Genomic DNA, 55385 nt, shown 5'->3' with positions numbered 1-55385 from the left:
GCACCGGCACTCTCCTACGCCTTAATCGCGGCGGTTGCGGTGCTAATAATCGCCTGTCCGTGCGCGCTTGGCTTGGCGACGCCGATGTCGATCATGACCGCAACCGGGCGCGGCGCGCAAGTCGGCGTTCTGATCAAGAATGCCGAGGCACTTGAGCGGTTCGAGACCATCGACACGCTGATCGTCGACAAGACCGGCACCTTGACCGAAGGCAAGCCGCGGCTGGTCGCGGTGATGCCCGAGGAGGGCTTCGACGAAGCCGAAGTCCTACGCCTGGCCGCGTCGCTCGAACGCGGATCGGAACATCCGCTGGCCGAAGCCATCGTGCGCGGGGCCGAAGAGCGTGGGGCGATAATAGGCGATGCGAGCGAGTTTGAGGCGATCACCGGCAAGGGCGTGAAAGGCACTGTCGGCGGCAAAGCCGTGGCGCTGGGTAATATCGCCATGGTCCGCGATCTGGGCCTGGAGGCAGAGGCGCTGACAGGTAAGGCCAATGCCCGGCGTGACGACGGCGAGACCGTCATGTTCGTGATGGTCGGCGGCAAGGTTGCGGGTCTGGTCAGCGTCGCCGATCTGGTCAAGGAAACCACCCCTGTTGCGCTCAAGGAACTGCATGCGCTCGGCCTGCGGATCATCATGGCCACCGGCGACAATGAACGAACGGCCAAGGCCGTAGCCGCGCGCCTCGGCATCGATGAGATCCGTGCCGATGTTCTCCCCGAGGACAAGGCGCGAATTATTCGCGAGCTGCAGGCCAAGGGCGCCAAGGTCGCAATGGCGGGCGACGGGGTGAATGATGCCCCGGCGCTGGCCCAGGCCGATGTCGGTATCGCAATGGGCACCGGAGCCGATGTTGCCATCGAAAGCGCCGGCATTACCTTGGTCAAAGGAAACCTCGATGGCATCGTGCGCGCGCGGCGACTTGCCCGTGCCACCATGCGCAATATCCGGCAGAACCTGTTCTTCGCGCTAATCTACAATACGGCCGGTGTTCCGATTGCAGCGGGCGTGCTGTATCCCTTCTTCGGCATTTTGATCAGCCCGATGTTCGCCGCCTTTGCGATGAGCGCGTCCTCTATCTCGGTGGTGCTGAACTCGCTGCGGCTGCGGAGCGCCAAGGTATGACCGAGACCGGGCACGAGGGGCATTCGACAAAAGACAATCAGGAGAACAAGGGAACGATAAGCCTTTACGGAGGCATCGCTATGGGCACCGGCGTGATGATCGGTGCGGGCATCTTCGCGCTGACCGGCCAGATCGCCGAACTTGCAGGTCCTCTGTTCCCCCTGTCTTTCGTGGCCGGGGCACTAGTTACGGCTCTAGCCGCATACAGTTATATCAAAATGTCGAATGCGTGGCCGTCCTCCGGCGGGATCGCGATGATACTGCAAAAGACCTATGGTCCAGGAGTGGTGGCAGCGTCCGCATCGCTCCTCATGGCGCTATCGATGGTCATCAACGAGAGTCTGGTCGCGCGAACCTTTGCCACATACGCGCTGCGTCCATTCGGCATGGAGCAGAACAGCTTGCTTCTGTCCGTATTGGCCTTGGGCCTAATCGTGTTCGCATATCTGGTGAATGCTGCAGGCAACCGCTCGGTCAGCGGATTTTCGCTGGTCATGTCGGCAATCAAGATTGGGGGCATCGCCATTTTTGCCGTCACCGCCATCTGGGCGAGCGGCCTCTTCTCGGGCGCCTTCACCCAGGATGCGTCGATGACGAGCGGGGGATCCTTCCTGGCGTCAGTTGCCTTTTCCATCCTTGCCTTCAAAGGTTTCACCACAATCACCAACAGCGGCGGCGAAATTGTCGACCCACACCGCAATGTGGGGCGGACGATCATCTTTTCGATCGCCATCTGCGTCGCGACCTATTTGCTCGTCGCGCTGGCCGTCGGTTCGAGCCTGACTATTGGTCAGATCGTGGAAGCACGGGATTACTCGCTGGCTGCGGCAGCAAGACCCGCGCTCGGCCAGGTTGGATTTTATTTCACGGTCCTCATCGCTCTTGCGGCGACAACCTCCGGCGTCATCGCAAGCGTTTTTGCCGTGTCACGCATGCTCGCGATGCTGACCAAGATGAAGATGATACCGCACAGCCATTTCGGCATGAGCGGCAGCATCCGCAGCCACATGCTGGTCTATACAGTCGTGGTCGCAGGAGCGCTCGCCGTCCTTTTCGACCTGTCACGGATCGCTTCGCTGGGCGTATTCTTCTATCTTGTCATGGATATGCTGGTGCATTGGGGCGTTTTTCGTCACCTGCGCCACGAAATCGGCGCAAAGGCGACGGTCCTTCTGACAGCCTTGGCTGCCGATGCAGTGATCCTTGCGGCTTTCACGATGATCAAGCTTCGTTCGGATCCGATGATCGTAGCTTACGCCGTCGGAGGCATCTTGCTGGTATTTGCGGCCGAATGGATATTTCTGTCGCGGCAATCCCGTGAGGAGCGCGAGTGAATTTCGCATCTCGGGCCTTCGGGCGATCAAAACCGAAGATCGGGTAAGGGGTATATGCGAAACTATCTCGAGATGCCGGAGATCTGGATCGCCACAAATGGTTTCCTTTTGGCATTTCTGTGGGAAATGCTGCAAATGCCCGTCTACGACATGGGGGGTCTTTCGACCTGGCAGGCGACCAAGAACTGCGCTTTCGCCACCTTCGGAGACGCAGGAATCATGGTATTTGCCTATTGGGTAGCGACGCGGTTTGCGCCCGATCGGCTCTGGTTGCGGCAGTGGCACGTTCGCCTGCTGGCGACCTACCTCAGCGTCGGAATGCTTGTAACGATCGTCGTCGAGCATTTCGCTTTGAGGAGCGATTGGGGCTGGACCTATTCCGAGACTATGCCGACGATAGCGACCATCGGACTGGTGCCCATTTTGATGTGGTTGATCGTTCCGATGGTGACTCTGGCGATGGCGAGGCGGTCGCTGTTCGGCGGGAAAGCAGACAGCGGCGATTGATCATTGCGGCAGAAAGGTGGGTCCGAACGGATGGGCGCCGTCCGGACCCGGTTTTGCTTTATTGCTTGCTTACTGACGTGATCTGATTGCCCGCATCGCTTGCCTCGAACTCAAAAGTGATCGTGTCGCCGACGGCAACTTCGTCGCGGACTTCCGGTGTCGCATCGAAAGCCATGGTCATCGCCGGCCACTCCATCGCCGGGACCGGACCGTGATCGAGGGTGATCGTGCCAGCTTCGGCATCGATCTCAGTGACCGTGCCTTGTGCGCTACCGGCTCGAACAGCGCCAGACTGCGTCATCGGCATATTTTCAACGTTCATCGGCATCTCGTCCACTGCCATCGGCATCTCTTCAGTTGCCATGGGCATTTCGCTGTCGCTCGCATTGTCACATCCAGCCAGAGCTAGCGATAGTGCCAGCGTCGGCGCCAGCACGGTCAGACGGGTTGAATAGCGCATTGATCTTCTCCTTGGGGTAGATTGGGCTCGGAAGCCCGGGGACGCCGCATCAACAGATATGCAGCGGGAAGCACGAACATCGAAAGCAGCGGGGCCGTAATCATTCCGCCGATCATCGGGGCCGCAATGCGGCTCATCACTTCAGAGCCCGCGCCGGTTCCGATGAGGATCGGGAACAGGCCTGCCAAAATGACGGCCACGGTCATTGCCTTAGGCCGGACCCGCAGCAAAGCGCCCTCGCGAATGGCTTCATCGACACCTTCTGCATCCAGTTCGCCGCTGTGGCGTTCGAGTGCAGCCTTGAGGTAGATCATCATGACCACACCGAACTCGGCGGAGACGCCTGCAAGCGCTATGAAGCCCACCGCCGTTGCCACGGATTGGTTATAGCCCATCAGGTAAAGCAACCAGAAGCCGCCGGTAAGCGCGAAGGGTAGCGTCCCCATGATCAGCAGCGCTTCGTCAAGGCGGCGGAAGATCAGGTAGAGCAGAAGGAAGATGATCGCGAGCGTGGCAGGGACGACGATTTGCATCCGCTCGTAGGCGCGGGTCAGATATTCGAACTGACCGGCATAAGACAGGCTCACACCGGCGGGGAGTTCCACGCCCGCAGCGATAGCTTGCTGCAAATCTTCCACAACGGACGAAAGGTCACGTCCGCGCACATCGACATAGACATAGCTTGTCAGCCGTCCCTGCTCGCTCTTGAGCATCGGCGGACCGCTGGTCACTTCGATATCTGCAACGGTGCCGAGCGTGATCTGCTGACCCGACGGGGTCAGGACCGGAAGAGTTCTGATATCCTCCACGCTATCGCGGATTTCGCGCGGATAGCGGACATTGATCGGATAGCGCGCCAGACCCTCGACCGTGCGACCGACATTGGCGCCGCCAATCGCACCGGAGACGATCTCCTGCACATCGGCGATGTTGAGGCCGTAGCGGGACGCAGCAACTCGATCGATATCGACGTCGATATATCGCCCGCCTGACAATCTCTCGGCGAGAGCCGAGCTAACGCCGGGCACTTGTTTGGCGACACTCTCTACCTCGAGTGCCACGCGCTCGAGCTCTTGCAGGTCCTCGCCAGAGACCTTGACGCCGATCGGGCTCTTGATGCCCGTTGCCAGCATGTCGATCCGGTTGCGGATAGGGGGAACCCAGACGTTGGCCAGGCCCGGCACCTGAACCACGCGGTCGAGCTCATCGACAAGCTTCTCGGCTGTCATCCCCTCGCGCCATTCGTCACGCGGTTTGAATTGGATGGTGGTTTCGAACATCGTCAGTGGCGCCGGGTCAGTCGCTGTGTCCGCGCGGCCTGCTTTGCCAAAGACGGTCTCGACCTCGGGCACGGACTTGATCAGGCGATCGGTTCGCTGGAGCAGGTCGGATGCCTGTTGCGGCGAAAGGCCCGGCAGCGCGCTCGGCATGTAGAGCAGGTCACCTTCATCGAGTGGCGGGAGAAACTCCCCGCCGAGGCGCGAGAACGGGATAATCGTGGTCAGAAAAATGAGTCCAGCGATTGCCAGCGTCATCTTTGGCCGCCGCATGACCCAGCCGAGTCCTGGACGATAAGCGCGGGTCAATCCGCGGTTGATCAAGTTGGTGTCTTCCGCGGGGATCTTTCCCCGTATCAACCAGCCCATCAGCACCGGGACCAACGTTATCGAGAGGATAGCCGCGGCCGCCATCGCGTAGGTTTTGGTGAAGGCGAGCGGAGCGAACAGCTTGCCCTCCTGTGCCTGCAAAGTGAAGACTGGAAGGAACGAGAGGGTGATAATCAGCAGGCTAAAAAACAGCGCCGGACCGACCTCCTTCGAAGCGTCGCCCACAATCCGCCACCGCTCGTTATTGGACATTACCGCATCCTGATTCTCGTGGGTCCAGCGCTCGATATGCTTGTGCGCATTCTCGACCATCACGATCGCGGCATCGACCATCGCCCCGATCGCGATGGCGATACCGCCGAGCGACATAATATTCGCGTTCAGCCCCTGGATGCGCATCACCATGAAAGCGGCGAGGATCCCGATAGGAAGCGTCACGATAGCAACAAGCGCCGAGCGCACATGCCACAGGAACAATCCGCATACGAGACCGACGATGATGAATTCCAGGATCAGCTTTTTCGTCAGGTTCTCGACCGAAGCATCAATCAGGGCCGATCTGTCATAGACTGTGACGACTTCGACCCCTTCGGGCAGGCTCGCAGATAGCTGCTCGAGTTTCTCTTCGACAGCTGCGATGGCCTCACGCGCATCTCCGCCCTGACGCAGGATGACGATGCCGCCGGCAACCTCACCTTCGCCGTTCAGTTCTGCGATACCGCGCCTTAGTTCTGGCCCCATCTGGATGTTTGCTACGTCACCGAGCGTCACTGGAACGCCGCCAGAAGCGGTCTTCAGCGGAATTTTGCGGAAATCGTCGAGGTCGCTGAGATAGCCCGAGGCTCGGACCATGTATTCAGATTCTGCCATCTCAACGATCGAGCCGCCGGTTTCCTGATTGGCCGCCTGAACCGCATCGACGATTTCGCCATGCGTCACACCGAATGAGGCCATTCGGTAAGGATCAAGCACGACCTGATACTGCTTGACCATGCCGCCGATGCTGGCGACTTCGGAGATGCCGGGGATGGTTTTCAGTTCATATCGCAGGAACCAGTCCTGCAGGCTCCTGAGGTCGGAAAGGTCATGTCGGCCGGTCCGGTCGACGAGTGCATACTGATAAATCCAGCCAACGCCGGTTGCATCTGGACCAAGCGCTGTGGCCACCCCGTCGGGCAGATCGTCCTGCGCCTGGCTCAGATATTCAAGAACGCGCGATCGTGCCCAGTAGAGGTCGGTCCCGTCCTCGAAGATGATGTAGACGTAGCTGTCACCGAACATTGAATAGCCGCGAACCGTCTTGACGCCCGGCACAGAAAGCATCGTAGTGGCCAAAGGATAGGTCACCTGATCCTCGATGATCCGTGGCGCCTGACCCGGATAGTTCGAGCGGACCACTACCTGCACGTCCGACAGATCGGGCAACGCGTCGACCGGCGTTGTCCGCACGGCCCACAGACCTCCAAGCGTAATCGCGATGGCCGCAAGGACGATAAACAGGCGATTGGCAATGGACGCGTCAATGATGCGCGCGATCATTGGCCGCTCCTCCGGATCGAAACGATCTGCGGTCCGGCATCACTCTGCGTAAAGGTGAAGGTGACCCGGTCACCGCGCTTGAACCCACGCACCTGTGCCGGACCCTTGGTTGCAAAACCCATTGTCATAGCCGGCCAAGAGAGCGCAGGAACGGGTCCATGCTTCAGCGTAATCTTCTGCGCAGTAATGGCATTGTTTGTGCCAGTGGCTGTGTAAGTGTCCGCAGCATTTTCGTCCGCTTTCCGGTCACCACTGCTGCTTGCCATCGGCACTTCATCGATCGGGCGAACATCGAGCCCGGCCAGGCTCGCTTCGGAATCCAGCAAGAACTGGCCGGAGCTGACGACTTTCTCGCCGGGTGCCAGACCGGCCAGGATTTGGGTGCGCCCCTTGGCTTCACGACCAATCCGCACCTCTGCGGGACGATACCCACCTCCTTTTTGGGCCAGCATCACAATCGTGCGCTCGCCTGTGCGAATCACCGCTTCGGAGGGAACCAGCAGTGCCCTTTCGCTCTGCGGGACCAGCGAGACCTGCGCGAACATACCTGGCTTCAGTCGTCGACCTGGATTGGACAATGCAGCGCGCACGGTGATCGTGCGACTTTCGTCGGCCGCGCTTGGCAAAATGGCTATAATTGGCCCGGTGAAATTCTCTCCGGGGAAAGCGGTCAATGTGGCAGTGATCGGCTGGCCATCCCTCACTTCGGCTGCCAGTGTTTCGGGAACTGCGGCCTCTAGCCAGATCGGTGTAAAGCCGGCGACCTGGGCTAAGGTCTGTCCGGCTGAAACGGTCATTCCGGGTCTCACCATGAGTTCGGTGATTGCGCCCGAAATCGGGGCGCTCACGGTAATCGTCGAATGCGGCTCGCGAGTGCGAGTGACCCGCGCAATCAGCGAAGCTGACATTCCAAGCAGCAGGAGCCGCTGCCGCGATGCACTGGCAAGCTCGTCGTTTCCAGTGCCCAGAACGGCTATATACTCGCGTTGTGCTCCGCCCCACTCTGGAACAAGGATATCGACCAGTGGCGCGCCCTTGCTCACGACATCCTGCGGGGCCAGGCCGTAGGTGCGCTCCACATATCCGCCGGCACGAGGCTGCACGATTGCGACATCGCTCTCGTTATAGCTGAGCACGCCGGTGACTGTGACGTCCGGTTCGAGAATGCCGAACTCTGCTTTCGCAGTCCGGATACCAAGGTTCTGCACCAGCGTGGGGTCGATGCTGACGCCGCCTGCACCGGCAGTTTCTCCGGCGCACTTCGGCACCAGCGCCATATCCATAAATGGTGACGGTCCAGGTTCGTCGAAGCGTTGACCGGGGACCATTGGGTCATACCAGTAAAGGACGTCCTCGCACTCGGTGCTTCCCGAAGCGGCATCATCATCGGCCCCGTCCCTGAATTGCCAGACCCCGTAGCCGGCAACGACAATCGCTAGGCCAATGCCAGCTGCGGCCGCGTATGATTTCTGACGCGGCGTCAGTTCCTTCCAGGCTGCCTTCATTGCACTTGCTCCGTGTAAGTCAGCCGAAGTTTGGAGGCGGCCTCCACCGCCGCTTCCTCGCGTTCAAGAATTTCGAGTTCGAGAAACGCCTGCGCCTTGATCGCTTCGATCACGTCAAGCAGGTCGGCTCTCCCGGCGGCAAAGCTTGCCGTCTCCAGTTCAACCCGGTCACGGGCGAGCGGCAGCAATTCATCCTTTGCACGCTTCCACTGTTGGTAGGCGCTTCGCCAGGCAGCGAGATCGGCTCCAAACTGCGCTTGGAGCTCACGCAGGCGATCCTCTCGCACGGCGCTCGCCGAAGCGGCGTCCGCCTCGGCAGCGCGAATGCGAGGCTCCTGTCGGCGTCCTCCAAACAACGGCAAGGTCACTGTGCCCATTACCGAGAACAGGTCGCCGAACCTGCGCTCGCGGATGCCGTAGCTAACGTTGACACCGAAGTCGGGCCGCTTTTCCGCCTCGGCCAAGCCGACTTCTGCCCGCGCCTGTTGGATCGCTGCGTTTGCAAGAACGATCTGCGGGTTAAACCCCAGAGTGTCTCTTAGCTGCTCGGGATCCACTTCGATTGGAGGCATGATCCCCGCAGCGACTGGATTTTCAACTGCCACATATCGGACCAAGAGTGCTTGTGCCGCCTCGCGGTTCGCTTCGAGGGCAGTGATCGCGTCTTCGACTTCAAGCAAGGCGCGGCGGATTTCAAGGGTTTCGGCGGGTCGAGCGGATCCGCTCGAAACGGCCGCGTAGGCCACCGGAACCAGTTGCCGTAATTCGTTCAGCGCCTCATCCGCTACCACAAGCGACCGCTGGGCGTAGGTAAGTGAAATCCACGCCCGTCCTGACGCGATCCGAGCCATATATTTGGTTTGGTCTAGTTGCGCCTGCGCAAGGCCTATCTCTGCATCTGCCATCCTGGTGCGCGCCCGCAGCTTTCCCCGATTGGGAATTCGCTGTTCGATTCCGACCAAAAGCTGGGTCATCATTGTCGGGTCGAGAAAATCTGGTCCTGTAACAGGCAAATTCATAATGCCGGCCCGCAATTGGGGGTCCGGCAGTTCATCGGCAGCCTCCGCCGCATCCTGTCGCGCCTGCAGTTGTAACTCACCCGCCTGCACGCCCGGCTGTTCGATCACAGCAGCGCGAATAGCCTCGTCATAGGTAAGACCGGGACCGACCTGCTGCGCGGAAGCCGGAACGGCAAGCAAGGCAGCGGGCAAGAGCCAGCTGGTTGATTTTTTCATCATTGTGTTTTCCCAAACCGGCAGTGCTTGCCGCTCGCGGCGGGCATTGGCGATGCTCGCAGCCACTCGGCTGCGCTCACACGGTCTCGCGATACCGCGGACAGAGCGCCGCGGCAGAAGTTCAGGAATGCAATTGGGGAGGTGGAGGCTCGGGGCCGCGACAAGCGCTCAGCGGCTCTCTGGAGGCCAGTTTCGTATATCGATAATCGCTCTGAAGTGGTGAAGGCGACTGCAAGGTTCCTTCGGACCGGTAAAGCGCGGAGATACAGGTCATGCCGGAGACGCAGCCCAGCTTCGGGTCATGGCAGTCAATTGTCTTTTCAGTCGCGCCATCAACAGCGCGGTCGAGGACCATCTTTTCACAATCTGATGCAGCAGACACGGCGATCGTCTGACGAGCGTAAGCTGAAGGCTGAGCCAAGAGCCCCAAGCCTAAAAGCGCTCCAAACATTAAAAATAGTCGCCACAATTGCATGAAAATCACCTAGCACTCGGTTGCCGAGAGCGAAAGCCTATCGAAAACGGGCGCGGCAGCTGCGACATGTCATCCGCGGGGCGCATAGGTGCCCCCACCGAGACGACATGGGATGAACCGCGCCCCATGTCTTCGTGAGAGCGGGGTTACTTGGCAGGCATTTTGTCGTGCTTCGCTTCCATCATTTTATGACAGTTGCTCATCATCTGCTTCATCTGCTCGCGCATTTCGGGGTCATTCATCATGCCCTTCATTCCGCCCATGTCGCCCGCCATCATTTCACTATGATCTGCGGGCATTGCATTCTTCTCAGAGCGCTCATCCTTTGTCTGCGCGAGGGCTGCAGAGGATATGCCAAGCGCAGCAAACGCGCTCAAGGCGGCGATTTTCAACGTCGTCATTGTAATTCACTCCTGCTTCGCAAGGCCCATGGGCCGATCCTTGCGTTTAGATGAAACCGCGGCCCGCCGGTTGTGATCGTGTCGTTAAGCCTTCCGTGTCCCAAACCTGCCTGGGGGTTGGAGAGGCCTCTACCGTCACCATATCGGGGTTCCCACCATGGTAAGGTCAAGGCCAAATGCAGAATTATATCTACACGTCGCGAACCCACGGAGAAGCAGTATGAATATCGGGGAGGCAGGCGCCGCATCGGGCGTTTCAGCCAAGATGATCCGCTACTATGAAAAAACCGGCTTGATTGGGGCTGCAGACCGCACAGATGCGGGTTATCGTGTATACACAAACGAAGACGTTCATACGTTGAGATTTATTCGCCGCGCTCGCGATCTGGGTTTCTCTGTTGCTCGTATAAATGAACTGCTTGCACTTTGGCGATGCGGTGACCGTTCAAGCGCAGAAGTAAAAACTCTGACTATGGCGCATGTGCGCGAGCTTTCGAAAAAGGTTTCGCAGCTGCAAGAGATGATCGCAACTCTGACCCACCTTGCCGAGAACTGCTTCAACGATGAGCGCCCTGACTGCCCTATTCTCACCGGGCTCGCCGAAAGTTCCGATCGCTGGAAGTCCGGAGCGGCGGAAACCCGCTTCGGTGCGGCTCGGGTCACCTCCTGAGCTGCCCAGTTTCAGCTCTGTTGGGTCGCGAGCACAGATGGGGCCCCGCCCTTCGCGATGGCGTAGATGATGGCATTTGATCTGCCTGGCCCAAACGCTGACTTCAGTGTCCTCCAAAACGCAGGCGAATCCCTCCATTCAGGATGAAGCCCTCAAGGGGTGCCCAAGCGTCGACCGTCCACTCGCCGCTCGGTGCTCGTTGCCGACGCAGTAGGGGATCGTATTTAGTCTGGCGCACGTCGAGCAGGTTCTCGGCATTGGCGAATAGGCTGACCTTGCCGATCGTTATCTCGCCAAGGATGCCGAGATGCAGGTAGGGACGCGAGCGGGTGCGATAGGGATTGTCCTCAAGCGTTTGCACCCCCGTGTAATAGGCCTCGATGCCGATCCGTCCCTTGCCGTGCTCTTCCCACATGCCCACCAGCCCTGCGGTATGTTTGGGCGTCAGCGACACTTTTCGCCGGGCAAACCCCGTAGCGTCAGGCTCGGTCGCATCGACGAAGACATAGCTGCCGGTGATGGTGAACCCGTCCTGCCTAAAGCGAAGCAGTAATTCCGAGCCGCGCACCCGCGTTGTTCCATCGACGTTGACGAGCTGGACACGATCTCCTGCGATCTCATCGAGCCGTGTGGCATTATCGATGTTGGCCCTAAACAGCGTAAGGTTGGCTTCCCACGGACCATCGGCATAGCCAATGTCGATCGAGGCGGTGCGCGCAGTTTCCGCTTCGAGATCACCCAGCGGCTCGAGCCGCGAAAGCCCAGATGCCTCGATCGCATCCACGAAAGGCGTGGGGGCGAAAAACCCTCGGCTGAACGAGCCACGGATCGTCCAGTTACCGGGGCGGTAGAGCGCCGACAGGCGCGGGCTGAACTGCGTTCCAAATTCGCTGTGGAAGTCGACGCGGGCGCTCGCTGCCAGTGTCAGGTCGAGCGAAGCTTCCTGCTCAACCTGCGCGAAAATGGCAGGTGCTTCATAGGAGTAATCGAACGCCGGAAATGTCTCCGAAGCGAAGCCGTCGGACTGGAATGCTACGCCGCCGACCCAGGAAGTCGCACCGCTGCTGCCAGCGACCGAAGCTTCACCGAACAGGTTCGTATGGCGGTCATCTTCGACGACGTTGCCAAAGCGATGGAGATGGTTCTGGCGCATCGCCGAAGCGCGCAGGTTGAGCGTGCCGATCTCCGCCAAAGGAGTTTCTGCGACCAATCCCGCATCGAAGCGCTCGGTGTCCTGCGTCTGCACGAACGGCGTGCCGTCAGGCACCGTCCGATGTGGCAGAGTCCCACCGACACGATTTTCGGTCATCGCTCCCAGCGTGAGATAAACGGATGACCCCTCATCACCATTCCATTGAATTCTGGGGCGCGCGGTGAGGCGATCATAGCCGGCCATATCATACCAGCCATCGCCATCCAGATCCTGCCCGCTCTGGCGATGGGCCCCCGCCGTAAGCGAAAGCCCGGCATTGCCGCTCACTGGACTGGCTGCATAAGCCGTCAGGTCCTGGCCATTGCGGGTGGTCGCATTGGCGAGCACTTCGGCCTCGAACTCGTTGCCCGGGCGTTTGGAAAAGAGATTGATCACACCGCCGAGCGCCGAGGCGCCGTAGAGCGCCGAGACCGATCCCTTGATCACTTCGACCTGGGCCAGATCGGTAGGCGGGATCTGCAACAGACCGAGCGATCCCGCTCCCCCGCCATAAAGCGGAAGGTTGTCGGCCAGCAGCTGGGTGTAGCGACCCTCCAGACCCTGGATGCGGATATTGGCAGCGCCCAGCGCCGGTGAAGTTACCTGCACCCGCACTCCGCCGGTCTCGTTGACGAGCATGGCGATGTTGCCGGGGCGCATGATCGCCTTCTCCTCGATCTCCTCGCCAGCAATCACCTCGACGCGAAGTGGTTCGTCTTGAACCCGCCGGCCAAGCCGCGTGCCCTGAACGATAATGACCTCTTCGCTCTCTTCGCTCTCTTCGCTCTCTTCGCTCTCTTCGGCCTCATCATGCCCTTCGTGCTCATCGTGAATTGGAGACCAATTCTGGCCCGCTGCATCTTGAGCGTGGGCAGGATGGGAGAACGTGAGCAACGAGACTGCGACCAGCAGGAGCGACGTGCGGGAATCAAGGATCAAGAGAGAGCTTTCTAAAGAGGGCGAATCGATGGGTGTTGGTATTCAATCCGCTGCGGGATTGAGCATGGTCTCGAGATCAGGCGGAATCACCATCCGCGCAAAGGCGCTCATTCGCCCGACCGGTATTGCCAATGGGAAGTCGCCCGGTGAGATTGCCTGGAGGGGCCAAGCCGAACCGGATAATCTGACCGGCAGCCTCCCGCCAGTCGCGCAGCCTCACCGCCAGCCTCAGCATTCGCCAGTGCGACTGGCAATGCGACACCAGTTTCAGCTGGGCGAGGATATGCGCGCGTTTGAGATGAAGCCACGCATGATCAATGCATCCGGCACTCACCGCAAGGTTCGCAGCGCGATACTCTTCAGCGAGAAATGCGGAGATCCGTGAGGTGGGATGATCAGCCATGCGCCAACTCCCGGCGTGCCTGCGTGAATACTTCGATGCTGCCCCAGATTGCGAGACCAGCCATGATACTGGCGACAAGCAGGTCGGGCCATGCTTGCCCGGTGCCGAACACGCCGAAAGCCGCAACAAGCACGGCAATGTTGCCGATCGCGTCGTTGCGCGAGCAGATCCAAACCGATCGCATGTTCGCATCGCCCTCGCGATAACGAAACAACAGCAATGCCACGATCATGTTCACGACCAGAGCCAGCGCTCCGATGATCCCCATCGTCTCCGGTTCGGGGCTTGAACCCACAGCGAAACCGTAAATCGCGTAGCCGATAACCCATAGGCCGAACGCCAGCATGGTTGCGGCCTTCACCAGGGCAGCCCTTGCCCGCCAAGCCAGCGCCATGCCGGCCACACCGAGGCTGATGGCATAGTTCGCCGCATCGCCGAAAAAGTCGAGCGCATCCGCCTGGAGTGCGCGGGAGTCTGCTGCGACGCCAGCGATGATCTCGACCACGAACATGGCAGCGTTCGCCACGAGAGCGATCCAAAGTATCAGGCGCCAGCGCGGATTGTTATGCGCGGCTACATCGGGTTCGGGGGTCTCGCAGCAGGATTTGCCCATGCCACTCTCCTTGCAACGTTCGAGTCGCAGAGACATATGCACCTTGTAGCTACTACAAGGTCAAGCGATGCGTATCGGCGAACTGGCAAAGGCGACTGGCACCAAGGCGGAGACGATCCGCTATTACGAGCGCGAAGGCATCTTGCCTGCGGCGGACCGGACAGACAGCAATTACAGGGATTACTCCAGCGGCCACCTCGCGACGCTGACATTTGTCCGGCGGGCACGAGAGCTCGGATTCAGCATGGCTCAGGTTCGCGAACTGCTTGTTCTTTCCGATCATGACGACAAGCCTTGCGCAGACGTCGATCAGCTTGTGCAACGACAAATGGCAGAGGTTGAGCGCAAGATTTCTGATCTCACTTCGCTGCGGGTGGAGTTGGGGCAGATGCTGGAATCCTGCGAATCGGACCGGGTCGGCGAATGCAGGATCGTCGAGAGCCTCGGCCGGCGATGATGATGTCGACTATGCCACACGTGGTCCCCAGAGGATAATGTCGTCCGCCGCCGGCTGACCGTTGGGGAAACGAGGCATGCTACCGAAATTAGGAGACGTTATTCTGGCGAGACGCAGGTGCGCTCGTCGGGGTCTTGGCTATGACTGCGTCCGCACTTGGCCTTGAGGCAATTCCAATTGGGCGGAACCGGAGCGATGTCGACGAGGCGACCGGTTTTGGCCCTCCGATATGTTGCCGGTGGAGCAAAGTTCTGCCGAGAGAGCCGATAAACTTGGCGCCGGGAATGTTTAAAAATCGCTGTGCCGGCGAGAAGGCGGCACTTTACTCCGCGCTCGGCGAGCAGAGTTGTTGGTGCCTCGGCGAGCCTTCGCAAGGGCGTCCGCACAGAAACTTCGCTGGCCATCGGTGTCAGTCTGGCCGTGGCGGTTTTTGGCAACCTGCTACCGACAGGATAAAAGCGCAATCGACCCGCGAAAGACAGCGACCGGTTGCAAGCTATAAAGCCTTTTGCGAATTGATGGGCACGGTGCGGCTCAGCAATTTGTGTTATGAGACCGACGTCGGCTATTCGCCCATCGCAGGGGGCGAAAAATGATCAACGATCCAGACACGAAAACCAGAATTGGGCTTTTGACTTTCGGGAGCCTTTTCTCTGCCGCCAGCGTGGGCATTGTCGCGCCGGGCCTTAAGGATGCTTTTCTCGCTGCTTTGAACCGGCAGTTTGGTCTCGACCTCTATCTTGATGCGCCTCTTTGGATCGGTGTGTCCCTGATCTTGATCGGCTTATCTCTGCTCGTTGCAGCCTTTGCAGGACAGAGTCGCCTTGAACGCGTGGCCGTTAGGTTGTTCGATGGCCAAGGGTCGCGTGTTGGAACGTTCGTTGCCATCAAGCACCTCGGCTTCGCACCGATCGTTCGTGATATTCTAAAGAACGAACTGCCGTCTGGTCTGGCGCGCCGCGACCTACGGCCCCTAGTTATCGATCAGAGCCGTGAACTTGGCGCCAATCCTCCTGGGCTTGAGGCTGCTTTGGAGAAGCAGTTGAGGATGCCCGACCAGATATCAACTATCCTCGGCGTCAATCCGGATGCCGACATAGGTTACTGCGGAATCGTTCAAGCGCCGCTCCAGCTGCTCGCGGGTTATCAACTCGCGAGCTGGATCCGAATGCAGAGCTTCGAGTGGCACCGGCACGAACAACGTTGGATCCCGCTAACCGTTGGAACGGGTGCTGACCTTGGGATGGTAACCCGAACCGAGGTGCTTGGGTTGGGAGAAGACGTCGCTGTGGCGGTCGAAGTGAGCTATGCGATCGCTTCCGCGGAGGTTGTGACGAGCGTTCCTGACGTGGGCCGCCTAATCAGGGTTGGAGTTGCCGCTCCCTCGCTCGACTGCATTACGCACGAAGGCCAAGTTGCTGAACTTGCCCGTCAGTTCCGAGCAGCATTGGACAGCACACTGACGCTGCCGACCGGGTCCCGAGTGCACGTTTTCTGCTCGGCACCGATGTCCATTGGCTTTGCACTCGGGCGCACAGTGAGCCGGACGCTCCACCCGCCAGTGCGGGTCTACGCCTACGATCGCAATGCGGCCAAGCCCTATCCTTGGGGGATCGAGGTGAACGGACCGCCAGGCCCTGGACAAGTGGTGAGGAACTAGCATGGCAATTTTTAACATGGCGGCAGACATCCTGTCGTTCCACGATCAGCACGTGAAGCTCGACTCCGCTTCCGAAAAGCGGCTCGCGGAGGTCCGGACGACAAATCTTGATCGGATTCGGAATGGGCTCGGCGATCTAAACAAGCCGATCTTCAAAGCGTGGCGCAATCAGGGTGGCTACGCGATGGGGACGGTAGTCAACGACCCTGCTGGAGAGAGCAACCATGACATCGACGTGGCGCTGATCTTCGAGAAGGATGAACTCCCCAGTGGCGCTCTGTCTGCTCGGCAACGTGTGCGCGATGCGCTGTGCAAGCGCGGCACAAGTTTTCTCCACGATCCCGAGGCTCGGACGAATGCGGTCACCGTTTGGTATGCTGACGGTTACCACCTCGATTTTGCAATTTATCGGCGCTCTTCGAACATCTTGGGCACCGTTACGCACGAGCACGCAAGCACCGACTGGGTCGAACGAGACCCGGCAGAGGTCACGACCTGGTTCATTGACGAAGTGGAAAATAAATCGCCCAAAACCGACGATTGGGGGAACGCGCCAACGGTGAGGGTCAACCAACTGCGGCGGATGGTGCGATTGGTGAAATGGTTTTGCCGCTCGCGCACGTCGTGGAACCTGCCAGGCGGCATGATCACCACAGCGCTCGTAGTCGAATGCTACCGGCCTGATCGCAGCCGCGACGACGTGGCGCTCTACGACACCCTCGTGGCGATCAACGCTCGGCTAAGGACAGATTGCCGAGTCTGGCACCCCAATGGCGGCGGCCGCGAGTTGACTGGCAAGGCCGAATATCTGAATCAGGTTACCTTGCTGAGAGATAAGCTGTCGGCCAATCTGCCCAAGCTCGCCGTTCTGTATGAAGACCGCTGCACACGCGAAAAAGCCCGGTCGGCATGGGATTGGGTCTTCAACCACGCTTTCTGGGCAGCCAAAGAGGTGCTCTGCGAGGCCGCGCTTGCTAAAGCTGACCTCAGTGATGGCAGTTACTGGGTGCGAATAAGTTGTGATTTAGCCAAGTCGGAACGGGGGAAGATCATTTCGCGCTATCGGGGCCAAGTGGTGCCAAAGAACCTCGGTTTGCGCTTTTTCGTCGAAGACACGAACGTGCCGCCGCCGTTTTCAATTCGCTACGATGTAGAAAACGAAGGCGATGATGCCCGCCAGGCTAAGCAGCTGACTTGGTCGGGCGATGCCTCCAGCGAGGACCCACAATGGTGGACGAGCACGGCCTATAAAGGCATTCACACCATGACTTGCAACGTCATCAAGGATGGCCTTCCGGTGGCATCGGCTACCCTGACGGTGAAAATAGTGGGGGGTATATTCCGGGGTCGCCGCTGAGGGACTTGGAATGTGTGTCCCGCTCTGCAGTCGGTAAGATCGAAGCAGAAGCGAACGCGACCGGAACAGTCGAGTTTCTGACATGTCATGCTTGCGAACGAACTCAACCAACCGCATCAATAAGGAATCGCGACAACGTCTGCAGTGCATCTCCGTCGGCCCTGTAGGTGACCGTTCGCCCTGCCTTTGTTGACGATACTAGCCCCGCATTGCGCAAGATCGACAAATGCACCGAAGTGTTTGTCGGCATCGTGCCCGTTTGCTCAGCGACTTCGGTAGATGTGATGCCTTTCTTCGCGCGGGCTATGGCAAGATATATGTCGAGCCTGGTTGGCTGGGCCAAGGCACTGAGCTTCGCAATCGCATCCATTTTTTCCATTCTCCAGCAGATAGCGCTGGCCCTCCCAACCGGCAAGTTAATTCAATGCTTCAATATCTATTGAATTAATATGTGTTCGTGCTATGTGCCATTCCACAGGGCATCGGAAGGTCCGATGCGTTACGTGAGGAGCGGTGCCATGAGCCATACCGCGGATTACGAATTCGACCCCTCGTTTGAAGTAGCTCCAGCCGATTGGATTCTCGACCCGCTCGAGAACCACAGCGGAGGGATGATGGCGGTGCAGCGTGTCGCTTTGGTGCGCATCGCTTGTGTCGCGGCTGAGACGGGGGCTCGCATGCAGCGCGACGGTCTGGCGGTCGATCCAGTGGACTGGATGGTTTCGCCGCTTGAGCTCTTTAATGGTCGCCCTCCGATTGAGGCCTGCATGGATCGTGATGCCTGTTCGAAGGCGATCTTGCTGCATGGTCTAGGTCTTGGCCTCGACGCTGATCCCTCGGCGATGGATCAGATTTTGACAGAGGCACCCCGTCCCGCAAGATGGGAAGAAGGTCATGATTGATCCGGGTCGTCCCAGCATCCGCGAACTGCGTCGGGTCGAACTCGTTGTAGGCGAGACCGGCCTCGGAGACCCTGACGATCCTTTACGCGTCGCTGCGGTCGTCGATGTTGAAACGACGGGGCTGTGTCCAGTCGAAGACCGGGTCATCGAACTAGCGGTGCGCCGCTTTCGGTATGACCACCGGGGTTACATCGTCGAAATCGGTAAGTCGTGGTGCTGGCGAGAGGATCCTGGGGTCACTCTACCCGAAGACATCGTGCGCATTACAGGCATCACTGACCAGGATCTCGTCGGGCGCCGCATCGACGACCGCGTCGCAACCGACATTATCTCCTCAGCGGATATCGTCATTGCGCACAACGCGGCCTTCGACCGCCCGATGGTGGAGCGCCGCTTGTCCTGTTTGCCCACAATGGAGTGGGCGTGTTCGTGCGTTGAGATCGACTGGGCGGCAGCCGGGTTCGAGGGCCGTTCGCTCGGGTGGCTCTGTGCGCAGGCAGGATGGTTTTACGATGCTCACAGGGCGGAAGGTGATGTTGACGCTCTGATCCAGCTCCTGCGGCACGAGGGAACTGATGGTCGCCCTCTGCTCTCGGAGCTTGACGGCCGGGCATCATCGGACAGCTGGCTGATCGAAGCGGTTGGATCCGCCTTCTCGACCAAGGATGCACTGCGCATGCGCGGGTATCGATGGGACGCGAAGGCCCAGCACTGGTCGCGCGAGGTCTCCGATACCGAGTTGCTTTCAGAGCAGGCCTGGCTGGCGAGCGAAGTCTACGCGCATGGCAAGGGCGCGCGATGCATGGGTCCTCGCATGACCCGCCGCGACGCCTTTAGCCGCTATCGGTGACGTCACATCATCGATCAAGCGCCCCCAGAAATATTAAGCAGTGAAGGAGAGCCACATGGCGAGGAAACCCACTCGAGGCAAAGCGAGTAACCGGCAGGTGACGAAGTCACCCTTGCCCGATGGGCTGATAAATGAGGCTCCGATTGCGTATCCAGTCGCTGATACCAGCATCACCGCACTGCAGGTGTATCATAATCCGGACCGCAAGCCGTCCGACGACGGGCCTTGGGATCAGGAGGCGGATAAAGTCGCTTGGCTCGATGAAGAGACTGGGCTCGGCTGCATCATGTTGCGTCAGCCGAACGGCACGATCTCGGGCTATGTGGGCATTGGCCCAGAGCACCCACTGTTCGGATTTGAAGCCGATGCGGTGCCCGTTGACGTTTCGAATGTCGTGCACGGAGGGGTCACCTACGGAAAAGCATGCGAGGTCAACCGGTTCGCAAGGGAAGCCTACGGTAAGCCGCGGCAAGAGCGTTACACCGTGTGCCACGTCACGAGGGTCAGGCTCGTGCAGGAATACCGAACCGTCCAGACCACCAAGGATGAGTTCGACCATGAAGACCTCTGGTGGCTCGGCTTCGATACCGATCACCCTGGCGATCTCATCCCGGCGGGGCACCGGAATGTTCGGCGCAGGGGTGACGTCTACCGTGACCAGTCATATGTCTACGGACAGTGCGTTGAACTGGCGCGCAGACTTAAGTCCCTTGCGAACGCGGCCGAACAACACAGCGATGGAGGCAAGCAGCCTCAGCTCCCGCCGCCCCATGACAACGTCGGTGGCGCTGCATGACTGGGCCGTTTTCACCATTCAGTCGCCACACCGACGAACGCTACGGCGAGAACCGACATCCTGATCTGCCATGGGGTTATTGGATGATCAGCGACTCCGATGTTCCGGGACAGCCTCCTCTCATCGACGAGGACGGTCGCGAATGGGCCTCAGTTCGCGAGGCGTTCTGGGTCGGCCGTCTCTGCCTGCCATCTATCCACTCTCGCTGGGCTAACGAGATCATGGAATTCATGGGGAGCTACCTTGCGATCATCGATGGTCGTTTTGTTGCAGCGGAAGAACGCGTTGCAGACATTTTTCTAGGTGATCGACACCTCGAGCAGTTTTTCCGGGCATATTTGTTCGCCGCGGGCCTGCTGCAGGAATCCGACGGTAGGCCCACAGCGGAAGGTCGCGCCGTCCTCCTGATGCTCGTCGCAACCCGGGTCCGGGAGGATATCGACGACAACGTCGGTCTCGACTGGATCACCGCCACACGCACGGCGGCCAGTGGTCCCCGGCGCAGGGCAGCAGCAGATCAAGTGGAAAGGCGAGAACGGGCTGCCGCCCTCATGGCTCACCGTTTCGCCACCGACATGATTGGCGGAGAGCCCGTGGTAAAGCTGATTGGTCTCCGGATCACGGCAGAGATTCCCGTGCGGAGCACTCTGTGGTCGATGAGTTGGCCCACTCGCGATCGGTTTGCACGCGACCAATTCTACCCGTGGCTCCTCGAGCGCATCGATCGCTGGGATGACTGGAGCGAGATGGTAACCCAAGATGGCGCGCGTGCCCTGACTGAGCACTTCATGAAGCTCGCCTTTTGCGATCGGTTCGCCGGTGCCCAAGTGGACACTGAAGATGGGTGCTGACGATCGGCGCGGGCGTCCGTCTCGTCCCAATAAATCCTTCAGGCGCGAGGGCGCTCATGAACGGGCGATGCGTCGAGGCCGAAAATACCCTGGAGAGCTGGTGGCCGTGGTCTTCATCGACGGCGTCTCAACCCAAGGCGGGCGGGATCGGCCTGTCACCTGCTACGGTGCTTTTCACGTTCAGATGGTCGACGGTGATCCGGTGTTCACCAAACACCATATTTGCACCACATCCGCGATGGACCGCATCAACGTGATTTCTCGTCTAGGCGATCTGTGTGATGGTAGGCATGTAGTCCTCGGATCCCCTGAAGCATACGAGACCTTTTGGGATCGCCGACACGTTCTCCAAGCCGGCCTTAGCTTGATTGACGCGTTCTCGGGTCTCGATAGCGTTCAACCTTCGGATCTCAGTCTCGTCGGAACGCCGGAGAGCGCCATAATCGAACTCGCCTCTACTTTCGGTCTTCGTGATAGTTACCATACCGACCTCATGGGCCAAGCACGATGTGCAGATGTCCGTGCGCAGCTGATATGGTTGGCTTATGTGATAAGCAAGGCATGGCCGACCGAGGCAACGCGGCTTTTTGCTGCCTTCCGGGCATGGGAGATATTGGAAAGAGCGCGGCCGATTTGGTTCTAATGAATTTAATTGGCACGCTTTAGTGAAGCCTCGCATTGACGGTGGATACAGGCGAAGCTTTTCTCGCGAAACAAGTCCGAATTTTGTCCTCAACCGCATAACTCATCCTATGCGGACAATGGAAACGCCTTACTCTGCGAATATGACCAAGACAGCGGGCATACCCATCGTCCCGAAGGCCTGCAGAACACCGCCTCGTCGATCACCAAAGACCAACGCCGTAGAAGTCGAGGATGTAATCAAGGATCGCGTCGCGTTCGTCCTCGGTCAGCTGTTTCGAATCGCGCACATGGTGCGCCAGGTCTTTCATCAAACGCCGAGCGACGGTGCCGCAAGGGTTTTTCCGAGGAACCGTATTATCGGGGAACTTTCGCTCAATTATCGTTGTGCAAGAGATCTCGCTTCGCCCGGTTTCGGTCGGCTCCAGAAAGTCAAATTCGCTGTTGGGAATGACCATTACGCCACGGTGGTCTTCTCTACGCACGCGATGGGTGCTCACGAAAAGGAACACGGCTTCGCAACCTATGCACAAATGATACTTCCACTTGATCTCGCCCTTCGGAGCAGTTGGACTCTTGAAACCCCATACTTCACTGGGATTGGGCCTCATCATCGAGAAGGAGCGATATAGGCGTGGCGGGACGCATAGAGCAGGTCGTCGATCATCTCGTCGTCTCGCGTATCGGGGATGAGTCGCGGATCTAATCTCGAACCGGCCCCCTTGCCATCGTTCCAAGCAGCAGCGTAGGCTTGGTCCCGATGGGTGAAGAGGCGGAGTTGGTCGGCGTCGAGCGCGGTTACCATTGCCATGGCGCTCTCCAGCGCTTCGACATCAGTTTCGGAGAGGCGCCGCATGTTGGGTGAGCGCGACGCATGCGGGAAAGACTCCCCGTTTGCGTTTTCGAGGGTCCAGGGCGCGCTTGCACTACCAATTGAAGTCCAGTTGTAATTTGCATCCAGCATTTCCATCGCAGCAACGCCTTCGGGGCCATTTTCCGTGGCAACGTAGTTGTCGAAGAACACTGGACGCCCGTAGGCATCCAGATGCGCCTTGTCCGCAAGGAACATGACCGTCGACAGCTTTTCCGTTGTCATTACCCCACCACTCTGCGGCGCTCGCTCCAATAGCCAGAGGGCGCCTTCCACGACCTTGTCGCGCTTCGGAACGTAGCTGAGAAGCTCGTTGAATTTTGTCGATTGAGCCATTCTGGCTATTTTCTCCAAACACTTTGATATCGCAAGGAGAATACTGGCGATGGCCATCCTTATGCGTTGCCAGCCGGAGTTGGCATGTGAGGTGAGCGTCGATCGACGGGGCTGCTCCTCTGACTGCGCGGGCAGCCTTAGCAATGGCTGCGGGTTATCCTCTTGCATATTCGTTTTCCTCTGATTTTCCATTCAATCACACCTTTCGAAACTCCTTCAAACACACACAGGACCAGCCCGCCCGCGACATGCGTGCAAACACCAAGCTCCTCATTTGCTTATGGTAAGAGGCAGCGGCCCGAGCCTTCACTCAAATCGCCGTTGCCAACGTCGTTAACCCATCCGGCTTATGCAGGGCGAAGGATGGGTGGTGGCCGCGTCGATTTTGGCGCTGGCCGAAAATGGCAAGGAGCTGCGCCAATCGTCATGGAGGAGGGCTTTATACTCGAGCCGAGCAACCCCGACGATCACTGGATGGATCGAGAGTCGGGACCGATCCCCGCATCACTCGAAGCCTACGTTGCGACACGAGTCGAAGATGCGGCGAGGACCGTTGCGAAGCTGGTTCAGCGATGCGCCCGAACCGGTTTATGGACGGTAATAACCCCACAGCTCGAGGCTTCGTTCGACATGGTGCCTTGTCGCATTGGCGCGAGCCTGATGCTACGGCGCTCCAAAGGATTTGTGTCCGCTGCCATCGTTGCTCCGAATTGGAGCGTGACGCTGCTCGGCGATGAGGCGTGTGTAGATGTCGCATCAACGAGTGCAATCGCTTTAGCCCTAATCGGGACGCCCGTCAGGGCCCGAATCGAGATCCCATTCCTATCACCGACGTTGAAAGTCTGCAGAACCACGCAGATTGGGACCTACTACCGCTTTCACTGCCATTGATCCAATCCGGACCTTGGAATACGTGCCGGCCTGGCTGTGCGCATGCTTATCGGTTTAACCAAATTAGAAATACGAAAACCCCTCAATCTGCAAAGATGAGGGGTTTTTAGTGAAAACTAATAAGGATGTGGAGGCCCGAGCCGGAATCGAACCGGCGTGCGAGGATTTGCAGTCCTCTACGTAACCACTCCGCCATCGGGCCTTGAGGTTCCAGCCGCCAGACGACGGATGGGAAGCGGCGCATTAGCGAAACCGAGCGCGCATGGCAATGCGCTTCCATCCTCCCGTCACTGGCCTCCCATCCCTGGTGCCTTTCCGTTACGTCAGTCTGGACCTCGCCGCGAAGGCGGCTATGTCGTTGCCGCATGGCTATCCAGGAACTGCTCGATCCGATCACCGCTGCCGGGGGCGAGGTGCGCTTCGGACGTTTCGACGAATGGCAGCAGGGCCGCACGCTTTACGGCGGCGCTTCGGCGCTGATCGCCTATACCGCGGCCACGCGGGCCTTCCCCGACCTGCCGCCGCTGCGGGCGGCGCAGGTCGCTTTCGTCGCGCCGGTCGACGAGACCGCCGAATTGCGCCGCGAGATCGTCCGCCAGGGTCGCAATGTCGCGCAGGTCCGCAGCGAGATCTGGTGCGGCGGCAGATGCACCCTCACCGCCTTCTTCCTGTTCGGCTCCGAACGCGAACCCAATGCCAGTCACGCTGCGGCCGAGCTTGCCGACTGGCCCGGCCCGCCCGATCAGGCTGAAACGGTGATGGGCAACCAGGGCCCGGCCTTCCTGCAGAACAATTTCGAACTGCGCCGCGCGCAGGACCAGCGCGGTCCCGGCGATCCGATGGTGCGGCGCTGGGCGCGGCTCAAGCCGCCGACCGGGCTCGACCCGGTGAGCGAACTGATTCTGCTGGGCGACGTGCTTCCGCCGGGCGCGATGCGGGTCATGGCCCGGCCCGGCCCGCTCAGTTCGATCAACTGGTCGTTCAACCTGCTCGACACCGCGCCGCAGACCAGTGACGGCTGGTGGCTGTCGGAAAACGCCAGCCAGCACGCCTCGTCCGGCTATTCGAGCGAGCGGCTGCGGCTGTGGAATGCAGCCGGGCAACAGGTCATGGACGGGTTGCAGTCGGTGGCGATCTTCGGCTGAACGCGATCGCCGTCCAAAGGATGATGCCAGGGGGCCTGTAAGCCGGGTTCTGTCCTGCAACCGGTATCCCGAAGGACCTGCGCCGCAGGGGCAGCCATTCATCTGGGCCATGGATTGCTCCATGGCTCGAGCAGCCAACCCGGGCGGTCGGTGCGAAACACACCTGCTCCGTAGAGCGCGCCGCCCCTATTCGGCTTTGCTCCGGGTGGGGTTTGCCGTGCGGAGGCTGTCGCCAGCCCCCCGGTGCGCTCTTACCGCACCCTTTCACCCTTGCCTGTGCCTTTTAATGGGCCATCGGCGGTATGCTCTCTGTGGCACTTTCCCTGAGATCGCTCTCGGCGGGCGTTACCCGCCACCCTTTCTTCGTGGAGCCCGGACTTTCCTCGGCGGAAATCGCTTCCCGACGCGGCTGCCCAGCCCCCTGGCAGGCGTCTATCTAGTGCGCCCCCGGTCCCTGTCCAGCAGCAAGTAGAACAGGATCGCGCGCAGTTCGCCGTCGATCTCGCCATCGATCCGTTCGGGCCGCCAGCGGCGCTGGAAGGCCTCGACCGCCTTGTGGCCATCGGTGATGTCGTAGCCGAAGCGTTCGAGCGCGAGGTAGAAGGATGCATCGTTGTCGAACGGATCGCCGCGTTCGAGCTTTTCCGGGCGTGGCAGGCACAACCCGTATTCGGCGAGGCGATCCCACGGGAACAGCTCGCCCGGATCGATCTTGCGCGCCGGCGCGACATCGGAATGGCCGACCACATTGGCGCGCGGAATATCATATCGCTTCACCATCCGCGCGACCAGCGGCACCAAAGCCTCGAACTGCGCATCGGGAAAGGGGCGGTAGCCGTATTTGTGGCCCGGGTGATCGAGCTCGATGCCGATGCTGGCGGAGTTCACATCCTTGATCCCGCGCCAGTAGGAAACGCCCGCGTGCCAGGCGCGCTTTTCCTCGGGCACCAGCCGGACGACCTCGCCCTGAGCGCCGATCAGGTAATTGGCGGAAACCTTGGCTTCGGGATCGCACAATCGCTCGATCGCGAACCCCTTGTCCTCCATCTCGGTGTAGTGGATCACCACCATGGTGATCGGCAGCGCGCGCTCGTCGTGATTGGGCGAAAGCACCTCGCGATCGACCAACTCATCCTTGCTAACGGGGAGTTCCGCCCCAGCCGATCCGAATTCCGATCCCAATTCGCTCACCCGATCATGCCCTCCGGTTCGGGCAGGACCGCGCCGAGAACCAGCGCATCCTCGCTGCGCGCGAACTGCAGTCCGCCGCCGCACTGCTTCGCGAGCAGGTAGATCATGTGCGCCGGAGCGGTGCGGCTCGAGAGTTCGTCGGGAGCGAGCCTGCCTTCGAGCGCGAGCGCCAGCACCTCGTCGAACGCGATCCGTGGCCCGCTGGCGCGCAGCACGATTTCGGTGGCGCCGTCGCGCAGCTCGGCGCCGATGTCGAGCGTCCCGCCGCGTACCAGCGAATCGACCGCCATCTGCGCGAAATTGAGCATCACCTTGACGGCCGGCTTGGGCAGGTTGGACTGCGAGAGCGACCAGTTCACCTCGATCCGGCCCTTGTCCGCCACCAGCGCGTCGATCAGCTTGCGGGTTTCCTCGACCGGGACCCGGTCGCCGAAACCGCCCGCGGCGCCGAAGGCCAGGCGGAAGAACTTGAGCTTGTTGGTGCTGACCAGCGCGCTCTGCTCGAGCAGTTCCATGCAGTTCTGGCGCATCGCCGGGTCGGTTTCGGTGGCGAGCAGCTCGAGCCCGTTGCTTAACGCTCCGACCGGCGAGAGCAGGTCGTGGCACAGGCGGGAACACAGCAGCGCGGCAAGGTCGACGGAGGAGTTTTCGGACATGGTTTCCAAAGTTCTAAAGCCAGGCCCGTGCATTAGCGAGAGACAAGGCGATAGGGAAGCGCGCTGAACCCGGCAGCTCCGGCCCGCCAGAAGGTTACCGTATCGCCCCCGACGATCGCCCAGATCATCCCGTCGCCGGCAGACATCGCCGCGTCCGTTGCGGATGGCCGCGCGTTTCCATCGGGGTGCGAATGATAATAGCCGACTAGTTCCGGCCCGCCCGTCCGTGTGGCCCGGTGCGCGTCGATCAGCGCCTGCGGATCGATCTCGAAATGGGCTTCGGGATTCGGGTGGACGTTCGCCGCAGCGGCGATGGCGTCGATCCGCCCTTCCCTCGCGCGCCCGAACAGCAGGCCGCAGCATTCGCGCGGATGCGCCGCGGCAGCCTTTGCCACCAGCGCATCGCACAGCTCGCTTGTCACTTGCAGGGTCATCACCCATGGCTCTGTAATCATGACTGCCAAGGAAATCATCACCGGGACGATCGAACAGGCCGACCGGCTCGACAAGGCGCTGGCCGGCGCGGCCGGGCTGTCGCGCGAACGGGTCAAGCGGCTGATCGCCGATGGCGCGGTCAGCGTGGCGGGCGAAGCCGCGCTCGACCCCTCGCGCAAGATCGCCGCGGGCGCGCATTTCGCCATCGCGCTGCCCCCGGCCAAGCCGCTCGATGTCGAGCCACAGGATATCCCGCTGCGAGTCGCCTTCGAGGACAAGCATCTGATCGTGGTCGACAAGCCCGCCGGGATGGTCGTCCACCCCGCCGCGGGCAATCGCGACGGGACGCTGGTGAACGCGCTGCTGTTTCATTGCGCGGGGAGGTTGTCGGGAATCAACGGCGTTGCGCGGCCCGGCATCGTCCACCGGATCGACAAGGACACCTCGGGGCTGATCGTGGTCGCCAAGACCGACGCCTCGCATGAGAGCCTGGCCGCGCAATTTTCCGAACATTCGGTCCATCGCCGCTATCTGGCGGTCTGTAGCGGCCATCCCAACCCGCCATCGGGCCGAATCGAGGCGCGTCTCGGCCGTTCGGATCGGGATCGCAAGAAAATGGCGGTGCTCCAGGAGGATGCGGAACGGGGCAAGCCCGCCATCACGCATTACCGTTCGATCCGCCGGCTCGACCATGCGACGCTGATCGAATGCCGGCTCGAGACCGGACGCACGCACCAGGTCCGGGTTCACCTGATGTCAATCGGTCATCCGCTATTGGGGGACCCGGCATACGGACGCACGCCAAAGGCGTTGCGGGACTTGCTTAGCGAGATCGGTTTCGCCCGCCAGGCGCTTCATGCGGCGGAACTCGGCTTCATCCATCCCGCGACCGGCGAGCAGGTGCAGTTCACCGCCGAACTGCCGGACGACATGCGGGAACTGATCGACGAAACCGCTCGTTGAAATCGATGAAACGCGCTTTCAGGCGCGCGTCCTTAGTCTATAAGTGAACCAGTGGCCCGAACGGCCAGATGCCCAGCAGGGGTCTGGCGCATGGAGGCTGACGCTAGAAAGGTCAGGGTAATCGTGAGCAATTCAAGATCATTGAGCGTCCCGGCGCTCGGCGGCGAGCAGAGCCTCAACCGCTATCTTTCCGAAATCAAGAAGTTCCCCGTGCTGACGGCCGAGCAGGAATACATGCTCGCCAAGCGCTATGAGGAACACGAGGATTCGGACGCCGCGGCGCAGCTCGTCACCTCGCACCTGCGGCTCGTGGCCAAGATCGCCATGGGCTACCGCGGCTACGGCCTGCCGGTTTCGGATCTGATTTCCGAAGGCAATGTCGGGCTGATGCAGGGCGTCAAGAAATTCGAGGCCGATCGCGGCTTCCGGCTCGCCACCTATGCGATGTGGTGGATCAAGGCTTCGATCCAGGAATTCATCCTGCGAAGCTGGAGCCTGGTCAAGATGGGCACCACCGCCGCGCAGAAGAAGCTGTTCTTCAACCTGCGCCGGATGAAGAAGCAGCTCGAAGCGTACGAGGACAGCGACCTCCATCCCGACGATGTGACCACGATCGCGACCACGCTCGGCGTGCCCGAGCAGGAAGTGGTCAACATGAACCGCCGGATGATGATGGGCGGCGACGGCTCGCTCAACACGCCGATGCGCAATGGCGAGGATGGCTCGGGCGAATGGCTCGACTGGCTGACCGACGATCGTCCGCTGCAGGACGAAACGGTTGCCGAGGTGGAGGAAAAGACTGTCCGGCATGAAATGCTGGTCGAGGCGATGGACAGCCTCAACGATCGCGAGAAGCACATCCTCACCGAGCGTCGGCTGACCGACAACCCGCAGACGCTCGAGGAACTGAGCAAGGTCTACGACGTCAGCCGCGAGCGCATCCGTCAGATCGAGGTGCGGGCGTTCGAAAAACTTCAGAAGGCGATGAAGTCGATCGCCGGCGAGAGGCTGATGCCGGTAGCCGCCTGACCCACTAACGGTGTCGAATACCATTAAAAGGGCCACACATCATCGCGATGTGTGGCCCTTTCGCTATCTGGAGCTTCAGCGCGCGGCGAGCATATCCAGCAATTCGGCCTGATTGCCATTGGCCTCGGAATTGCGGAACGCCTTGACCGCAGAAACGCACACTTCGCTTGGCGTGGGATCCTGCATGAGCAGGCCCAGCGATTCCGCGATGAAATCGTCGAGCGGCATATATTGGTCTTGCTCGGACTGCCCTGGCGTCAACTCGGTCTGAACGCCGGGCGGCACGAGTTCGATCACCTCGACCGAACCTTCCAGACGTTTGCGCAACGACAGCGTGTAGGAATGCAGCGCCGCCTTGGTGGCTGAATATGTCGCCGCTTTGGGCAGAGGCACGAATGCGAGGCCTGAAGATACATTGATCAGTGCGGCATCTTCCGCAGCCTTCAGATGATCGACCAAGGCATCAGTCAAGCGGATCGGACCGAGCAAATTGATCACCACCACCTGTTCCGCATCGCTCAAATCACGAGCACCGTCGATGTCCTCGAACGGCATGATCCCGGCATTGTTCATCACCACGTTCAGCCGTGGGAAGCGTTCACGAAGTTCCTCGGCAAAAGCCACGATCTCTTCCGCATTTGCCACGTCCAGTTTCATCGCATGGATATTGTCGCGCCCCTGCGCCGTCTCTTCGAGGCTGGAAAGCGTCCGCCCCGCGACGATGACGGTGTTGCCCGCGTCGTGCCATTTGCGGGCATATTCGCGCCCGATGCCGCTGCCCCCGCCCGTAACCAGAATAGTGTTGCCGCTGTTTTTCATGCCAATCATCCCTTTTTTTCGCTTGGTGGCCCAACGCTGCGCGCAGGACTTTGGCCCTCAAACTTCGTCGCGGTTGCGCGCGAGGGCATACGATCCTAACCGGTCGCGATGATAGCCCGTGTCGCCACCTTCTTCGTCAAGCTGATCGTAGGCTTCGTTGCGTTGAGCCTGGCGGTGACGATTCTCTACAAATTCGTCCCCATTCCCGTCACTGCCACAATGCTGATGGACGAGAACGGTATCACCAAGGACTGGGAGTCGCTGGCTGACATCGACCCCAATCTCGTCCGCGCGGTGATCGCGGCGGAGGATGGCAAGTTCTGCACCCATGACGGCTTCGACCGCGAGGCGATCGAGACCGCGATTCGCCGCAACGCCGAAGGCGGGCGGATCCGCGGCGGTTCGACCATCAGCCAGCAGACCGCGAAGAACGTCTTCCTGTGGCAGGGTGGCGGTTTTGCCCGCAAGGGGGTCGAGGCGTGGTTCACGCTGCTGATCGAGCAGGTCTGGGGCAAGCGGCGGATCATGGAGGTCTATCTCAACGTCGCCGAGACGGGGATCGGGACCTACGGCGCGGAAGCCGGCGCACGACGCTATTTCAACAAGTCTGCCGCCGATCTCTCACCGCTGGAAGCGGCGCGGATGGCGGCGGCGCTGCCGCTGCCCAAGCAGCGTTCGGTGACCAATCCCTCGGGCTGGCTGCAGCGCCATGGCAACACCATCTCGGCACGCATCGGTGTGGTCTCGCGTGACGGGCTTGACGCCTGCGTTTACCAGTAGCGCCCATGAGCGCCGGTCACCCGCACAGCCACCACGGCGGGCATTCTCACGCAGGGCATGGGCATGGCCATGGCCACAGCCACGCCCCCGCCGATTTCGGCAACGCCTTCCTGATCGGCATCATCCTCAACACCGCTTTCGTCGCGATCGAGGCCACCTATGGCTGGCTATCGGGCTCGATGGCGCTGATCGCGGATGCCGGGCACAACCTCTCCGACGTGCTGGCGCTGATGCTCGCCTGGGCGGCCAGCGTGGCTGCCAAACGCCCGCCGACCGGGCGGTTCACCTATGGCTACAAGAGTTCCACGATCCTCGCAGCGCTTGCCAATGCTTCGCTGCTGCTGATCGCGGTGGGGGCGATCCTCTACGAAACGATCAACCGCATGGCCGAACCCGCGCCGGTGGAGGGGATGACAATGGTGGTGGTCGCGGGGATCGGGATCGCCATCAATGCGGGCACCGCGCTGCTGTTTCTGCGCGGGCGCGCCGACGATCTCAACATCCGCGGCGCCTTCCTGCATATGGTCGCCGATGCGCTGGTCAGTCTGGGCGTGGTGATCGCCGGGCTCGCGATCCTGTGGAGCGGCGCGGTGTGGATCGACCCGGCGGTGAGCCTGCTGATCGTGGTGGTGATCGCCTGGGGCACCTGGGGCCTGCTCAAGGACAGCGTGAAGATGAGCCTGCACGCGGTCCCGCCCGGCATTTCGGAAAGCGCAGTGCGCGACTATCTCGCCGGCCTGCCCGGGGTCGAGACGGTCCACGATCTGCACATCTGGCCGATGAGCACCACCGAGACCGCGCTGACAGCGCATCTGGTCATGCCCGGCGGCCATCCCGGCGATGATTTCCTGCGCGACATTGCCGCGGAGCTTGAGCATCGCCACCGCATCGGTCACACGACCGTGCAGGTGGAGCGCGACCGCGACTGCGCTACGGGCTGTTAGCTAGGCTATAGTACAAGCGAGCGGAGGCGCACCGGCACTTGCTTGCCGGCGCATCCCCACGCTCCAGAGGCTGGTCAGGCCGCTTCTTCCTTGTCCTTCTTGCCGCCATGGACCCGGACCGGATCCTTGCGCCCTTCAACCACATCCTTGTCGACCACGATCTCGGTGATCCCGTCCATGTCGGGCAGGTCGAACATCGTGTCGAGCAATATGCTCTCGACGATCGAACGCAGCCCGCGGGCGCCGGTCTTGCGGGCGATGGCGCGGTCGGCGATCGCCTTGAGCGCCTCGTCGGTGAAGGTCAGCTCGACATCTTCGATCTCGAACATCTTGGCGTATTGCTTGATCAGTGCGTTCTTGGGCTCGGTCAGGATCGTCACCAGCGCATCGACATCGAGATCGCGCAGCGTGGCGATCACCGGCAGACGGCCGACGAATTCGGGGATCAGCCCGAACTTCAGGAGATCCTCGGGCTCGCTCTTCTCGAGCAGCTCGCCGACGCGACGCTTGTCGGGATCAGCGACATGCGCGCCGAAGCCGATGCTGCGCTTCTGCAGCCGGTCGCCGATGATCTTCTCGAGGCCCGAAAAGGCACCGCCGCAGATAAACAGGATGTTGGTCGTGTCGACCTGGAGGAATTCCTGCTGCGGATGCTTGCGCCCGCCCTGCGGCGGAACGCTGGCAGTGGTGCCTTCCATCAGCTTGAGCAGCGCCTGCTGGACGCCCTCGCCCGACACGTCGCGGGTGATCGAGGGGTTTTCCGCCTTGCGGGTGATCTTGTCGATCTCGTCGATATAGACGATCCCGTGCTGCGCCTTCTCGACATTGTAATCGGACGACTGGAGCAGCTTGAGGATGATGTTCTCGACATCCTCGCCGACGTAGCCGGCCTCGGTCAGCGTGGTGGCATCAGCCATGGTGAAGGGCACGTCGAAGGTGCGCGCCAGCGTCTGCGCCAGCAGCGTCTTGCCACAGCCGGTCGGCCCGACCAGCAGGATGTTCGACTTCGCCAGCTCGACATCGCCCGACTTGCCGGCGTGCTTGAGGCGCTTGTAATGGTTGTGCACCGCGACCGAGAGGACGCGCTTGGCGCGGTCCTGCCCAATGACGTAATCATTGAGCGTCGCGAAGATTTCCGAAGGTGCGGGGATGTCCCCTTCCTTGCGCCCGGCGATGCCGGCCTTGGTCTCTTCGCGGATGATGTCGTTGCACAGCTCGACGCATTCATCGCAGATGAACACCGTTGGGCCCGCAATCAGCTTGCGCACCTCGTGCTGGGACTTGCCGCAAAAGCTGCAATACAGCGTCGACTTGCTATCGGTTCCGCTCAATTCGGTCATACCTAGATACTTCCCCGCCTGACCCAGCTGGTTGAATCGGTCCACAAGGACCGGACAGGTCGGTTTCCTTCATAAATGGTTCTAGCGCAACTGCCTTGCCGCAAGCTGAAGCAGCAAGGTTGCCAAAATGCTACGCTTTAGAGCTCGTTAAGCAATGGCGATCAGCTCGGAGCGCCGCCGCTGCCGGGCTTCTCGTCGCTTTCCTCGTTCTCGGGGCGCGTCTCGAACACCTTGTCGACAAGGCCGAAAGCCATGGCTTCGTCCGCTTCGAGGAAGGTGTCGCGATCCATCGCCTTCTCGATCTCCTCGAGGGTGCGGCCGGTATATTTCTCGTAGAGTTCGTTCATCCGCTTCTTGATGCGCAGGATCTCGCGCGCCTGGATCTCGATGTCCGAAGCCATGCCGCGCGCGCCGCCCGAGGGCTGGTGGACCATGATCCGCGCATTGGGCAGCGCGATCCGCATCCCCGGCTCGCCCGCTGCGAGCAGGAAGCTGCCCATGCTGGCGGCCTGGCCGAGGCACACTGTCGAGACGCGCGGCTTGATGTATTGCATGGTGTCGTGGATCGCCATGCCGGCAGTCACCACGCCGCCCGGCGAATTGATGTACATGCTGATCGGCTTGGAGGGGTTCTCGCTCTCGAGAAACAGCAGCTGCGCGGTGATCAGCGAGGCCATGCCGTCCTCGACCTGGCCGGTCACGAACACGATCCGCTCGCGCAGCAGGCGGCTGAAGATGTCGAAGCTGCGCTCGCCGCGGCTGGTCTGCTCGACCACCACCGGAACCAGTGCGCCGGTCACCGGGTCACGGGAAAACTGCCCCTGCGAGCCGTAGGTATCGCCAATTTGCGCGCTCAGATCGATCATACGGTGCGAATCCTGTCGTGAATGAATGAACCCGCTATGTCGCGACTGCGGGGGCGAATTCAAGGGGCTTAACCTTGTCTCCCCGGAGGAATGCGGAGAAGCCGCCTTCTCGGGGATCGAAGGAACGGTCCTGCCCCGCTTTAGGAGCGGATTCTCCGCCGGGATTTTGCGAATGGATCGCCGTACCGCCAGAGGTCACGCAAGTCGCCGCCCTCACTCTATATATTCGTGCCATTGCCGTGTGCAAAACCGACGCCACGAAATCAGGGTTCGCGCGTTGGTGTCCCATGACACAAAGAACCGTTCGATAATCCGTGGAATTTGACCCACGCATCATGATGTTCGTCATCTTCGGCCTCGGGCTGATGTTGGCGGTCACTCTGGAACGCTGGCTGGCCAGAGTGTGGATGTCGCTTCCCATCCTCTATGTCGGCGCGGGTTTCCTGCTCGCCTCGCTGCCGCTGCGGCTTCCGTTCTTCAATCCGGCATGGGACGGGTTCGACGCGCTGACGCTGGAGTATGTCACCGAATTCATCGTCATCGCCAGCCTCGCCGCAGCGGGGATCGCCATCGACCGGCCGGTGAGCTGGCGCAATTGGCGCCAGATATGGCCACTGCTCGTCGTTGCGATGCCGCTGACCATCATTGCGGTTGCGTTCTTTGGCTGGTGGGCGGTCGGGCTCGCGCCAGCCAGCGCGATCCTGCTCGGCGCGGCGCTGGCGCCCACCGATCCCGTGTTGGCGCGCAGCGTTCAGGTCGGCCCGCCGGGCGAAGGCAAGCGCCACGACGTCCGTTTCAGCCTGACCGTAGAAGCTGGCATCAACGACGGGCTGGCCTTCCCCTTCACCCATCTCGCGATCGCGGCGCTTGGGATGTCCGCACTGGGGGCATGGACGCTCGAATGGGCGGCCTTCGACCTCGTCTATCGGATCGCGGCAGGCGTCGCAGTGGGTTGGGGCATCGGCCGGGTTGGCGCCTGGTATGTGTTCGAACGCGAGGCTGACGCGCCGATCGACAAGGTCGAGGAAGCGGCGCCCAAATATTCGACCCGCGAAGGCCTTGTCGTGCTTGGCACGCTGCTGCTCGCCTATGGGTCGGCAGAGCTTGTCCATGGCTATGGGTTCCTTGCGGTCTTCGTCGCGGCGGTCACCGCGCGCCAGCGCGAGAACGCCAGCCGCTACCACAAGATCAGCCATCATTTCATCGACCAGATCGAACAGATCGTACTGGTCGCGGTCCTGCTCGGCTTCGGGGTCATGCTCGCCAGCGGTGTGCTCAACGCGCTCACTTGGCCCGCGGCGCTGCTGGCGCTGGCGCTGGTCTTCGTGATCCGTCCGCTATCCGGGTTGCTGGCCGAAAGCCGGTCCGACCTTCCGATGGCGGGGAAGGTGGCAATCGCCTTCCTCGGCGTGCGCGGGATGGGTTCGATCTACTACCTCGCCTATGGCCAGAACCACGGCGAGTTCGAGGGCCTGCCCCTGCTATGGGCTACGGTCAGTTTCGCGATCCTCGTGTCCATCGTGGTTCACGGGGTGCTGGCAGGGCCGCTCATCGCTTATGTCGAGGGCCGCAAGGCGCATATCCATATTGGGCAGAAGGAAGACATGGCGCATCTGACGCCGCGTCCGGCAGAGCCGACGGGCAAACAAGCCCGGCAGACCGATTGAGCCACGTCGCCGGCAGCTAGCAAGGGGCTCCAGCCAGAGAAAAGGGCGGCAAGGTCATCACGACCCGCCGCCCTTTTCCTATCTGCTCGTATCTGCGCGTTGCTGAATTATTTCTTGGCGACAGGTTTCTTGGCCGGGGCCTTCTTCGCGGGAGCCTTCTTCGCAGCAGGCTTCTCGGCGCCTTCCGTCTGGGCCGCTTCCTTCTTGGGGGCGGCTTTCTTTGCAGCGGCTTTCTTGGGGGCCGGCTGCTCGTCGTCAGCCGGCTTGTCGTCGCCCTTCTTCGCAGCAGCCTTTTTCGCCGGAGCCTTCTTGGCCGGGGCCTTCTTCTTGGCCGCGGGCTTCTTGGTTTCCTCGGAATCCTCGTCCGCTTCGATGGCCGCCTCGAGTTCCTCGCGGGTCACTTCGCGCTCGGTCACTTCGGCCTTGTCGAACAGGAAATCGACAACCTTGTCCTCATAGAGCGGCGCGCGCAGCTGGGCTGCGGCCATCGGCTCTTGCTGGACATACTGGATGAAGCGCTCGCGATCTTCGGCGCGGTATTGCTGCGCCGCCTGCTGGATCAGCATCGACATTTCCTGGCCGCTGACTTCGACGCCGTTGGACTGGCCGATCTCCGACAGCAGCAGGCCCAAACGCACGCGGCGTTCGGCGATGTGGCGGTAATCGTCCTTCTCGGCCTCGATCTCCTTCATCGCCTCGGCGGGATCGTCGGACTGCGACGCTTCCTGCTGGAGCTGCGCCCAGATCTGCTCGAACTCGGCATCGACCATGCCCTGCGGCACCGCGAAATCATGACCCGAAGCCAGCTGGTCGAGCAGCGCGCGCTTCATCTGCGTGCGGGTGAGACCGGCGGTCTCCTGCTCAAGCTGCGCGCGCAGCAGTTCCTTGAGCTTGTCGAGGCTCTCGAGGCCGAGGTTCTTGGCGAATTCGTCGTCGGCCTTGGTCTCGTCCTCGACCTTCACCTGCTGGACGGTGATGGCGAACTGGGCCGCCTTGCCCGCGAGATGCGGGGCCTGGTAATCTTCCGGGAAAGTGACCGTGATGGTCTTTTCGTCGCCGGTCTTGACCCCGGTGAGCTGCTCCTCGAAGCCGGGGATGAACTGGCCCGAGCCGATTACCAGCGGCGCGCCTTCGGCCTTGCCGCCTTCGAATTCGACTCCGTCGATGCTGCCGACGAAATCGATGATCAGCTGGTCGCCATCGGCCGCCTTCTTCGACTTGGCGGCGTCCTTATAGCTCTTGTTGTTCGCGGTCAGCTGGCCGATCGCCTCGTCGACCTGTTCGTCGGTCACGGGCACGGTCAGCTTTTCCAGCTTCAACCCGTCGACATCGGGGGTCTCGACCTTGGGCAGGATTTCGAGCTCGACCGTCAGTTCGACGTCCTTGCCTTGCTCGTAGGTCTCGTCGAGATCGATCTTGGGCTGCATCGCGGGGCGCAGCTGCTTCTCGCGCATCAGATTGTCGACCGATTCGCGAATCGTGTCGTTCATGACCTGCGCGTGCATCTGCTCGCCGTGCATCTTGCGCACCAGATTGGCGGGCACCTTACCGGGGCGGAAGCCGGGCATGCGGACCTGCGGGGCGAGCTTCTTGACCTCGGCGGAAACCCGCGCGTCGATGTCTTTGGCGGGGACCGTCAGCTTGTAGCCGCGCTTGAGGCCTTCGTTCGTCGTCTCGGTGATCTGCATGAATGGGTACTCTTGAATGGGTCTAACCGGTGCTGGGCGAGAGGCTGCCGGATGGCGACTGGTGCGGGCGAAGGGACTCGAACCCCCACATCTTTCGATACTGGTACCTAAAACCAGCGCGTCTACCAATTCCGCCACGCCCGCAACCCGAATGAAGCCGCGCGTCGACAGCCACGCCGCGCGTGTAGGCGCGTGCCTCTAATCGGATGCGCCAAAAAGGGCAAGCGCGGCGATAGGTGGAAGGAACGGTGCGGGCAGCTCCGCCGTTGGTAGTCAAAGGAAGGTGCTCAATGGCCGATTACGACACGCCCAAGACCCCGCCCGATACTCCGCCGGTGATCGATCCCGATGTCGATCCCAAATCCGCTGCGGAAATGGAAGAGGATGGCGAGACCGAGGGCGAGCCGCTCGGCCATCGCACCGACCAAAGCGAGATCGATACCGAGAGACCCGACCGAAAGGGCGACACCTCGCAACGTGCGATGCGGTCTGCCCCCCTCCTGCCCCCCGACTGAGGAATTCAAGCATGGCTACCCAACCCGACCCCTCCCCCGATACGATCGAACCCGGCGCCCCGAATGAAATGCCGCCCGCGAGCCCGCCCAACGAGGCGCCGATGCGCGAACCGCCCGAGATCACGCCGCTCCAGCCCGACACCGACAATCCCGGTCGCAATCCCGACGAGATATCGATCCCCGATTGATCCTGGAACGCGGGTACAACGATCCTGCAAGGCGATTGAACTTGCGGGACCCTGCGCTGCGTCTTAGGGGCGCGGGATGAGCGAAACAGCCAGCAACGATACCCCGCCCGACCGCCTTTCGGTGAACCCGCGCAGCGAATTTTTCGATGCCGAGCTGCTTAGGCGCGGCGTCGGCATTCGTTTCAAGGATTCCGTGCGCACCAATGTCGACGAATTCTGCGTCTCCGAAGGCTGGATTCGCGTTCAGGCGGGCAAGACCATGGATCGCAAGGGCAATCCGCTGACGATCAAGCTGACCGGTCCGGTCGAAGCCTGGTACGAGGATCTGGGCGAGAACCCGCCGGTCGCCAAGGCCGACTAGAGCGGATTTTTAGCGCCTCAGTTCGAGAATTCGTTGAAGGCGCTCAGGAACTGGCGCGAACTTTTGAGCCGGGTCGGCCCTTGCGCGACCCGCACCGGGGCGCTGCGCGTGCGGTCCGAATAGATGAAGCCCTCGACTGGCCATTCGGTTTTGCCCAGCCCTCCGAGCGGATGGTACCAGACGCGCACCGCGCTCCAGTCGTTGGCCGGCGAAACATCCACCGCCAGCACATCGCGCTCGATCTGGCCGCGGCGCCCGTCGATCGGCGACCAGTTGGCGTGATCGAGCAACACCCGGCGACCGTCGACGACCCTGCTGACCGTTGCGACATGGCCCAATTGCATCGAGCGATGCGGTCGGAACGCCAACACGGCCCCAACCTTCGGCGCATGCCCGGTCGCATAGCGGCCTTCGGCCTGCTGCCACCAGGTGTGCGCATCGCCGTAAATGCGGATTCCCGATACCTCGCGCGCATAGGGCACGCATTGCAGATAGGGGGCCAGCTCGGCACCGCGCGGGTCAAAGCCGAAATCGGCGGAAGATTGCGCCAGCGCGGGTGACGCTGCCAGCAGGGCGAGGGCGGTAAGGCCGAAGGCGATGGGTTTGCTCATGCGGCAAATTATTGCCGCATGGGCCTTGCAACATACCTTTCGAATGAGGTTAACCCGAATTCACCATCTTGCCAGCGCCCGGTCGGTCGCCGCCAAGCGCCGCGATATCCTTGCCAAATCGCGCAACAAGGGCCACCTGCCGGCGCGTCATGAAAACCCAATCAACCAAACCGACCGTGATCATAATCGGCCGCCCGAATGTCGGCAAGTCGACGCTGTTCAACCGGCTGGTCGGCAAGAAGCTGGCGCTGGTCGACGACCAGCCCGGTGTCACCCGCGACCGGCGGATGGGGGATGCCTCGCTGGCCGGTCTGGAATTCACCATCGTCGATACCGCGGGCTGGGAAGACGACGATCCCGCCAGCCTGCCCGGCCGGATGCGCAAGCAGACCGAAGTCAGCCTCGAAGGCGCCGATGCCGCGCTGCTGGTCGTCGATGCGCGCGCCGGACTGACCCCGCTCGACGAGGAAATCAGCCGCTGGCTGCGCGAGCAGCACCTTCCCGTGATCCTGGTCGCGAACAAGGCCGAAGGCCGCGCTGGCGAGGCAGGCGTGCTCGAATGCTACAATCTCGGCTTCGGCGAGCCGGTCGGGCTATCCGCCGAGCACGGCGACGGCATCGCGGATCTGTTCGCCGCGCTGTGGCCGATCATCGGCGAGAAGGCCGATGCGGCTGCCGAGCGGATCGAATATGTCGACGAGGACGAGGAGGTCACGCTCGGCCCGCTCAAGCTTGCCATCGTTGGTCGTCCCAATGCGGGCAAATCGACGCTGATCAACCGGCTGCTGGGCGAGGACCGCCTGCTGACCGGGCCGGAGGCCGGGATCACCCGCGACTCGATCGCGATCGATTACCAGTGGACCGACCCCAAGACCGGCGAACAGCGCGACATCCATCTGGTCGACACCGCGGGCATGCGCAAGCGCGCCAAGGTGCAAGACAAGCTGGAGAAGATGTCGGTCGCCGACGCCCACCGCGCGATCGATTTCGCCGAAGTCGTGGTGTTGCTGCTCGATGCGACGCAGGGGCTCGAGCATCAGGACCTCAAGATCGCCGACCGCGCGCTCCAGGAGGGCCGTGCACTCATGGTGGCGATCAACAAATGGGACATCGCCGAGGACGCCAGCGGACTGTTCAACGGCGTGCGCGCGGCGCTCGACGATGGCCTGGCGCAGGTCCGCGGTGTGCCGCTGCTCGCGGTCAGTGCCAAGACCGGCAAGGGGCTCGACACGATGCTCGGTGCCGCCTTCGATATTCGCGCCAGCTGGTCCAAGCGGGTTCCCACCGCCGCGCTCAACCGCTGGTTCGACGATGCGCTCGAAACCAACCCGCCACCCGCACCCAAGGGTCGGCGGATCAAGCTGCGCTATATCACGCAGGTCGGCACCCGCCCGCCGCGGTTCGTCATTTTCGGTACCAGGCTCGATGCGCTGCCGACCAGCTACGAACGCTATCTGGTCAATGGCATCCGCGCCAAGCTCGGTTTCGATGCGGTGCCGGTGCGCCTGACCCTCAAAAGCCCCAAGAACCCCTTCGTCAAAGATTAGCCTATGACGCTAGATCTCCTCACCGTCGGCGGCAGTTTCGCCTTCGATCTGCTCGAACGCACTGCGAGCACGCCACGCGTGCAGCAGATGGTGCAGCTCTCGCTCGCCCCAGCCTTCCTGCTCAGCGGGATCGGGGCGATCATGAACGTCATGATGAGCCGGCTCATCTGGGTCGCGCAACGGATCGAACGTATTGGGCGACGGATCGACAATGGCGAGGCCGGGACCGATGCGGGCGAACTGGCCTGGCTCGGGAGGCGGCGGCGCCAATCGCAATGGGCTCTGGTTTTCAGCACCGCCTCAGCCGTGACTATCAGCATCGTGATCGCCCTCCTGTTCGTCAGCGCCTATATCGAATCGCGGATCGGAACGGTCATTGCCGTTGCCTGGGTGATGACCATGAGCCTGCTGGTAACCGGCCTGTTGTTCTTCCTGTTCGAGACACGCCTCGCCGCCAAGGGACCGCCGCGTATCGCGCGCGACGAATGACCCGAGAAGTTTAACGCCGGAGCGGGAAGAGCCGTCCGTAAGTCAGGCACCGCCATAGCCATTCGAGCGGTCCGTAAGCGAAGCGATCGAGCCAGGGCTTGGACCAGGCGAGGATCAGCACCCAGACGGCCATCACGACGAGGAAATGCTGGGGGCGGTTGAGTTCGCCGAACAGCCCCCCGGCCCAGCCGTGGAAGACGAACAGCATCACCACCGAGGTCCCGATGTAATTGCTGAAAGCGGCACGCCCGGCAGCCGAAACGCGCTCGGCCAGCCAGCTGCTCGCGCGCGCACCCGCCAGCGACAGCAACGCCGCCAGCCCGAGCACCATCGGTAAATTCGCAAAGCCCGCCAGCCCGACGAAGGCCAGCATGGTGCCGAAGTAGGTCAGCCCTTCACTCACGGTCCACCAGGCGATCGCCGCCGACAGTGCGCCGCCGCCAAGCAGTCCGATCCAGCCCCAGCGCCGGACCTTGTGCGCCGCCATCCGGCCATCGAACAGACCCATTCGGTACAGCGCCATCCCGATCAGGATCAGCGGCAGAGTCTCGAATATGATCTGGAATACGAAGGTCAGCGGATCCGACCAGTGCTCGGCGAAATTATGCGCGATGAAGCCTGTGTAGTCGCCGGAGGAAATCAGCGCGGTCTCGGTTTCGCCATCGGCGATGCCATCGGTTTTCAGCAAGCGCATGTCGACCTGCGCAGCGGCGGTCTCGGCATCGGCCGGCTCCATCCGGTCGAAGCTGTACATGCCAGCGAACAGCGCGGCGAAGGCCAGCGCGCCGAGGAAATAGCCGAGCAGGCCCAGCACCAGCTGGTTGACCGGTTTCATCCGCACGAACAGCAACGCCGCAAAACCGCACAGCGCGTAACCGGTGAGGATGTCACCCTTCCAGATGAAGAAGAAATGGATCAGCCCGAACAGCAGCAGGAAGGCCAGCCGCCGTGCCTGCAACCCGCGCCCGCGTCCGCGCTCCCATGCCTTTTCGAGGAAGAGGTAGATCCCGGCGCCGAACAGCAGCGTAAACAGCCCGCGCATCTTGCCGTCGATCAGCACGAACTGGAGCGCCCACATCCAGCCGTCGGGATCGCCGGTCGGGACCAGGAACCCGCCGGGCCAGGTATAGGCCACCATCGGCTGGCCAAAGACGGTAATGTTCGCGGCGAGAATTCCCATGACCGCCAGCCCGCGGATAAAATCGAGGCTGGCGATGCGCTTGCCGCTCCCGGCGACCGGCCGTGGCTGATCCGGAGCGGCATTGACCCCGGCAGTTGGCTGGGCCGGAACGGCGGTGTCGGTCATGGTAATCCCCCTGGTGCCCAACCTTTAGCAAGCCTGACACGAAGGAGAAGGCGCTAAAACTCGTCTATTGGGTAACGAGGCAGTCCTGCCCGGCGGATTTCAGCGCGTTGCAGGCCTGCTGCGCCGCGGCGCGGCTGGCAAAACCGGCAGCCATCACCTTGGTCAGCCGGCCGGCGGGCTCCTTGACCAGCCGGGCGCCGGACAATGCTGGGCGGGTGCTCATCCGTTCGAGCAGACGATCGGCATTGCCCGCCTGCCCGAAGGCGCCGAGCTGGAGCTTCCACGGCCCGGTCATGGCGGAGCTGGCCGAAACTGTAGCGGGAATGGCGGCCGCCGGGTTCGGTGCGGCAACCTGTGCTACGGTGGTCCGGCTCGCACCCGGCACAGCTGTCGGTTGCGATCGTGGCAGCGTGTAATCCGCACCCGCTCGACCGGAAGCGACGGTGGTCACCGGCGCGGAGGTCGGCGCCGGCAGCACCATCGGCGGCTGCGGTTCGGCAGGAATGGGCTCTGGCGCCATCGCGGTCTGCACCGGGCCGCGTTCGAGATCGACCGTGGCGAGCTGCTGCGAGCGGGTGACGTTCGCTTGCGCATCGAGCCGCTGGGCGAGCACCTGCGCTTCCTCGCGCTGATCGAGCGGGATGTATTCGTCCATCTGCCCCAGCGCGGCGCGCGCCTGCGGCAGGCCGGTGCCGTTGGCAAGCGTCAGCAGAGCATAGGCGCGGACCCAGTCCTTCTCCACCAGATCGCCGTTGAAATGGGCGACGCCGACCAGATATTGCGCCCGCGGATCGCCGCGATCCGAGGCCGCGCGGACATAGGGCATCGCCTCTTCGCGGCGGCCGTCCTGAAACAGCAGCAGGCCGTAATTGTCGGCCGCCTTGACATGGCCCTGCGCCGCGGCGGCAGCGTAGAGCGCCTCGGCCTGTTGCGGATCGGCCTGGACCCCGCGCCCGAGGCGATAGGCCTGCGCCATGTTGAACTGGGCATCGGGATCGCCTTGCGCAGCCAGGCCGGACCACTCGCGCACCGCAGTGGCATAATCCCCTGCCGCCCAGGCATCGACACCCTGTTTCACATCGGCCAGCGCCGGGGTGGCAGCCGCCATCAACAGCCCGGCCAGCGCCAGGGCGCCCGCAGTCAGGCCGGTTCGTTTCGCTATCGGGTCGCGCATCGCCGTCTCCATGAATGTCATGCTTTCGCCTACGTTTACTCCGCTGAACATATAGTAAAACCCGCGTTAGCAAAATCTTGGCTGTGTTTCGAGCAAGCGGAGGGAGCGTTTTACCCGCCGGTGTTAACCCAAAATTGAGGGTAGTCTGCGAATTCTCTGCCGGTAACTCGCGTGTGGCGAGCGAATTCGACATCGATCTAGGGCGCAATCCAGGGGGACGAAGCCGTGCGAATACTGGCGTTGGCATCGCAAAAAGGCGGTTCGGGCAAGACAACCCTGTCCGGTCACATGGCCGTTCAGGCCCAGCGGGCGGGTGCCGGTCCGGTCGTTCTCATCGATATCGATCCGCAGGGCTCGCTGGCCGACTGGTGGAACGAGCGCGAAGCGGAATATCCCGCTTTTGCGCAAACCACCGTGGCGCGACTCGCCAGTGATCTCAACGTGTTGCGGCAGCAGGGCTTCAAGCTCGCGGTCATCGACACCCCACCCGCGATCACCATGGCGATCCAGTCGGTCATCGCGGTGGCCGAACTCATCGTCGTTCCCACCCGACCCAGCCCGCACGATCTGCGCGCCGTGGGTGCGACCGTCGATTTGTGCGAACGCGCCGGCAAGCCGCTGGTGTTCGTGGTCAACGGCGCGACGCCCAAGGCCAAGATCACTTCGGAAGCCGCGGTCGCGCTGTCGCAGCATGGCACCGTCGCCCCGATCACCCTGCACCACCGCACCGATTTCGCCGCCTCGATGATCGACGGGCGCACGGTGATGGAAGTGGACGAAAACAGCCGCAGCGCCGCCGAAGTGACCGCGCTGTGGAAATACGTTTCCGACCGACTGGAGAAGAATTTCCGCCGCACGATCTTCGCCGCGCCCAACCACCAGGCCCAGATGGCCGGTGCCCACCGACCCGCAGGCGGCTTCGGTCGCCGCGTGGCCCAGTAACCGGAAGGCTGCAGGAATACCGCCATGAGCGACACCGGTTTCGCCTCCCTTTCCTCCACGCTGCTGGCCCGCAAGGGCGGCGCACGCCCGGCCATGCGCCCGCAAAACGGCGCCCCGGGTCTGGTCGATGGCAAGGAAGCCGCCGCCAGCCTGGAAGATCTGGGCTGGAATGACATGGGCGAGGAACCGATCGTCAAAACACCGTCATCGGGCGGCGAGGTCATCTCGCTCTCCCCAGCAACCCGGGCCCCAGCAACCCGGGACGATACGCCGGAACACCAGGACAGTCCCGAACCCCTGCTGCAGCGCAAGGCGCACAGCCCGGTGCGCGACACGATCGAACGCATCGCCCAGAAACTGGAAACACCGATGGCGCGCACCGCCCCGGAATCTCAGCCCCGGCCCCAGCTCCCGAGGGCTGCAACCATCGGCAGCGGCAAACGCGCCGCTTTCACCCTGCGTCTCGATCAGCACCGTCATCTCAAGCTGCGTCTCGCCTGTGCGGTAAAAGGGCGCAGCGCCCAGCAACTCGTGACCGAGGCGCTCGACGCGCTGCTGTCCGAAATGCCCGACATCGACCATCTCGCCGCGCAGGTGAAGCGCGATTGACCTTTGCCGTATATCCAGACCCTCAGGAGGGGTAGAATGAGCAAGACGATCACAGCGAAAAGCAACCGGATGATGGGCCTGGCCCTGACGACGGCGCTTGCGACGGTAGCCCTGTCGGGTTGCACCGCCAATGTCGCGCCCCCGGCGCAGGCTTCCACGGCGAAGGCGCAGGATGCGCTTGCCAAGGGCAATGGCGACCGAGCCGTCACCCATGCCGAGGCCGCCGTCCTGGCGACCCCGCGCGACACCGCAGCCCGCACGCTGCTGGGCACCGCCTATATCGAGGCGGGCCGGTTCCAGTCCGCCGCGACCACGTTGGCCGAAGCGGTCGCGCTGGGGGACAGTTCCTCGGGCACTCTCACCCGGCTTGCACTGGCGCAGATCGCCGCCGGCCAGCAGGCCGCCGCGCTCGCCACGCTGAGCCGCCACATGGATGCGCTCGATCCAGCCGATTATGGCCTTGCCATCGCGCTGGCCGGTCGTCCGCAGGAAGCCGTGCATGTGCTCGGCAACCTTCTGCGCAACGGCACCAACACGATGAAGGTGCGCCAGAACCTTGCCTATAGCCTCGCGCTGCAGGGCGATTGGCGCAACGCCCGTATCATGGCCGCCGAAGACGTCCCCGCCGACAAGCTGGGCGACACGATGAGCAAGTGGGCGGTCCTTTCGGCGCCGGAAATGTTCCAGCGCCGGATCGCCGACCTGCTCAGCGTGAAGATGGTCCAGGATCCGGGCCAGCCTTCCATGCTGGCGCTGCATAATTTCGACAGCGTCGAACAGCTTGCCGCCGAGAACTTGGTGCCGAACGGACCTGCAGCTCCCGCCCCGAGTCGCGATTTTGCCAGCAGCTTCGGCAATGGGGAACTTCCGCCGGTGTCTCAGGCGCCGGTGTCTCAGGCAGATCGCCCGGCGCTGGCGATGAGCACACCCGCCCAGCGCACGGTTCCGAGCTCCGCCTCGGCAGAAGCGATTTCCGCAGCCTCGCCGGACGCTCGCTTCGTCAGCCGCGAAGTGGTTCAAGGCATTCCCGCAAGGACGCGGTCGGTGACCCCGGTCGCCCGCCCGGTCGCCCAGCCCAAGGCTCCTGCTGCCAGGCCCGCACTCGCGATGGCCTCGGGCGACTACCGCGTACAGCTCGGCTCGTATTTCTCGATGTCCGATGCCCAGACGGCCTGGAAAGTCTTCCTCAAACGCCATCCGGAGATCGACGGCGCGGAGAAGGTCATCACCAAGGCCAACGTCAAGGGCAAGATCTATTACCGCGTCGCGGCCGGAGGTTTCGCCAAAAGCTCGGCGCAGGGCCTGTGCCAGTCGGTCAAGAGCGGCGGCGCGGGCTGCATCGCCTATGCCGCAAGCAATCCGCTCCCCGGAACGATCGACAACAATGTCCGGGTAGCGACACGCTGAATTCGAGCCGCTAGAATGAGAAAACCCCTCTCCACTTCGGGAGGGGTTTTCCGTTTCTGCTAGCCGCCGATCCGCATTCCGCCCTTGAACAGCGCGGTCACCCGCCCCTGCGTCGGTTGGCGGTCGAAAGGCGTATTGCCAGCGGTCGCCGCCATCTTGCCGCTGTCGATGATCCATGGCTTCTCGGGATCGATCAGCGCGATATCGGCCTCGTAGCCTGCGACCAGCGCCCCCGCCTCGACATCCAGCAACCGGGCGGGTGTCGTCGCGACCAGATCGAAGGCGCGCGCCATGTCGATCGTGCCGTCGCGCACCAGCGTCAGAACCATCGCCAGCAGCGTTTCCGCGCCAGCCATGCCCGGGGCGGCATCGGCAAAGGGCAGGCGCTTTTGCTCCGGCCCGCGCGGATCGTGGCCGCTGGCGATCACATCGATCGTCCCGTCGGCGATTGCCGCGATCACCGCCTGGCGGTCGTCCTCGATCCGGAGCGGCGGCGACAGCCGCATGAAACTGCGGAACTCTGCCGTGGCCAGATCCGACAGCATGAAATGGGCCGGGGTCACCCCGGCGGTGATGCGCAACCCGCGCGCCTTTGCCGCGCGCACCAGATCAAGCCCGGCGCGGGTGGTCACCTGACGAAAATGCACCCTCGCCCCGGCCATCTCGGCCAGCGCGATATCGCGCGCCAGCGCCAGCGCCTCGGCCTCGGCCGGTGCGCTCGGCAGACCGAGGCGAGTCGCCATCTCGCCCGCGGTGGCGACCGCATCGCCCGCCAGCGCGCCATCCTCGGCGTGTGCGACGACGGTCAGATCGAGCATGGCGGCGTATTGCAGCAGCCGCAGCATTGCACCGGTATCGGCGATCCAGCGCCGCCCGGTGGCGATCCCGCGCGCGCCCGCTTCGCGCATCAGCCCGATCTCTGCCAGTTGCGTGCCCTCGAGCCCGCGGGTCGCGGCGGCCAGCGGGTGGACCCAGAAATCGGGCTTGCCGCTCTTGGCGATATACGCGACCCGGCTGGGCAGATCGAGCGGCGGCGACTGGTCGGGCATCAGCGCTGCGCGGGTTATCCCGCCGAAATGGAACGCCGGCTTGTCGACCGCGAAAACGCCGTAATCGACCAGCCCGGGCGCGACCAGCCGACCTTTCGCCTCGACGATCTCGTCGCCATCCTCGGGCGCGATATCGCCCAGGCTGGCGATCCGGCCATCGACCAGCCGGACCGCGCCATCGCGCACGCCATCGGCGAGGACAAGCCGCCCCCCGGTGATCGTCAGCGGCACATTCTGCTTCATAACGCCCAGCCCTCGACGCCGCGGGCGCTGCGGGTCAGCACATCGAGACAGGTCATGCGGATCGCGACCCCCATCTCGACCTGCCTCGTGATCAGCGAACGATCGACCAGGTCGGCCACGTCGCTGTCGATCTCGACGCCGCGGTTCATGGGTCCAGGATGCATCACCAACGCCTCGGGGGCGGCGGCATCCAGGCGCTTCTTGGTCAGTCCGTAAAGATGGTGGTATTCGCGCTCGGACGGAATGAACTGGCCGCTCATCCGCTCGTTTTGCAGGCGCAGCATCATCACCACATCGGCGCCCGCCAGCGCTGCGTCGAAATCGTGGAACACCTGCGCGCCGATCGCCTCGACCCCCGGCGGCATCAGCGGCGGCGGCGCACACAGCCGCACGCTGGCGCCCAGCGCCTGGAGGCACAGCAGGTTCGATCGCGCGACCCGGCTATGCATGATATCGCCGCAGATCACCACGGTCAGGCCGGTGAAATCCTCGCTCGGCTCCCCCCGGTCGCTCAGCGCCTCGCGCAGCGCCAGCGCGTCGAGCAGCGCCTGCGTCGGGTGTTCGTGCTGGCCGTCGCCGGCGTTGAGCACCGGGCAATCGACCTTGCTGGCGATCAGCTGGGTCGCCCCGCTCGAGCCGTGGCGGATCACGATCGCATCGGCGTTCATCGCGTTCAAGGTGATCGCGGTATCGATCAGCGTCTCGCCCTTCTTCACCGAGCTTTGCGCGGCGTGCATATTGACCACATCCGCGCCCAGCCGCTTGCCCGCGATCTCGAACGACAGCAGCGTCCGGGTGGAATTCTCGAAGAAGGCGTTGATGATCGTCAGCCCCGCCAGCGCATCGTGATGCTTGTTCGGGCGGCGGTTGAGTTCGACCCATTGTTCCGCCTCGTCGAGCAGGTACAGGATCTCGTGGCGCTCGAGCTGGCCGATGCCGGTCAGGTCGCGATGCGGAAAGGCTTGTCGGCCCGCAGGATAGCGGCCGGAAGCGATGCGGGGCGGCGACGATGTCATTAAAGCCAAGCCCCTAGTCGAGCTCCATCACCCGCTCAAGCACAATTGCATGGCGTTTCCGCTTCGAGTGCCTAGGTAGGGCGGCAGATTACCAGAAGGATCGACTATGAAATTCGCGGGCCGGGTCTGGCGCTTGCTGGTGGGATTGAAGGACGGGCTGGTGCTCGTCTTCATGCTGCTGTTCTTCACCGCGCTGTTCGCGGTGCTGACCGCGCGACCCAGCCCGGCGGAAGTGCGCGATGGCGCGCTGGTGCTCGCGCTCGATGGGCTGATCGTGGAGGAGCGGACCGAGATCGATCCCTTCACCGCGCTGCTGTCCCAGACCGCGCCCGTGCGCGAATTCGAAGCGCGCGAGCTGGTCCGCGCGCTCGATGCGGCGGCGGGCGACGACCGGATCCAGGCGGTTGTTCTCGATCTCGATTCCTTCATCGGAGGCGGACAGGTCCATCTGCAGACAGTCGGCGAGGCACTCGATCGCGTGCGCGCTGCGGACAAGCCGGTGCTCGCCTTCGCCACCGCCTTTGCCGACGACGGCATCTTGCTTGCAAGCCACGCCAGCGAGATCTGGCTCGACCCGCTGGGCGGCGCCATCGTGACCGGCCCCGGCGGCGGGCAGCTGTATTTCGGTGAATTGCTCGAGAAGCTGAAGGTCAATGCCCGCGTCTACCGGGTCGGCACCTACAAGAGCGCGGTCGAGCCCTATCTGCGCGATTCCATGTCCGAGCCCGCGCGCGAAAATTACGCCGCGCTGTACGGCGCGCTGTGGGAGGAATGGCAGGCACAGGTAAAGAAGGCGCGCCCGCAGGCGGATATCGCGCGGGTCACCGGCGATCCGGTCGCCTGGATCGAAGCCTCGGGCGGCGATCTGGCAGAGGCGGCTTTGTCGGCCGGTTTGGTCGACAAGCTCGGCAGCAGGCAGGAGTTCGAAGCGAGGCTGGTGGAACTGGTCGGCGAGGACGAATGGAGCAGCGAACTCAACGCCTATTCCCAGACCGAACTCGGCCCCTGGCTTCAGGCCAATGAGATCAGCGAGACCGGGTCCGCGATCGGGGTGATCACCATCGCCGGACAGATCGTCGACGGTGATGCGGGCCCCGGCACTGCAGGTGGCAAACGCATTGCAGATCTGCTCGATGAGGCGCTTGAGGACGATCTGGCTGCGCTGGTGGTGCGGGTCGATTCGCCGGGCGGTTCGGTGCTTGCCAGCGAGGAAATCCATCGCGCGATCCTGCGGCACAAGGCCCGCGATATCCCGATCGCGGTCTCGATGGGCAATGTCGCCGCGAGCGGCGGCTACTGGGTGGCGACACCGGCAGATCGCATCTTCGCCGAGCCCGAGACCATAACCGGCTCGATTGGCATTTTCGCCGTGATCCCGACTTTCGAAGGTCTGGCGAACGAGATCGGCGTGAGCGTGGACGGGGTTCGGACAACGCCGCTGTCGGGTCAGCCCGATCTAGTTGGCGGGTTCACCCCCGAGGTCGATGCGATCCTCCAGGCCTCGGTCACCGATGGCTATGCCGATTTCATCGGCAGGGTTGCCGCAGCGCGCAATCTCACCACTGATCAGGTCGACCGGATTGGCCAGGGGCGGGTCTGGGATGGCGGCACGGCACGCCAGATCGGGCTGGTCGATCAATATGGCGGGCTCGACACCGCGATCTCTTGGGCCGCGGCGCAGGCCGGGTTGGAAGACGGCGATTGGCATGCCGCCTATCTCGGCAGCACACCCAGCACTTACGACACGCTGCTGCGTCAGTGGCTGGTCGGCGATGGCGAAAGCTCGCGGGCCGATGTCGCAACGCTGTTTTCCCGCCAGCAGGAAGCGCTGGGAGGCCAACTCGTTGGCGATCTCGAGCGGTTGCTGACCACGCGCGGCGCGCAGGCCTATTGCCTCGAATGCCCGCCGGCCCCGCAATCGGATACGGTCGGGGGCCGCAAGCTGTCGGGCTGGCTGGCGAAACTGGTAGCGCTGTTCGCGAGCTGATCCTGGCGGCGGGCGCTTGCCAAGCGCGCCCGGTCCAAGTAAAGGCGCGCCCCTGCCCGAACCGGCGGCCTGATGGCCCCGGCAGGCCCGGGCGGGCGCGTAGCTCAGTGGTAGAGCACACCCTTCACACGGGTGGGGTCGCAGGTTCAATCCCTGCCGCGCCCACCATCTCCCCCGCATCTCGAACTCGCATCTCGAACTCGCAGCATCATCCCGTGTGTCATGAACACGTTGGATTGATCTGCCAGTTCATACTGCCTCGAATTCGCAGTAGCGAACGATAGCTGCTACTGATTATCAATCTTAAGTAATTGATTTTACTTGATTTTTAGGATCGCCTGCGCTAATCCAACTTTCAACAGCCGAGACCGCCAAATCAGGAGACCATCCATGCATTGTGAAAACTGCAAATTTTATCAGACCATGAGCAGCGAATGCCGCCGCTACGCCCCGTCCCCCGCCGAGGGTGACAAGAAGGCGCATTGGCCCAATGTCGCGCAGGATGATTGGTGCGGTGAATTCGTCGCTGCTGACGCCCAGCGCAAGGTCGCGTAACGACCAGGGTTCCGTCCGGCTGAAGCCGGCGCACGAATCGCAGATCGAGAAGCCGGGTGGCCCGACATGGGTTCACCCGGCTTTTTTGCATTAGGGCTTGCATTGCGCGCTACTGCAAGTCATTCTCATTTCCAGCAGGAGATGAGTTTCAGCTATGCTCGATTTGTTTCGCCTCGCCGGGCCCGCCCCAATGCAGCCCGCCAATGATGTCGTCGATCTGCCCCCGCGCGCAGCCGGGCACCAGATCCGCTGGTCGGTCGAGCGGGTGATGCAATTGCTGTGCCGGGCCGGCCGCCGGCCGCTCGAGATAAGCGCGCCCTGTTCGATCAAGCGGACTTCGCAGGAGCGGCTGCTCGATTCGATGATGCAGGCGATCGCGCGCGGCGAGGAAACCGAAGCGCTCGGTTTTGCCGAGTGGCTGGTCGCCAAGCGCGAAGCGCCGCGGCTGGTGCGCTGGTCGCAGCCGATCGCCCGGCATTGGGCGCAGGCGGCATAACTCCTGCCGGGGTTCGCCCGGACCCGGTTCCGTCTGACTGCCGCCGGATGTATGCACAGCGGTCTCTGTAGATAGCGCAAACAGCAAAAGGCGCCGGAGTTTCCTCCGACGCCTCGTCTATCTTGAACCGCGTAGGGTCTGCCGTTCAGATCGTCGGTTTGGACGTTCCGGACTTGCCGGCTGCGTTCTTTTCCGAGAGCTTCTTCGCGGCATAACCGCCAGCTGCGATCGCGGCCATGGCAGGCAGGCTGATCCGGCGCAGCACAGCTGTGCCGACCACGCCCAGCGCAGCACCTTGCGCGCCGCTCAGTCCGCCGGTCCGCTTGGCCAGCCTGTCACCCACGAATGCTCCGATAATCTTGCCGATCATAGTGTAATCTCCTTTGGCCAACCAACGGCTTGGCCCACAAGCCGTTCCGAAAAAGCAGGAGCCGGCGCGGTCATCGTCAGCCCGCATTCCTCTGGCCAAGCCCTCTGGCCAAGTGCCGGGCGAGCGGGCATAGGCGCGGACCATGCACGACCTTGCCTTTATCCGCTCGCATCCGGGTGAATTCGACGCCGGCCTGCAGCGCCGCGGCGCCGAGCCTACCTCCGATCGCATCCTGACGCTCGACGCCCGCCGTCGCGAAGTCGCCACAAGGCTGCAGGAGGCCCAGGGCCGCCGCAACGAGGCGTCCAAGGCCATTGGCCAGGCGATGGGCAAGGGCGACAAGGACACCGCCGAGAGCCTCAAGGCCGAGGTCGCCCAGATAAAGCAGACGATGCCCGCACTCGAAGAGGAAGACCGGACCCTCGGGGCCCAGCTCCACGATCTCCTCGCCGCGCTCCCCAATCTCCCCGCCGAGGATGTGCCCGAGGGTGCCGACGAGGCCGCCAATGTCGAGCTGTCGCGCTGGGGCACCCCGCGCGAGTTTGCTTTCACCCCTCAGGAACACGCCGATCTCGGCCCGCCGCTGGGGCTCGACTTCGAGACCGGCGCAGCGCTCTCGGGAGCGCGCTTCACCTTCCTGCGTGGACATATGGCCCGGCTGCATCGCGCGCTGGGCCAGTTCATGCTCGACCGCCAGACCGGCGAGAACGGCTACACCGAATGCGCGCCGCCGCTGCTGGTGCGCGAGGAAGCTCTGTTCGGCACCGGCCAATTGCCCAAATTCGCCGAGGACAATTTCCAGACCACCGATGGCCGCTGGCTCATCCCCACCGCCGAGGTCAGCCTGACCAATGCGGTGCGCGAACAGATCCTCGAGGATGCCGCACTGCCGCTCAGGATGACCGCGCTCACCCAATGCTTCCGCTCCGAAGCGGGCGCCGCGGGGCGCGACACGCGCGGGTTCATCCGCCAGCACCAGTTCGAAAAGGTCGAACTGGTCAGCGTGACCCGCCCCGAGGACAGCGAGGCCGAGCACGAGCGGATGACGCAGGCTGCCGAGGGCGTGCTGCAGGCGCTCGAACTGCCTTACCGCAAGATGCTGCTGTGCACCGGCGACATGGGCTTCACCGCGCGGCGGACCTACGATCTCGAGGTCTGGCTGCCGGGCCAGAGCGCATATCGCGAAATCAGCTCGTGCTCGAACTGCGGCGATTTCCAGGCGCGACGGATGGCTGCCCGCTATCGGCCCGAAGGCGAGAAGAAGACCGCCTTCGTCCACACGCTCAACGGCTCGGGCCTCGCGGTCGGGCGCACGCTCGTCGCGGTGCTGGAGAATTACCAGCAGGCCGACGGCAGCGTTGCTGTGCCCGACGTCCTCGCCTCCTATATGGGCGGCGTCACAAAGCTGGAGCCGCAGGCATGAAAATCCTCCTCACCAATGACGACGGCGTCCACGCCCCCGGGCTCGAGGTTCTCGAAGCCATCGCCCGCGAATTCACCGACGACATCTGGATCTGCGCCCCCGACGAGGAGCAGTCAGGGATGGGCCATGCGCTCACCCTCACCCGGCCGGTGCGGCTGCGCCAGCATGGCGAGCGGCGCTTCTCGGTCACTGGCACACCCACCGATTCGGTCACGCTGGGTCTGCGCAAGGTGATGGAGGGCGCGCCCGATGTCATTCTCTCAGGCGTCAACCGAGGCGCCAATCTCGGCGACGATGTTACCTATTCGGGCACCGTCTCGGCGGCGATCGAAGGGGCGCTGGCGGGCATCCGCTCGATCGCCTTCAGCCAGGTGACCAGCCGCAATGGCGAGGCCGGAACCGATACCTTCGACGCGGCGCGTGGCTGGGGCGCCAGGGTGCTGGGGCCACTGCTCGACACGCCGCTGCCCAAGCGCACTCTGGTCAACGTCAACTTCCCCGCGCTGCCCAGCGCCGAGGTCAAGGGCATCCGCGCGGTGCGACAGGGCTTCCACGATTACGCTCGCGGCACGGTGGTCGAGGGGCGCGATCCGCGGGGCTTCCAGTATTACTGGTTCGGGCTTGAGTCGATCGAACACACGCTCGACCATGGCACCGATTTGGAAGCGATCGACGATGGCTTTATCTCGGTCACCCCGCTCCAGCTCGATCTGACCCATCATTCCTCGCTGGGCGCGCTAGCCGAACGCTACGAGCCGTGAGAAACCCGGCCCGATGAGAGAAAAGAAGCAACTCGACACGCTCACATCCAGCGAGAGCAAGCGTATCTTCCGCGGCGCGCGTCACACGCCCTTGCGGCGCGCGGTCAAGATTCCCGTCTGGGGCGATCTGGGCATCCGGCTCGGGTTGGCGCTGTTCCTGATCTTCATCGTGGTGTTGATCCACTGGTGGGATCGCGAGGGCCTGGTCGACAATCTCGATGGCGAGGTCAGTTTCCTCGATGTCGTCTATTTCACCATGATCTCGATCACCACCACCGGCTTCGGAGATATCGCGCCGATCAGCGACCGCGCACGGCTGGTCGAGGCAGTGATCGTCACTCCGATCCGCTTTATGGTGTTCTTCATTTTCGTAGGCAGCGCCTACAATTTCATCATGAAACGCAGCTGGGAGAAATGGCGCATGGCTCGCATCCAGGAGCAGCTTTCGGACCACATCGTGGTGCTGGGCTATGGAATATCGGGATCGGAAGCGGTCGCCGAACTGATCGACCGCGGAACCGATCCCAATTGTATCGTGGTGATCGACCCGAACGAGGAGCGGCTTGCCGACGCCGAGGCGCTGGGCTGCAACATCATGGCCGCCGATGCGGCGCGTGACGAAACGCTCAAAGCCGTGCGGATCGATCAGGCGCAGAACGTGCTGATCTCGGCCGGACGCGACGATTCGACGATCCTGATCACGCTGACCGTTCGTGCGCTCGCGCCCAAGGTGCCGATCAGCGTGGTGGTGCGCGCAAACGACAACGAGTCGCTCGCGCTGCAGGCAGGTGCCACCAATGTGATCAACCCGGTGCGGTTTACCGGACTGCTGCTGGCCGGTTCGGCCAAGGGCGAGCATATCGCCGATTATCTCGCCGATCTCGCCTCGGTCTCGGGCCGGGTGCAGCTGGTCGAGCGGGAGATCACCGCGGAGGAAAACGGGATCGCGCTCGCCGATCTCAAGACCGGCGGGCGTGGCCTGCGCGTCTATCGCAACGGCGAAGCACTGGGGTTCTGGGAAGACGCCTGCCAAACGCTGCGGCAAGGTGACGTGCTGGTCGAAATCGTCCCCACACCCAACGGTACGACGCTGGGCGACGGTCGCCCTCAGCCGGGCGACTAGGCTTTCGCCGTCCGTCGCGCCGACCCCGACGCGGCTAGCGGAACAGCAGGAAAACCCCGCCCATAGCCGCCA

58 protein-coding genes, 3 tRNA genes and 1 other RNA gene (2 of these 62 running past the window's edge) are annotated in these 55385 nt (G+C 62.5%); 34 read left to right on the top strand and 28 right to left on the bottom strand.

Going from position 1 to position 55385, the window contains the following annotated elements; translation table 11 throughout:
* The 3 genes in view from A9995_RS10420 to A9995_RS10410 are tightly spaced (at most 54 nt apart) and all read left to right on the top strand, a layout consistent with a single transcriptional unit that may run on beyond the window.
* Positions 1-1125, top strand: partial view of a copper-translocating P-type ATPase gene (locus A9995_RS10420; RefSeq protein WP_067612513.1) — the end only. The gene continues 1194 nt to the left of window position 1, outside the view; 1125 of the gene's 2319 nt are visible here — the last part of the coding sequence; its start codon lies beyond the left edge, outside the window; its stop codon occupies positions 1123-1125.
* A complete protein-coding gene (locus tag A9995_RS10415) occupies positions 1122-2459 on the top strand; it encodes an APC family permease (protein ID WP_067612510.1) in 1338 nt (445 codons plus the stop codon). Before A9995_RS10420 ends, A9995_RS10415 begins: the two co-directional genes overlap by 4 nt.
* Before the next feature lie 54 nt (positions 2460-2513).
* The gene (locus tag A9995_RS10410; protein ID WP_067612507.1) at positions 2514-2966 is read left to right on the top strand and encodes a hypothetical protein; all 453 of its coding nucleotides are present in this window, start codon (positions 2514-2516) and stop codon (positions 2964-2966) included.
* A 58-nt stretch (positions 2967-3024) separates the two neighbouring features.
* On the opposite strand, the gene A9995_RS10405 is transcribed toward A9995_RS10410, so the two are convergent.
* The 5 genes from A9995_RS10405 to A9995_RS10385 all read right to left on the bottom strand — a co-directional run bounded on the left by A9995_RS10405 (position 3025) and on the right by A9995_RS10385 (position 10188).
* Entirely contained in the window at positions 3025-3426 is a 402-nt protein-coding gene (locus A9995_RS10405; protein ID WP_233998168.1) for a copper-binding protein, read from the bottom strand.
* Positions 3405-6572 (bottom strand): efflux RND transporter permease subunit, encoded by a 3168-nt coding sequence (locus tag A9995_RS10400; RefSeq protein WP_067612504.1) that lies wholly within the window; start codon positions 6570-6572, stop codon positions 3405-3407. The genes A9995_RS10405 and A9995_RS10400 overlap by 22 nt, the downstream gene beginning before the upstream one ends.
* Positions 6569-8077, bottom strand: a complete 1509-nt coding sequence (locus tag A9995_RS10395; RefSeq protein ID WP_067612501.1) for an efflux RND transporter periplasmic adaptor subunit — start codon at positions 8075-8077, stop codon at positions 6569-6571. The genes A9995_RS10400 and A9995_RS10395 overlap by 4 nt, the downstream gene beginning before the upstream one ends.
* Positions 8074-9378 carry a TolC family protein gene (locus A9995_RS10390; RefSeq protein WP_233998167.1) on the bottom strand — a complete coding sequence of 435 codons (1305 nt, stop codon included), beginning with the start codon at positions 9376-9378 and terminating at the stop codon, positions 8074-8076. The genes A9995_RS10395 and A9995_RS10390 overlap by 4 nt, the downstream gene beginning before the upstream one ends.
* Positions 9379-9933: 555 nt before the next feature.
* The gene (locus A9995_RS10385) at positions 9934-10188 is read right to left on the bottom strand and encodes a hypothetical protein (RefSeq protein ID WP_067612497.1); all 255 of its coding nucleotides are present in this window, start codon (positions 10186-10188) and stop codon (positions 9934-9936) included.
* A 220-nt stretch (positions 10189-10408) separates the two neighbouring features.
* Between A9995_RS10385 and cueR the strand changes: the two genes are divergently transcribed.
* A complete protein-coding gene (gene cueR, locus A9995_RS10380; protein WP_067612495.1) occupies positions 10409-10858 on the top strand; it encodes a Cu(I)-responsive transcriptional regulator in 450 nt (149 codons plus the stop codon).
* 103 nt (positions 10859-10961) lie between these two features.
* Here cueR and A9995_RS10375 read toward each other — a convergent pair whose 3' ends face one another.
* From A9995_RS10375 to A9995_RS10365, 3 genes are all read right to left on the bottom strand, one after another.
* A complete protein-coding gene (locus A9995_RS10375; RefSeq protein WP_067612491.1) occupies positions 10962-12989 on the bottom strand; it encodes a TonB-dependent siderophore receptor in 2028 nt (675 codons plus the stop codon).
* A 76-nt stretch (positions 12990-13065) separates the two neighbouring features.
* Positions 13066-13392, bottom strand: a complete 327-nt coding sequence (locus tag A9995_RS16055; protein WP_233998166.1) for a DUF3703 domain-containing protein — start codon at positions 13390-13392, stop codon at positions 13066-13068.
* Complete coding sequence (locus tag A9995_RS10365; protein WP_067612486.1) at positions 13385-14005, bottom strand: cation transporter; 621 nt, start codon at positions 14003-14005, stop codon at positions 13385-13387. The genes A9995_RS16055 and A9995_RS10365 overlap by 8 nt, the downstream gene beginning before the upstream one ends.
* A 67-nt stretch (positions 14006-14072) precedes the next feature.
* Between A9995_RS10365 and A9995_RS10360 the strand changes: the two genes are divergently transcribed.
* The 3 genes from A9995_RS10360 to A9995_RS10350 all read left to right on the top strand — a co-directional run bounded on the left by A9995_RS10360 (position 14073) and on the right by A9995_RS10350 (position 17479).
* Positions 14073-14462 carry a helix-turn-helix domain-containing protein gene (locus A9995_RS10360; RefSeq protein ID WP_067612484.1) on the top strand — a complete coding sequence of 130 codons (390 nt, stop codon included), beginning with the start codon at positions 14073-14075 and terminating at the stop codon, positions 14460-14462.
* Between the two features lie 592 nt (positions 14463-15054).
* A complete protein-coding gene (locus A9995_RS10355; protein WP_067612482.1) occupies positions 15055-16122 on the top strand; it encodes an SAVED domain-containing protein in 1068 nt (355 codons plus the stop codon).
* Between the two features lies 1 nt (position 16123).
* Entirely contained in the window at positions 16124-17479 is a 1356-nt protein-coding gene (locus A9995_RS10350; protein WP_199797248.1) for a cyclic GMP-AMP synthase DncV-like nucleotidyltransferase, read from the top strand.
* Between the two features lie 103 nt (positions 17480-17582).
* On the opposite strand, the gene A9995_RS17650 is transcribed toward A9995_RS10350, so the two are convergent.
* Entirely contained in the window at positions 17583-17786 is a 204-nt protein-coding gene (locus tag A9995_RS17650; RefSeq protein WP_369815836.1) for an ArsR/SmtB family transcription factor, read from the bottom strand.
* On the opposite strand from A9995_RS17650, the gene A9995_RS17380 reads away from it, so the two are divergent.
* The 6 genes from A9995_RS17380 to A9995_RS16690 all read left to right on the top strand — a co-directional run bounded on the left by A9995_RS17380 (position 17689) and on the right by A9995_RS16690 (position 21521).
* Positions 17689-17922 carry a hypothetical protein gene (locus A9995_RS17380; protein ID WP_233998165.1) on the top strand — a complete coding sequence of 78 codons (234 nt, stop codon included), beginning with the start codon at positions 17689-17691 and terminating at the stop codon, positions 17920-17922. The genes A9995_RS17650 and A9995_RS17380 overlap by 98 nt on opposite strands.
* Positions 17923-17997: 75 nt before the next feature.
* Positions 17998-18381: a hypothetical protein gene (locus A9995_RS10340; protein WP_145916897.1), complete on the top strand. Its 384-nt coding sequence runs from the start codon at positions 17998-18000 to the stop codon at positions 18379-18381.
* Complete coding sequence (locus tag A9995_RS10335; RefSeq protein ID WP_067612474.1) at positions 18374-19231, top strand: 3'-5' exonuclease; 858 nt, start codon at positions 18374-18376, stop codon at positions 19229-19231. Before A9995_RS10340 ends, A9995_RS10335 begins: the two co-directional genes overlap by 8 nt.
* A 55-nt stretch (positions 19232-19286) precedes the next feature.
* Complete coding sequence (locus tag A9995_RS10330; RefSeq protein WP_145916896.1) at positions 19287-20027, top strand: hypothetical protein; 741 nt, start codon at positions 19287-19289, stop codon at positions 20025-20027.
* A gap of 83 nt (positions 20028-20110) precedes the next feature.
* A complete protein-coding gene (locus A9995_RS10325; protein WP_067612469.1) occupies positions 20111-20878 on the top strand; it encodes a hypothetical protein in 768 nt (255 codons plus the stop codon).
* A gap of 106 nt (positions 20879-20984) precedes the next feature.
* Complete coding sequence (locus tag A9995_RS16690) at positions 20985-21521, top strand: hypothetical protein (protein ID WP_168157384.1); 537 nt, start codon at positions 20985-20987, stop codon at positions 21519-21521.
* Between the two features lie 202 nt (positions 21522-21723).
* Here the strand turns inward: A9995_RS16690 and A9995_RS16685 are convergent, their stop codons facing one another.
* The 3 genes from A9995_RS16685 to A9995_RS10305 form a co-directional block, all read right to left on the bottom strand.
* Positions 21724-21978, bottom strand: a complete 255-nt coding sequence (locus A9995_RS16685) for a hypothetical protein (RefSeq protein ID WP_168157383.1) — start codon at positions 21976-21978, stop codon at positions 21724-21726.
* A 152-nt stretch (positions 21979-22130) separates the two neighbouring features.
* A complete protein-coding gene (locus tag A9995_RS10315) occupies positions 22131-22919 on the bottom strand; it encodes a type II toxin-antitoxin system antitoxin SocA domain-containing protein (protein ID WP_082992632.1) in 789 nt (262 codons plus the stop codon).
* A gap of 827 nt (positions 22920-23746) precedes the next feature.
* Positions 23747-23820: transfer RNA gene (locus A9995_RS10305), tRNA-Cys, on the bottom strand.
* A 163-nt stretch (positions 23821-23983) separates the two neighbouring features.
* Between A9995_RS10305 and A9995_RS10300 the strand changes: the two genes are divergently transcribed.
* On the top strand, positions 23984-24763 hold the full coding sequence (locus A9995_RS10300) for an acyl-CoA thioesterase II (RefSeq protein WP_067612458.1): 780 nt from the start codon (positions 23984-23986) through the stop codon (positions 24761-24763).
* A 22-nt stretch (positions 24764-24785) separates the two neighbouring features.
* Here A9995_RS10300 and rnpB read toward each other — a convergent pair.
* From rnpB to A9995_RS10280, 4 genes are all read right to left on the bottom strand, one after another.
* An RNA gene (gene rnpB, locus A9995_RS10295) (RNase P RNA component class A) lies at positions 24786-25188 on the bottom strand.
* A gap of 7 nt (positions 25189-25195) precedes the next feature.
* Positions 25196-25834 carry an N-acetylmuramoyl-L-alanine amidase gene (locus A9995_RS10290; RefSeq protein WP_233998175.1) on the bottom strand — a complete coding sequence of 213 codons (639 nt, stop codon included), beginning with the start codon at positions 25832-25834 and terminating at the stop codon, positions 25196-25198.
* Positions 25835-25950: 116 nt separating this feature from the next.
* The gene (locus tag A9995_RS10285; RefSeq protein WP_067612457.1) at positions 25951-26610 is read right to left on the bottom strand and encodes a histidine phosphotransferase family protein; all 660 of its coding nucleotides are present in this window, start codon (positions 26608-26610) and stop codon (positions 25951-25953) included.
* Between the two features lie 32 nt (positions 26611-26642).
* Positions 26643-27044 carry a Mov34/MPN/PAD-1 family protein gene (locus tag A9995_RS10280; RefSeq protein WP_067612455.1) on the bottom strand — a complete coding sequence of 134 codons (402 nt, stop codon included), beginning with the start codon at positions 27042-27044 and terminating at the stop codon, positions 26643-26645.
* 19 nt (positions 27045-27063) lie between these two features.
* On the opposite strand from A9995_RS10280, the gene A9995_RS10275 reads away from it, so the two are divergent.
* Together A9995_RS10275 and rpoH are read left to right on the top strand one after the other, a co-directional pair.
* Positions 27064-28008 (top strand): RluA family pseudouridine synthase, encoded by a 945-nt coding sequence (locus A9995_RS10275; protein WP_067612453.1) that lies wholly within the window; start codon positions 27064-27066, stop codon positions 28006-28008.
* Positions 28009-28098: 90 nt separating this feature from the next.
* Positions 28099-29037 carry an RNA polymerase sigma factor RpoH gene (gene rpoH, locus A9995_RS10270; protein ID WP_199797247.1) on the top strand — a complete coding sequence of 313 codons (939 nt, stop codon included), beginning with the start codon at positions 28099-28101 and terminating at the stop codon, positions 29035-29037.
* Positions 29038-29112: 75 nt separating this feature from the next.
* Here the strand turns inward: rpoH and A9995_RS10265 are convergent, their stop codons facing one another.
* Positions 29113-29856: an SDR family oxidoreductase gene (locus A9995_RS10265; protein ID WP_067612450.1), complete on the bottom strand. Its 744-nt coding sequence runs from the start codon at positions 29854-29856 to the stop codon at positions 29113-29115.
* A 108-nt stretch (positions 29857-29964) separates the two neighbouring features.
* Here A9995_RS10265 and mtgA point away from each other — a divergent pair, with 108 nt between their 5' ends.
* Complete coding sequence (mtgA, locus tag A9995_RS10260) at positions 29965-30636, top strand: monofunctional biosynthetic peptidoglycan transglycosylase (RefSeq protein WP_067612445.1); 672 nt, start codon at positions 29965-29967, stop codon at positions 30634-30636.
* A 5-nt stretch (positions 30637-30641) separates the two neighbouring features.
* Positions 30642-31580, top strand: a complete 939-nt coding sequence (locus tag A9995_RS10255) for a cation diffusion facilitator family transporter (RefSeq protein WP_067612442.1) — start codon at positions 30642-30644, stop codon at positions 31578-31580.
* Positions 31581-31654: 74 nt separating this feature from the next.
* Here the strand turns inward: A9995_RS10255 and clpX are convergent, their stop codons facing one another.
* Both clpX and A9995_RS10245 read right to left on the bottom strand, forming a co-directional pair.
* The gene (gene clpX / locus A9995_RS10250) at positions 31655-32920 is read right to left on the bottom strand and encodes an ATP-dependent Clp protease ATP-binding subunit ClpX (protein ID WP_067612440.1); all 1266 of its coding nucleotides are present in this window, start codon (positions 32918-32920) and stop codon (positions 31655-31657) included.
* 161 nt (positions 32921-33081) lie between these two features.
* A complete protein-coding gene (locus A9995_RS10245; protein ID WP_067612434.1) occupies positions 33082-33786 on the bottom strand; it encodes an ATP-dependent Clp protease proteolytic subunit in 705 nt (234 codons plus the stop codon).
* A gap of 314 nt (positions 33787-34100) precedes the next feature.
* Here A9995_RS10245 and A9995_RS10240 point away from each other — a divergent pair, with 314 nt between their 5' ends.
* A complete protein-coding gene (locus tag A9995_RS10240; protein ID WP_233998164.1) occupies positions 34101-35453 on the top strand; it encodes a sodium:proton antiporter in 1353 nt (450 codons plus the stop codon).
* A 107-nt stretch (positions 35454-35560) separates the two neighbouring features.
* Here A9995_RS10240 and tig read toward each other — a convergent pair whose 3' ends face one another.
* Positions 35561-37141: a trigger factor gene (gene tig, locus A9995_RS10235; protein WP_067612428.1), complete on the bottom strand. Its 1581-nt coding sequence runs from the start codon at positions 37139-37141 to the stop codon at positions 35561-35563.
* Positions 37142-37200: 59 nt separating this feature from the next.
* Positions 37201-37285: transfer RNA gene (locus A9995_RS10230), tRNA-Leu, on the bottom strand.
* Between the two features lie 146 nt (positions 37286-37431).
* Here A9995_RS10230 and A9995_RS10225 point away from each other — a divergent pair.
* The 3 genes from A9995_RS10225 (at position 37432) to A9995_RS10220 (ending at position 38205) form a co-directional block, all read left to right on the top strand.
* The gene (locus A9995_RS10225) at positions 37432-37656 is read left to right on the top strand and encodes a hypothetical protein (protein ID WP_067612425.1); all 225 of its coding nucleotides are present in this window, start codon (positions 37432-37434) and stop codon (positions 37654-37656) included.
* Between the two features lie 11 nt (positions 37657-37667).
* The gene (locus tag A9995_RS17070; RefSeq protein ID WP_168157382.1) at positions 37668-37844 is read left to right on the top strand and encodes a hypothetical protein; all 177 of its coding nucleotides are present in this window, start codon (positions 37668-37670) and stop codon (positions 37842-37844) included.
* A 76-nt stretch (positions 37845-37920) separates the two neighbouring features.
* The gene (locus tag A9995_RS10220) at positions 37921-38205 is read left to right on the top strand and encodes a DUF3297 family protein (protein WP_067612424.1); all 285 of its coding nucleotides are present in this window, start codon (positions 37921-37923) and stop codon (positions 38203-38205) included.
* A gap of 17 nt (positions 38206-38222) precedes the next feature.
* Here the strand turns inward: A9995_RS10220 and A9995_RS10215 are convergent, their stop codons facing one another.
* Positions 38223-38816, bottom strand: coding sequence for a CHAP domain-containing protein (locus A9995_RS10215; RefSeq protein ID WP_082992630.1), 594 nt, complete (start codon positions 38814-38816; stop codon positions 38223-38225).
* A 149-nt stretch (positions 38817-38965) separates the two neighbouring features.
* Here A9995_RS10215 and der point away from each other — a divergent pair, with 149 nt between their 5' ends.
* Positions 38966-40363, top strand: coding sequence for a ribosome biogenesis GTPase Der (gene der / locus A9995_RS10210; protein ID WP_067612421.1), 1398 nt, complete (start codon positions 38966-38968; stop codon positions 40361-40363).
* 3 nt (positions 40364-40366) lie between these two features.
* Positions 40367-40852, top strand: coding sequence for a DUF2721 domain-containing protein (locus A9995_RS10205; protein WP_082992629.1), 486 nt, complete (start codon positions 40367-40369; stop codon positions 40850-40852).
* A gap of 10 nt (positions 40853-40862) precedes the next feature.
* On the opposite strand, the gene A9995_RS10200 is transcribed toward A9995_RS10205, so the two are convergent.
* Positions 40863-42158 (bottom strand): DUF418 domain-containing protein, encoded by a 1296-nt coding sequence (locus A9995_RS10200; RefSeq protein WP_067612419.1) that lies wholly within the window; start codon positions 42156-42158, stop codon positions 40863-40865.
* A gap of 64 nt (positions 42159-42222) precedes the next feature.
* Entirely contained in the window at positions 42223-43332 is a 1110-nt protein-coding gene (locus A9995_RS10195) for an SPOR domain-containing protein (RefSeq protein ID WP_067612675.1), read from the bottom strand.
* Positions 43333-43557: 225 nt separating this feature from the next.
* Between A9995_RS10195 and A9995_RS10190 the strand changes: the two genes are divergently transcribed.
* Genes A9995_RS10190 through A9995_RS10180 form a run of 3 tightly spaced genes read left to right on the top strand, consistent with a single transcriptional unit; the run spans position 43558 to position 46290 of the window.
* A complete protein-coding gene (locus tag A9995_RS10190) occupies positions 43558-44274 on the top strand; it encodes a ParA family protein (protein WP_067612417.1) in 717 nt (238 codons plus the stop codon).
* A 24-nt stretch (positions 44275-44298) separates the two neighbouring features.
* Positions 44299-44883, top strand: a complete 585-nt coding sequence (locus A9995_RS10185) for a hypothetical protein (RefSeq protein ID WP_067612415.1) — start codon at positions 44299-44301, stop codon at positions 44881-44883.
* Positions 44884-44919: 36 nt separating this feature from the next.
* Positions 44920-46290, top strand: a complete 1371-nt coding sequence (locus A9995_RS10180; protein WP_082992628.1) for an SPOR domain-containing protein — start codon at positions 44920-44922, stop codon at positions 46288-46290.
* 59 nt (positions 46291-46349) lie between these two features.
* Here the strand turns inward: A9995_RS10180 and A9995_RS10175 are convergent, their stop codons facing one another.
* Both A9995_RS10175 and A9995_RS10170 read right to left on the bottom strand, forming a co-directional pair.
* Complete coding sequence (locus tag A9995_RS10175) at positions 46350-47582, bottom strand: dihydroorotase family protein (RefSeq protein WP_067612409.1); 1233 nt, start codon at positions 47580-47582, stop codon at positions 46350-46352.
* Positions 47579-48598, bottom strand: coding sequence for an aspartate carbamoyltransferase catalytic subunit (locus tag A9995_RS10170; RefSeq protein WP_067612408.1), 1020 nt, complete (start codon positions 48596-48598; stop codon positions 47579-47581). The genes A9995_RS10175 and A9995_RS10170 overlap by 4 nt, the downstream gene beginning before the upstream one ends.
* A gap of 106 nt (positions 48599-48704) precedes the next feature.
* Here A9995_RS10170 and sppA point away from each other — a divergent pair, with 106 nt between their 5' ends.
* The 4 genes from sppA (at position 48705) to A9995_RS10155 (ending at position 51636) form a co-directional block, all read left to right on the top strand.
* Complete coding sequence (sppA, locus tag A9995_RS10165; protein WP_067612404.1) at positions 48705-50585, top strand: signal peptide peptidase SppA; 1881 nt, start codon at positions 48705-48707, stop codon at positions 50583-50585.
* A gap of 93 nt (positions 50586-50678) precedes the next feature.
* A tRNA-Val gene (locus A9995_RS10160) sits at positions 50679-50753 on the top strand.
* Between the two features lie 255 nt (positions 50754-51008).
* Entirely contained in the window at positions 51009-51140 is a 132-nt protein-coding gene (locus tag A9995_RS17535) for a hypothetical protein (RefSeq protein WP_255360154.1), read from the top strand.
* A gap of 154 nt (positions 51141-51294) precedes the next feature.
* On the top strand, positions 51295-51636 hold the full coding sequence (locus A9995_RS10155) for a hypothetical protein (protein WP_067612400.1): 342 nt from the start codon (positions 51295-51297) through the stop codon (positions 51634-51636).
* A gap of 145 nt (positions 51637-51781) precedes the next feature.
* Here A9995_RS10155 and A9995_RS10150 read toward each other — a convergent pair whose 3' ends face one another.
* The gene (locus A9995_RS10150) at positions 51782-52006 is read right to left on the bottom strand and encodes a hypothetical protein (RefSeq protein ID WP_067612396.1); all 225 of its coding nucleotides are present in this window, start codon (positions 52004-52006) and stop codon (positions 51782-51784) included.
* A gap of 142 nt (positions 52007-52148) precedes the next feature.
* On the opposite strand from A9995_RS10150, the gene serS reads away from it, so the two are divergent.
* From serS to A9995_RS10135, 3 genes are read left to right on the top strand one after another with little or no spacing between them, the layout of a single operon-like run.
* Complete coding sequence (gene serS, locus A9995_RS10145; protein ID WP_067612394.1) at positions 52149-53429, top strand: serine--tRNA ligase; 1281 nt, start codon at positions 52149-52151, stop codon at positions 53427-53429.
* Positions 53426-54190: a 5'/3'-nucleotidase SurE gene (surE, locus tag A9995_RS10140; RefSeq protein WP_067612390.1), complete on the top strand. Its 765-nt coding sequence runs from the start codon at positions 53426-53428 to the stop codon at positions 54188-54190. The genes serS and surE overlap by 4 nt, the downstream gene beginning before the upstream one ends.
* A 13-nt stretch (positions 54191-54203) precedes the next feature.
* Positions 54204-55313 (top strand): TrkA family potassium uptake protein, encoded by a 1110-nt coding sequence (locus A9995_RS10135; protein WP_082992627.1) that lies wholly within the window; start codon positions 54204-54206, stop codon positions 55311-55313.
* Positions 55314-55347: 34 nt separating this feature from the next.
* Here the strand turns inward: A9995_RS10135 and A9995_RS10130 are convergent, their stop codons facing one another.
* A protein-coding gene (locus tag A9995_RS10130; protein ID WP_067612387.1) for a DUF1761 domain-containing protein crosses the window boundary here: on the bottom strand, positions 55348-55385 show its 3' portion. 361 nt of this gene lie beyond the right edge of the window; only the last 38 of its 399 coding nucleotides appear in the window; its start codon lies beyond the right edge, outside the window — the gene reads right to left on this strand; it ends in the stop codon at positions 55348-55350.

Origin of the sequence: Erythrobacter sp. QSSC1-22B (assembly GCF_001678665.1) — a bacterium.
GTDB lineage: Bacteria > Pseudomonadota > Alphaproteobacteria > Sphingomonadales > Sphingomonadaceae > Qipengyuania.
The sequence above is the reverse complement of the archived record's forward strand: the minus strand, read 5'-3'. Positions and strand labels throughout refer to the sequence as shown.

Bases quoted from the DNA above. Each gene is read 5' to 3' on its own strand.
- A9995_RS10415 (WP_067612510.1), top strand. From the start codon at position 1,122: ATGACCGAGACCGGGCACGAGGGGCATTCGACAAAAGACAATCAGGAG.
- A9995_RS10410 (WP_067612507.1), top strand. From the start codon at position 2,514: ATGCGAAACTATCTCGAGATGCCGGAGATCTGGATCGCCACAAATGGT.
- A9995_RS10405 (WP_233998168.1), bottom strand. From the start codon at position 3,426: ATGCGCTATTCAACCCGTCTGACCGTGCTGGCGCCGACGCTGGCACTA.
- A9995_RS10400 (WP_067612504.1), bottom strand. From the start codon at position 6,572: ATGATCGCGCGCATCATTGACGCGTCCATTGCCAATCGCCTGTTTATC.
- A9995_RS10395 (WP_067612501.1), bottom strand. From the start codon at position 8,077: ATGAAGGCAGCCTGGAAGGAACTGACGCCGCGTCAGAAATCATACGCG.
- A9995_RS10385 (WP_067612497.1), bottom strand. From the start codon at position 10,188: ATGACGACGTTGAAAATCGCCGCCTTGAGCGCGTTTGCTGCGCTTGGC.
- cueR (WP_067612495.1), top strand. From the start codon at position 10,409: ATGAATATCGGGGAGGCAGGCGCCGCATCGGGCGTTTCAGCCAAGATG.
- A9995_RS16055 (WP_233998166.1), bottom strand. From the start codon at position 13,392: ATGGCTGATCATCCCACCTCACGGATCTCCGCATTTCTCGCTGAAGAG.
- A9995_RS10365 (WP_067612486.1), bottom strand. From the start codon at position 14,005: ATGGGCAAATCCTGCTGCGAGACCCCCGAACCCGATGTAGCCGCGCAT.
- A9995_RS10360 (WP_067612484.1), top strand. From the start codon at position 14,073: ATGCGTATCGGCGAACTGGCAAAGGCGACTGGCACCAAGGCGGAGACG.
- A9995_RS10355 (WP_067612482.1), top strand. From the start codon at position 15,055: ATGATCAACGATCCAGACACGAAAACCAGAATTGGGCTTTTGACTTTC.
- A9995_RS10350 (WP_199797248.1), top strand. From the start codon at position 16,124: ATGGCAATTTTTAACATGGCGGCAGACATCCTGTCGTTCCACGATCAG.
- A9995_RS10340 (WP_145916897.1), top strand. From the start codon at position 17,998: ATGAGCCATACCGCGGATTACGAATTCGACCCCTCGTTTGAAGTAGCT.
- A9995_RS10335 (WP_067612474.1), top strand. From the start codon at position 18,374: ATGATTGATCCGGGTCGTCCCAGCATCCGCGAACTGCGTCGGGTCGAA.
- A9995_RS10330 (WP_145916896.1), top strand. From the start codon at position 19,287: ATGGCGAGGAAACCCACTCGAGGCAAAGCGAGTAACCGGCAGGTGACG.
- A9995_RS10325 (WP_067612469.1), top strand. From the start codon at position 20,111: ATGATCAGCGACTCCGATGTTCCGGGACAGCCTCCTCTCATCGACGAG.
- A9995_RS16685 (WP_168157383.1), bottom strand. From the start codon at position 21,978: ATGGTCATTCCCAACAGCGAATTTGACTTTCTGGAGCCGACCGAAACC.
- A9995_RS10315 (WP_082992632.1), bottom strand. From the start codon at position 22,919: ATGGAAAATCAGAGGAAAACGAATATGCAAGAGGATAACCCGCAGCCA.
- A9995_RS10300 (WP_067612458.1), top strand. From the start codon at position 23,984: ATGGCTATCCAGGAACTGCTCGATCCGATCACCGCTGCCGGGGGCGAG.
- A9995_RS10290 (WP_233998175.1), bottom strand. From the start codon at position 25,834: ATGGTGGTGATCCACTACACCGAGATGGAGGACAAGGGGTTCGCGATC.
- A9995_RS10285 (WP_067612457.1), bottom strand. From the start codon at position 26,610: ATGTCCGAAAACTCCTCCGTCGACCTTGCCGCGCTGCTGTGTTCCCGC.
- A9995_RS10280 (WP_067612455.1), bottom strand. From the start codon at position 27,044: ATGACCCTGCAAGTGACAAGCGAGCTGTGCGATGCGCTGGTGGCAAAG.
- A9995_RS10275 (WP_067612453.1), top strand. From the start codon at position 27,064: ATGACTGCCAAGGAAATCATCACCGGGACGATCGAACAGGCCGACCGG.
- rpoH (WP_199797247.1), top strand. From the start codon at position 28,099: ATGGAGGCTGACGCTAGAAAGGTCAGGGTAATCGTGAGCAATTCAAGA.
- A9995_RS10265 (WP_067612450.1), bottom strand. From the start codon at position 29,856: ATGAAAAACAGCGGCAACACTATTCTGGTTACGGGCGGGGGCAGCGGC.
- mtgA (WP_067612445.1), top strand. From the start codon at position 29,965: ATGATAGCCCGTGTCGCCACCTTCTTCGTCAAGCTGATCGTAGGCTTC.
- A9995_RS10255 (WP_067612442.1), top strand. From the start codon at position 30,642: ATGAGCGCCGGTCACCCGCACAGCCACCACGGCGGGCATTCTCACGCA.
- clpX (WP_067612440.1), bottom strand. From the start codon at position 32,920: ATGACCGAATTGAGCGGAACCGATAGCAAGTCGACGCTGTATTGCAGC.
- A9995_RS10245 (WP_067612434.1), bottom strand. From the start codon at position 33,786: ATGATCGATCTGAGCGCGCAAATTGGCGATACCTACGGCTCGCAGGGG.
- tig (WP_067612428.1), bottom strand. From the start codon at position 37,141: ATGCAGATCACCGAGACGACGAACGAAGGCCTCAAGCGCGGCTACAAG.
- A9995_RS10225 (WP_067612425.1), top strand. From the start codon at position 37,432: ATGGCCGATTACGACACGCCCAAGACCCCGCCCGATACTCCGCCGGTG.
- A9995_RS17070 (WP_168157382.1), top strand. From the start codon at position 37,668: ATGGCTACCCAACCCGACCCCTCCCCCGATACGATCGAACCCGGCGCC.
- A9995_RS10220 (WP_067612424.1), top strand. From the start codon at position 37,921: ATGAGCGAAACAGCCAGCAACGATACCCCGCCCGACCGCCTTTCGGTG.
- A9995_RS10215 (WP_082992630.1), bottom strand. From the start codon at position 38,816: ATGAGCAAACCCATCGCCTTCGGCCTTACCGCCCTCGCCCTGCTGGCA.
- der (WP_067612421.1), top strand. From the start codon at position 38,966: ATGAAAACCCAATCAACCAAACCGACCGTGATCATAATCGGCCGCCCG.
- A9995_RS10205 (WP_082992629.1), top strand. From the start codon at position 40,367: ATGACGCTAGATCTCCTCACCGTCGGCGGCAGTTTCGCCTTCGATCTG.
- A9995_RS10200 (WP_067612419.1), bottom strand. From the start codon at position 42,158: ATGACCGACACCGCCGTTCCGGCCCAGCCAACTGCCGGGGTCAATGCC.
- A9995_RS10195 (WP_067612675.1), bottom strand. From the start codon at position 43,332: ATGCGCGACCCGATAGCGAAACGAACCGGCCTGACTGCGGGCGCCCTG.
- A9995_RS10185 (WP_067612415.1), top strand. From the start codon at position 44,299: ATGAGCGACACCGGTTTCGCCTCCCTTTCCTCCACGCTGCTGGCCCGC.
- A9995_RS10180 (WP_082992628.1), top strand. From the start codon at position 44,920: ATGAGCAAGACGATCACAGCGAAAAGCAACCGGATGATGGGCCTGGCC.
- A9995_RS10175 (WP_067612409.1), bottom strand. From the start codon at position 47,582: ATGAAGCAGAATGTGCCGCTGACGATCACCGGGGGGCGGCTTGTCCTC.
- A9995_RS10170 (WP_067612408.1), bottom strand. From the start codon at position 48,598: ATGACATCGTCGCCGCCCCGCATCGCTTCCGGCCGCTATCCTGCGGGC.
- sppA (WP_067612404.1), top strand. From the start codon at position 48,705: ATGAAATTCGCGGGCCGGGTCTGGCGCTTGCTGGTGGGATTGAAGGAC.
- A9995_RS17535 (WP_255360154.1), top strand. From the start codon at position 51,009: ATGAGCAGCGAATGCCGCCGCTACGCCCCGTCCCCCGCCGAGGGTGAC.
- A9995_RS10155 (WP_067612400.1), top strand. From the start codon at position 51,295: ATGCTCGATTTGTTTCGCCTCGCCGGGCCCGCCCCAATGCAGCCCGCC.
- A9995_RS10150 (WP_067612396.1), bottom strand. From the start codon at position 52,006: ATGATCGGCAAGATTATCGGAGCATTCGTGGGTGACAGGCTGGCCAAG.
- serS (WP_067612394.1), top strand. From the start codon at position 52,149: ATGCACGACCTTGCCTTTATCCGCTCGCATCCGGGTGAATTCGACGCC.
- surE (WP_067612390.1), top strand. From the start codon at position 53,426: ATGAAAATCCTCCTCACCAATGACGACGGCGTCCACGCCCCCGGGCTC.
- A9995_RS10135 (WP_082992627.1), top strand. From the start codon at position 54,204: ATGAGAGAAAAGAAGCAACTCGACACGCTCACATCCAGCGAGAGCAAG.